Here is a 55,458-nt window from a genome sequence, read left to right as displayed (position 1 = left end):
CGGCTACCCGGCAGGATCGCGGACATGCCCGCAGCACCGACCGGGAGCGCCGCCGCGCTCCACGAGCCCGACCTGGGCCACCACGGGGACGCCGAGGCCACTCCCGGCCTGGTGGACCTGGCGGTGAACGTGCGCCGCGCCCCGATGCCGGACTGGCTTGCCGACCCGATCACCGCCGCGCTGGGCGACCTGGCGGCGTACCCGGACCCGGCACCGGCCCGCGCCGCCGTCGCTCACCGGCACGGGCGACCCCCGGAGGAGGTACTCCTCACCGCCGGTGCGGCCGAGGGTTTCGTCCTGATCGCCCGCGCGCTGACCGGCGCCCGCCACCCCGTGGTGGTGCACCCGCAGTTCACCGAGCCGGAGGCGGCGCTGCGGGCCGCCGGGCACCGGGTGGACCGGGCGCTGCTCGACCCGGCCGACGGCTTCCGCCTCGACCCGGCCCGCGTCCCCGACGACGCCGACCTGGTCATGATCGGCAACCCCACGAACCCCACCTCGGTCCTGCACCCGGCGGACACGATCGCCGCACTGGCCCGTCCCGGCCGGGTGCTCGTGGTCGACGAGGCGTTCGCCGACAGCACCGCCGCGCCCGGCGCCGACGGCGAGCCCGAGTCGCTCGCCGCCCGCCGCGACCTGCCCGGCCTCGTGGTGGTGCGCAGCCTCACCAAGACCTGGGGCCTGGCCGGGCTGCGGATCGGCTACCTGCTCGGCGACGCCGCGCTGCTGGCCCGGTTCGCCGCCGCGCAGCCGCTCTGGGCGGTCTCCACCCCGGCGCTCGCCGCCGCCACCGCCTGCGCCGCACCGGCCGCCGTCGCTGCCGAACGCGCCATCGCCGCCGAACTCGCCGCCGACCGCGACCACCTGGTGGCCCGCCTGTCCGGCCTGCCGGGGGTACGCGTGGCGGGCCGCCCGGCCGCCGCCTTCGTCCTGATCCACACCGCCGGCGCCGCCGAGGTACGCGAGCGGCTGCGCGCGCACGGCTGGGCGGTACGCCGGGGCGACACGTTCCCCGGGCTCGGCCCGGACTGGCTCCGGATCGCCGTACGCGACCGGGGCACCACCGACGCGTTCATCGAGACGCTGGCACGGATCCTGGAGGCATGATGCTGGAGTCCACAGTCGCGGCGATCCGGCCGCTGGACGAGGCCGCCATGGCGGCGGCCCGCGAGTTGCAGGGGCGGCTGACCAAGCCCGCCGGCTCGCTCGGCGCCCTGGAGCCGCTCTCGGTACGCCTCGCCGGGCTGGCTGGCGCCTGCCCGCCGCCGCTGCCCGAGCCGGCCGCGGTGGCGATCTTCGCCGGTGACCACGGCGTGCACGCCCAGGGCGTGACCCCGTGGCCGCAGGAGGTCACCGCCCAGATGATCGCCAACTTCCTCGCCGGCGGCGCGGTGGTCAACGCGTTCGCCCGCCAGGCCGGCGCCTCGGTCACCGTGGTGGACGTCGGCGTGGCCACCCCGATCCCCGGCGCCGGCGCCGAGGGCCCCGGTGACCCGACCGGGCCGCGCCTGGTGGCCGCCAACGTACGCCCCGGCACCCGCGACATGACGGTCACCGCCGCGATGACCCGGGACGAGGCCCGCGTGGCTGTCGAGACCGGCATCCGGGTCGCCGGCGAACTGATCGACGCCGGGGCGGGCATCCTGCTCACCGGCGACATGGGCATCGGCAACACCACCCCGTCCGCCACGCTCGTCGCCGCGTTCGGCGGCGTGGACGCGGAGGCGGCCACCGGCCGGGGCACCGGAGTCGACGACGAGACGTACGCCCGCAAGGTGGCGGTGGTGCGTGCCGCGCTGGCCCGGCACGAGCCCGACCCGGCCGACCCGCTGGGCGTGCTGGCCACAGTCGGCGGGCTGGAGCACGCCGCGTTGACCGGCCTGATCCTCGGTGCCGCCGCCCGCCGGGTGCCGGTGCTGCTCGACGGCGTGATCGCGGTGAGCGCCGCGCTCGCCGCCGCCGCGTTCGCGCCGGACGCCGTGGGCGCCATGGTCGCCGGGCACCGCAGCGCCGAGCCCGGCGCCACGGCGGCGCTGCGGCACCTCGGCCTGGAGCCGCTGATCGACCTGGGGCTGCGGCTCGGCGAGGGCACCGGGGCACTGCTCGCCCTGCCCGTCGTCACCGGTGCGGTCCGGGTACTGCACGAGGTGGCGACGTTCGACTCCGCCGGGGTGGCGGAGAAGTGACCGAGCCGGCCGGGCCGACGCCGCCGAGCCCGTACCCCCTGGGGTTGCGGCTGGGCGGGCGGCGCGTGGTGGTCGTGGGCGGCGGAGCGGTCGCCACCCGGCGGGTGCCCGCGCTGCTCGATGCCGGCGCGGACGTGCTGCTGGTGTCGCCCGAACTGACTCCGGCGCTGCGCGCGCACGTCGACGCCGGGCGGCTGCACTGGGAGCCGCGCCGGTTCGCCCCCGGCGACCTGGACGGCGCGTGGCTGGTCCAGGTGGCGGTGGACGACCGGGCCGCCGCCGCTGCGGTCAGCGCCGCCGCGGCCGAGCGGCGGATCTTCTGCGTCCGCGCCGACGACCGGACGGCGGCCAGCGCGTGGACCCCGGCGGTGACCCGGCACGGCCCGGTCACCGTGGCGGTCCTCGGCGGCGGCGACCCCCGCCGAGCGATGGCGACCCGAGACGCCATCCGTGCCCTGCTCGGAAGGAAGGGCCCCCTGTTAACGCCTGCGGTAGAGGAAGGGGCCCCTCTTAACACCGGCGGGCGCGTCGCGCTCGTCGGCGCCGGGCCGGGCGACCCGGAGCTGATCACCGTGAAGGGGTGGCGGCTGCTCACCGAGGCCGAGGTGGTCGTGGCCGACCGGCTCGTGCCCGGTCTGCTCCTGGACGAGCTGCGCCCGGACGTCGAGCTGGTCGACGCCTCCAAGATTCCGTACGGGCCGTCGCGCGCCCAGGAGGAGATCAACCGGATCCTGGTCGACCGGGCCCGGGCCGGCAAGGTGGTGGTGCGGCTGAAGGGCGGCGACCCGTACGTCTTCGGGCGCGGCGGCGAGGAACTGCTGGCCTGCGCCGAGGCGGGCGTGCCGGTGACTGTGGTGCCCGGCGTGACGAGCGCGATCGCCGTGCCGGAGGTGGCCGGGGTGCCGGTGACGCACCGGGGCGTGGCGCACGAGTTCACTGTGGTGTCCGGGCACCTCGCGCCCGACGCGCCCGCGTCGCTCGTCCGCTGGGAGGCCCTGGCCGGGTTGCGTGGCACGCTGGTGATCCTGATGGGTCTGAAGAACCTCGCCGCGATCAGCGCCACCCTGATCGCGAACGGCAGACCGGCTGACACTCCCGCCGCGGTCATCCAGGAGGGCACCACAGCCGCTCAGCGCACACTGCGCTCCACGCTGGGCACTGTGGCCGCCGACGTGGAGGCTGCCGCGCTACGCCCACCCGCGATCGTGGTGGTCGGCGACGTCGTTCACACCCTGACCTCCACCATCCTCGCCTGATCGCCGAGGCGGGCGGGGCGTGGACGTGGACGGCGGCGGGGGACCGGGAGGTCTCCCGCCGCCGTCCGGGGCGTCGCGTCAGGTCACTGCTTGAGCATGTTCTCCAGCAGCAGGGCGCAGCGGATCAGGCCGAGGTGGCTGTAGGCCTGCGGGTGGTTGCCCAGCCCGCGCTCGGCCAGCGGGTCGTACTGCTCCGGCAGTAGCCCGGTCGGCCCGGCCGTGTCGACCATCTGGGTGAACAGCTCCTCGGCATCGCTGCGGCGGCCGGTGCGCAGGTACGCCTCGATCAGCCACGACGTGCAGATGTGGAAGCCGCCCTCCCGGCCGGGCAGGCCGTCGTCCCAGTGGTACCGGTAGACAACCGGACCGCTGCGCAGCTCCGCCTCGATCTTGAGGACGGTGGAGAGGAAACGCGGGTCGTCCCCGGCGAGCAGCCCGGAGATGCCGATCCACAGCGACGAGGCGTCCATCTCCTCGTAGCCGTAGGCGACGCTGTACGCCTCGGCCTCCGGGTGCCAGCCGTGCTCAAGCACGTTCGAGGCGATCCGGTCGCGCAGGTCGACCCACTCCGGCCGGTCCTCGCCGCCGTGCCGGCGTACGACGTGCAGCGCCCGGTCCACTGTCATCCAGAGCATGACCTTGGAGAAGACGTGGTGCCGCGGGGGAAGGCGGGCCTCCCAGATGCCGTGGTCGGGCTCGTGCCAGCGGCGGCGTACCGCCTCGACCATGTTCTCCAGCACCCGCCACTCGTCGTCGCGGATCGAGCCACGGGCGTCGACCACCGCCGCGATCAGGTCCGCGACCGGGCCGAAGACGTCGAGCTGGAGCTGGTGGTTGGCGAGGTTGCCGACCCGTACCGGCCGGGAGCCGGCGTAGCCGGGCAGCGTGTCGATGACCGCCTCGGCGCCCAGCTCGAAGCCGTCCACCGTGTAGAGCGGATGCAGCCGCTCCGGGTGCCCACCGGTGCGCTCGACCACGCCGTCGATCCAGCGCAGCAGCCCTTCGGCCTCCTCGGTCGAGCCGAGGTCGACAAGCGCGCGGGCGGTCATCGCGGCGTCCCGCAGCCAGCAGTAGCGGTAGTCCCAGTTGCGGACACCGCCCAGTTCCTCCGGCAGTGACGTGGTGGCCGCGGCGAGGATCGAGCCGGTCGGCTCGTGGCAGAGCCCGCGCAGCGTCAGCGCGCTGCGGGCGACCAGGTCCCGGGCGGTGGCGGGCAGCCGCAGCGAGGCCACCCAGTCCTTCCAGGGCTGCTCGGCGGCGGCCTGCCGCTCGTGCAGCGGCAGCCGGTGCGGCTCCAGGCTCTGCGTGCCGAAGCGCAGCTCCAGCACCACCTGGCCGCCGGCCGCCGACAGGTCGACCACCGCCTTCGCGGTCTCGTACCCGGCGTCGTTCGTGACCTCCCACTCGACGCCGGGGGAGTGCAGCGCGACCGGCTCGTTGGAGCCGAGCACCAGCAGCCCGTCGTCGAGCGGCTGGAGCTGCACCGCCACCTGACCGAACTCGGGACGCGGCGCGAACTCGATGCGGGCCCGCCCGGTGCCGCCGAGCACCCGGACCAGTGTCGAGTCGCCGCTGACCACGGCCGGGTCGTCCGGCGTGGTCTCCCGCACCGGCAGATCGAGCCAGTCGGTCACGGTCAGGCCGGACCAGCGGGTCTCGACGGTCATGGTGTTGCTGCGGTAGCGCTGGCCCAGCGGGATGCCGCCGCGCTCCGGCCCGACGGTGAAGTGCCCGGCCGGGCTGCCGCCGACCAGGTCGGCGAAGATCGCCGCCGAGTCCGGCTTCGGGTGGCACAGCCAGGTGATCTTGGCTTCCGGCGTGACGAGCGCGACGGTACGGCCGTTGGCGAGCATCGAGTGCCGCTCGATCGGCACCGCCCGCTCGCCGAACAGCCAGTGCCGCCGCGTCTCCAGCAGCAGCCCCAGCGCGCGGGCCGCCTCGATCGGCTCGGCCACCCGGTAGTCGGCCCGGGTCTCCCCGGGACCGATCTTGATGCCGACGTCCGGACCGGTCAGGTTGCCGAAGGCGTTCTCGTCGGTGACGTCGTCGCCGATGAACAGGACCGCGCTCGCGGCGAGCTGGGTGCGGAGCTGGTCGACGGCGGTGCCCTTGTTGGTGACGACCACCGACAGCTCGATGACCTCCTTACCCTGGGTGACTGTCACGTCCTCCCAGGTCGCGGGGCCGTTGCGGACCGCCTCGACGGCTCGGGCGGCGACGTGCGGGTCGACACCGCGGGTGTGCACGGCGACGCTGGCCGGCTTGCGTTCCAGGCGGATGCCCGGGTGCTCGGCGGCGATCTCGCGCAGTGCCTCGCGGAGCCGGTGCCGGACGGCGATCAGCTCGGGGGTGAGCCGCTCGACGAAGCCGATGTCGAACTCGGAGCCGTGGCTGCCGACGAGGTGCACCTCGCTGGGCAGCCGGGAGAGCGCGGCCAGGTCGCGCAGCGCGCGGCCGGATACGACGGCGACGCTCGTCTGCGGCAGCGCGGCCAGCGCGCGTACGGCCGCCACCGACTCGGGCAGCGGCACGGCCTTGCTGGGGTCCTCCACGATCGGCGCCAGCGTGCCGTCGTAGTCGCAGGCGACAAGGAGTTGCGGAACCCGGGCGATACGGCCGATGGCGGCGCGCAGGTCGGGATCCAGCACGCCGCCGTGGGCGGCGGGGGCGGGCGAGGTCACGCGGCCTCCGTATCGGGCACGCCGAGCTCGCTGAGGAACGACTTGGCCCAGTGGCCCACGTCGTGACTGCGCAGATGGCGCTGCATGACGCGCATCCGGCGGCGGGCTTCGGGCTTTTCGACATGCACGGCCCGTAGCAACGCGTCCTTCACCGCGTCCGGGTCGTGCGGATTACACAGGAACGCCTGGCGCAGCTCTGTCGCGGCGCCGGCGAACTCACTGAGCACGAGCGCGCCGCCCTGGTCGGCGCGCGATGCGACGTACTCCTTGGCCACCAGATTCATTCCGTCTCGCAGCGGGGTCACCATCATCACGTCGGCCGCGACGTACATCGCGGCCAGTTCGGAGCGACTGTACGACTGATGCAGGTAATGCACGGCAGGCACGCCGACCCGGCCGAATTCACCATTGATCCGGCCAACTTCGCGTTCCACCTTCACCCGAAGTGCCTGGTAGTGCTCCACGCGCTCGCGGCTGGGCGTGGCGACCTGCACCATAACCGCGTCCGGAACTGTCAACTTTCCGTCAGCGAGGAGTTCCCGGAAGGCCTTCAGCCGGAGTTCGATGCCCTTGGTGTAGTCGAGCCGGTCGACACCCAGGATGATCGTCTTCGGGTTGCCCAGTTCCTCGCGGATCTGCTTGGCCCGGGCCTGGATCGCCGGATCCTCGGCCAGCCGCTCCATCTCCCTGGTGTCGATGGAGATGGGGAACGCGCCGGCCTTCACCTGCCGGCCGTCGACCTGGATCATCTGGCCCTCGTAGCGCAGGCCGAGCAGGTGCCGGGCCAGCCGGACGAAGTTCTGCGCCGCCAACCGCTGCTGGAAGCCGACCAGGTCCGCGCCGAGCAGTCCACGCAGGATCTCGGTGCGGAACGGCATCTGCATGAACAGCTCGATCGGCGGGAACGGGATGTGCAGGAAGAAGCCGATCCGCAGGTCCGGCCGCAGCTCCCGGAGCATCGCCGGCACGAGCTGGAGCTGGTAGTCCTGCACCCAGACCGTCGCGCCCTCGGCCGCCACGTCCGCCGCGGCCTCCGCGAACCGGGCGTTCACCAACCGGTACGCCTCGCGCCAGCGCCGCTTGTAGGCGGGCGTCTCCACCGCGTCGTGGTAGAGCGGCCAGATCGTCGCGTTCGACTGGCCCTCGTAGTAGCGCTCCAGTTCCTCGGCGCTCAGCGGCACCGGGTGCAGCCGGATGCCCTCCAGGTCGAACGGCTCGGGCGCGGCGCCGGTGCCACCGGCCCACCCCACCCAGGTGCCCTTGTGCTCGGCCAGCACCGGGTGCAGGGCGGTCACCAGCCCGCCGGGGCTGCGCCGCCACTGCCGGCCCTCGGGTGTGCTCACCTCGTCGACGGGCAGGCGGTTGGCCACTACGACAAAGGAGCTACGGACGGTCACGATCGGCCACCTCCGGGTACTGACGGGTCCACCGCGATGAGCGTACTGAGCGTAGCTGCGGCGTCTGATCCCCCGTGCCGGAGTTACCTACCCGTCCCAGAACCGCCGAATCCATCGCGTGATCTTGTCGACACCGGTGGCTCAGAGGTCGATGATCGGCCACTCCTTGGGGAGCACCTCACCGAGCAGTTTCCGCCGGTCCGTCACGATCGGCACGAGCGGGTTGGCGGCGGCCTCCATGGCCAGCTGCGCGAGGTCCATCCGGCCGGTCATCCGGCGCGACCAGTCGCCGAGATACGCGCACATGTCCGGCTCCACCGGGGTGATCTGTACTTGCGGCAGCGCGGCCAGCAATTCGAGAAGCTCCCACTGCGCGGCCGTGGCCTGCTGATGCGCGTGCGCCAGGCAGAGGGCGGGCACCAGCACGTCACGCGCGTAGTCGGTAGCCTCGGCGATCTTCGCGCCGACGTCCTTGGCGCCCGAGGCGTAGGCCAGCAGCGCGGCCGTGTCGAGCGCCAGGCCGAACTGCGTCACCGGCGTGCCTTCGCCCTGGCCGCAAGGACCTCCGACTGGAGCTTGGTGGCCTGCTCGCGCAGCTCGGGCGTGATGCTCGCGGCGAGTTGCTGCATCTCCGCGTGGGCCCGGTCCACGTCCTCGTCGGCGATCGTGACACCGGCGCGAGCGAGCACCACCCGCGTCTGTTCGCCGGCCATCTGGCGGCGCACGGCGCGTGCCACGAAGGCGGACACGTTCGGCTCCCTGGCCAGCCGCTCCGCGACATCGTCCGGAAGGCTCACGGCGATCTTCTTGGTCATACGTCAAGGCTATTGAGTCATACCTGCGCTGGCAACGAGGCTCGCCGCCGTACCCCTGGGGTGGGGTGATGTGGGCGTGGCGGTCCGTACCTGTCAGGATTGACGGCGGCGTGCGCGCGGCCGGCTCCCGGCCGGCGGCGGCAGGCGCAGACAGCGCCCGCGCCCCGCACCCGACAAGCCCGCGATCGCAACCGACGGAGGTAGCCCGCACCGTGGCCCAGTTCATCTACGTCCTGGACAAGGCGCGCAAGGCGCACGGCGACAAGGTCGTGCTCGACAACGTGACGCTGAACTTCCTGCCGGGTGTCAAGATCGGGGTGGTCGGTCCGAACGGCGCCGGTAAGTCCAGCCTCCTCAAGATCATGGCAGGGCTGGACCGGCCGAGCAACGGCGAGGCCCGGCTCATGCCCGGCTACTCGGTCGGCATGCTCGCGCAGGAGCCTCCGCTCAACGAGGAGAAGACGGTCCTCGGCAATGTCGAGGAGGCGGTGGCCGAGACCAAGGCCAAGCTGGAGCGGTTCAACAAGATCGCCGAGCAGATGGCCACCGACTACTCCGACGAGCTGATGGAGGAGATGGGCAAGCTCCAGGAGGACCTGGACGCGGCCGACGCGTGGGACATCGACTCCAAGCTCGAACTCGCCATGGACGCGCTGCGCTGCCCGCCGCCGGACGCCGACGTCACCAAGCTCTCCGGTGGTGAGCGCCGCCGGGTGGCGCTGTGCAAGCTGCTGCTGGAAGCGCCGGACCTGCTGCTGCTCGACGAGCCCACCAACCACCTGGACGCGGAGAGCGTGCAGTGGCTGGAGCAGCACCTGGCCAAGTACGCAGGCACCGTTTTGGCGATCACGCACGACCGGTACTTCCTGGACAACGTGGCCAACTGGATCCTGGAGCTGGACCGCGGCCGGGCCTACCCCTACGAGGGCAACTACTCCACCTACCTGGAGAAGAAGGCCGCCCGGCTCTCCGTCGAGGGACGCCGCGACGCCAAGATGCGCAAGCGCCTCTCCGACGAACTGGAGTGGGTCCGCTCGAACGCCAAGGCGCGGCAGACCAAGTCCAAGGCCCGCCTGGACCGCTACGACGAGATGGCCGCCGAGGCGGAGAAGACCCGGAAGCTGGACTTCGAGGAGATCCAGATCCCGCCGGGCCCGCGTCTGGGCAACACGGTCATCGAGGCGCAGAACCTGACCAAGGCGTTCGGCGACCGGGTGCTGATCGACGGCCTGTCGTTCTCGCTGCCCCGCAACGGCATCGTCGGCATCATCGGCCCCAACGGCGTCGGCAAGACCACGCTGTTCAAGACCATCGTCGGGCTGGAGCAGTCGACCAGCGGCTCGGTCCGGGTCGGCGAGACCGTCTCGCTGTCGTACGTCGACCAGAACCGGCAGGGCCTCGACGGCGACAAGACCGTCTGGGAGGTCGTCTCCGACGGTCTGGACCACCTCATGGTGGGCAAGGTCGAGATGCCGTCCCGGGCGTACATCGCCGCGTTCGGCTTCAAGGGGCCGGACCAGCAGAAACCGACGAAGGTGCTCTCCGGCGGCGAGCGCAACCGGCTCAACCTGGCGTTGACGCTGAAGATCGGCGGCAACGTGATCCTGCTCGACGAGCCGACGAACGACCTGGACGTGGAGACGCTGTCCAGCCTGGAGAACGCGCTGCTGGAGTTCCCCGGCTGCGCCGTGGTCATCTCCCACGACCGGATGTTCCTGGACCGGGTCGCCACACACATCCTGGCCTGGGAGGGCGACGACCAGAACCCGGCCAAGTGGTTCTGGTTCGAGGGCAACTTCGAGGCGTACGAGAAGAACAAGGTCGACCGGCTCGGCGCGGAGGCCGCCCGGCCGCACCGGGTGACCTACCGCAAGCTCACCCGCGACTGACCGGTGCCGACCCTTGTCTGAGCGGTTCGTCTACCACTGCGCGCTGCGCTGGTCCGACCTGGACGCGTACGGCCACGTCAACAACGCCCGCTTCCTCACGCTCTACGAGGAGGCCCGGGTGGCGATGATGTTCGCCGGCGGCCGGGCGTGGGGAGTGGGCTCGTTCGCCGACGGTGTGGTCATCCGCCGGCACGAGGTCGACTACCTGCGCCCGGTCGACTACGCGCTCGGCCGGGCCAGCGCGGAGGCCGCCCCGACGGTGCGTATCGAGCTGTGGGTGGACCAGATCAAGGCCGCCTACTTCTCGGTCTCGTACGAGCTGTACGACGGCGACACGCTGGCCGGGACCGCCCGGTCGCTGCTGGTGCCGTTCGACCTGACGGCGCAACGCCCGCGCCGGATCTCGCCGGAGGAACGGGCGTTCCTGCTCGGCTACGCGCCGGGGCTGAGCGCATGACCGGGCACGGGTTGACCGGGACGGCCGACGCCGGGGCCTTCCTGGCCCGGCTGGTCCGGTTCGACCCGGCCACTCTGGTCCGGCTGCGGCCGGTGCCGGGCGCGGGCCGGACCGCCCTCTGGGCGCGGCTGCCGTGGGGTGTGCTCGTGGTCCGCACCGTGCCGGGCGTCGCTCCCGGGGACGCCACGGTCGCCGCGGGGGAGCTGCTGGCCGAACTCTCGGCCGGCGGCGCCGCGCTTCCGGTACGCCGGGACGACGGCTGGCGGTGGCAGCTCCCGCCGGCGGCGAGCCGGGCGGTGGAGGCGCTGCCCGGCGCCGAGCTGCGCCGGATCGCGGAGGCGGCGGCCGGGACGTTGCGCGAGGCGGCCGCGCGCGGCGTGGCGGGCCGCGCGGTCGGGCAGCGGATGCTGCGGGACGCACTGCTGGACCACGTCGCCGTGGTGGTGACCCCGGACGAGGCGCCGCGCGCCCCGGTGGAGGTGTCGCAGCGGCTGGTGCAGGCCCTGGTCCGGATGGGTTTTCTCAGCTCCGGCGCGGACGACGTTCAGGTGCGGACGGCCGGCCGATGGGTCGGGCTCGTCGGACCGTTCGGGGCGGCCTGGTCGCGTACCGTTTCCGATCTTGCACTCAGGCCGACGCCGGATCACCCGAACGGATGACCCCACTTCGTCCTTCCGGTTTGGGGCGGTCGTTGGGGGGGTGCCTCACGCCGCCTGTCCGGGTACCGTCCATCCTCGGATCCAACGCACCGTAGGCGTCCGGATCCGCTGGGGAGTGAGGTGCGCGAGCGATGCCGTGGTGGTCATGGCGCCCTGGTCCCGCCGCTGGCGGGGAGCCGGAGACTCGAAGCGGGACCACAGTGGATGACACCATCCGGGTCGGCCCACCGACCCCTCGCCAGCCGGGGGACGACGCGGCGCCACCCGAGCGGCCGGTCCTCACGGACATGCCGGCCACCGTCGCGCCGGTCACGCTGAGCCGGGTCTGCGACGCGCTCGACCTGCTCGACGTCCGTTATCTGGCCGACGGCGGCGGCAACCTGCTGGCCATGTGGGAGCGGCACGCCGTGCTCATCGCGCTGGAGGGCCCGGAGGACGAGATCCTCGTGATGCGGGCCCGTCCGCACGCGACGGTCCCGCCGGACTGGGCCGACCGGGCCTATCGCGTGGTGAACGAGTGGAACCACACCCGGCGCTTCTGCAAGGCGTACATCGGTGACCCGACCGAGCGCGGTCAGCTTCCGATCTACGCCGAGTTGCAGGTGCCGCTCGGCGCCGGCGCCCACGACGCGCTGCTCGTCGAGACGCTCGACTGCGGCGCCGCCGTCGCCGTGACGTTCGTCGACTGGCTGCACGACGAGGGCGCCCTGCTCTGAGCCGGGCTCAGCCGGCGGCCGGGTCCTCCATCACGTTCACCATGAAGTAGGCGGCCCGCTCCAGGTAGTCCCAGAGCGCGGCGGCGAGCTGCGGCGGCAGGTCGAGCGTGTCCACCGCCCGGCGCATGTGGCGCAGCCAGGCGTCCCGCTCGGCCGCGCCGATCCGGAACGGGGCGTGCCGCATCCGCAGCCGCGGGTGCCCGCGCTGCTCCGAGTAGGTGTGCGGGCCGCCCCAGTACTGGATGAGGAACAGGGTCAGCCGGTCCGCCGCCGGGCCCAGGTCCTCCTCCGGGTACATCGGCCGCAGCAGCGGGTCGTCCGCGACGCCGGCGTAGAACTCGTCCACCAGCTTGCGGAAGGCCGGTTCACCACCGATCGCCTCGAAGAGGGTCATCGACTCGCCTGGGGAAGTCACGCTTCCATCCTGCCAGGTGCGGCCCGGCGCCCGCGCCCTCCCGCCGGGCCGCGCGGATCACGTCACCGCGTGCCGGCGCCGGCCGTGCTCGCGGTTCCGGTCACCGGGCGAGGGGCCGTGCGAGGGCGCGTGCGGGGTGCCGGCGCCGGTCGCCGACTCGGCGCGGGCGGCCTCGACGGCCTCGTGGATCACCTGCGGCCGGGGCCACGCGAGAGCCGCCACGGTCATGATCAGCACTCCGGCGGCGCTCCACACCCCGACCACCGACGGGACCGAGAAGCGCTCGGCGAGGGCGCCCGTGGCCAGCACCGCGGCACCCTGGATGATCTGCGTGCCGCTGGCCATGACGCCGAACGCCCGGGCCCGGAATCCGTCCGGCAGCGCCTGCACGAACAGGCCGTTGGCGACCGGGACGAGCCCGGCGACGGCGAAGCCGCACCCGGCGGCCAGCAGCGCGACCACCGCCGGTGGCGGGTTGAGCAGCGCGGGTACGAGTGTCGCCGGCGCGATGATCATCAACGGTCGCATCAGGGTCAGTCGCCGCTCCGGGCCGACGAGCCGGCTGATGGTCAGCCCGCCGAGGATGTATCCGACCGGGACGGCGGCCATGATCAGCCCTTGGGCGGTGCCGGCGTCCATCCGGCCGTCGGTCCGGTCGGCGGCCCAGCCGGCGGCCAGGCCCTCCGGGACGATCGAGAAGAGCATCGCGCTGAACACCAGCACCGCGATGGCGCGCAGCACCGGCCGCTCGAAGACGATCCGGAAACCCTGGACGGTCTCCCGCAGCAGGTGACTGCGGTGCACCTCGGTCATCGCCGGTGGCCGCTCGCGGACGCCGAAGTGGACCAGCGCGGCCGACACGGCGAAGGTCACGGCGTTGACGAGCAGCGCGGTGTTCGGGTTGAGCGCCGCCACCGTGGCGCCGATCAGGTAGCCGACGACCTGGGCGGCCTGGCCGGCGCTGGTGAATGCGGACAGGCCCACGACCAGCCGGTCCCCGGTCAGGATGTGCGGCATCAGCGCCGACCGCGCCGCCTGGCTCGGCGGGTTCGCGAGCGTGGCCAGGAAGATCAGCGCGAAGACCGACCAGGTCGGCATCCACGGCATCGCGACCAGCGCCATCAGCGCCATCCGCAGGAGGTCGCAGACCACCATGACGCGCCGGTAGCGGTGCCGCTCGGCGAGCGCGGAGAGCAGCGGGCCGCCGACCAGCCAGGGAAGGTAGCTGGCGGCGAACGCGGCGGCGGAGAGCGCGACCGAGTCGGTCTCGCGCAGGACGAGCACGGTGACCGCGGCGCGGGCCAGGTAGTCACCAACCCAGGAGAGGGTGTTGGCGGCGAAGATGGCGCGGAACTCCGACTGACCGAAGACGTCCCGGAAGGTGGCCGGGCCCTCCCGGGCGGGTCGCGCGTCGGACACCGTCGCCTCCATCGTTCCTGGTCGACCACTTGTGATGGCCCGACCGGGAACCGTCGTCAGATCAACCGATCAGCGAGGACACGAGCACGCCCCCCGGTGGAGCGTGTGCACCGGATTCTGCCCGATCGTCTGACAGCTGGCTAGGGCGAACGGATTGATCGTCGCATCTCCGACTGAACGAACGGACGATACCCGAGGGGCCGCGCGGCGCGCGACCCCCGGAAAATAGTCCGGCTCGTCCGGCGGCTCAGGTGGGTCCGCCGGTGCCCGTACCCTCGGCCGCGGGCGGTGCCGGCGGCTGGACCGGCAGGCCCGGGAACAGCCGGGCGGCCGCGATCTGCGCGACGATCCCCGAGTTCTCCAGCGCTTCCGCGAGGCGCCGGCGCAGTTCGCGGCCCACCGCGAACTGCCCGTCCGCGGTGGTCTTGACGACGGTACGGATCACCGCGCCGTCGACTGTCATCTGCTCGACGCCGAGGACCTCCGGCTCCTCCACGATGCTCGACGCCAGCTCCGGGTCCAGTGCCACCGACGCCGCCGCGGTACGCAGCACGGCGGTGGCGTCCTCGGTGCCGGCGAACCCGATCGGCAGGTCGACCACGACCAGCGCCCAGCCCTGGCTCTTGTTCCCGACGCGGACGATCTCGCCGTTGCGGATGTACCAGAGCACGCCGCGGCCGTCCCGGACCGTGGTGACCCGCAGCCCCACCGCCTCGACCACGCCGGTCGCCTCGCCCAGGTCGACCGTGTCGCCGACGCCGTACTGGTCCTCGATCAGCATGAACAGGCCGGCGATCAGGTCCTTGACGAGGCTCTGCGCGCCGAAGCCGAGGGCCACGCCGGCGATGCCCGCGCTCGCCAGCAGTGGGGCCAGGTCGAAGCTGAACTCCTTGAGCACCATCAGCAGCGCGATCCCGAAGACGAACGCGGTGACCATGCTGCGCAGCACCGACCCGATCGCCTCGGCCCGCTGCCGCCGCCGCTCCGGCACGAACTGCTCCGGGTCGAGCGAGGCGCTGGGGAGCCGCTCGCGCAGCGGGCGGAGCATGGTCGGCACCGTGCCCTCGGTGGTGGTCCGCACCAGCCGGTTGATGGTCCGGTGCAGCGCCCACCGGGCGGCCACCGCGAGCAGCAGGATCAGCGCCACCCGCAGCGGCTTGAGCAGGATCCAGTAGCTGCTCTCCGCGAACCAGGCGGAGTTCGTCACTCGGTACACCCATTCGCATGAGCTGCTGCCCTGGCAGTCGGGCCGCCGGTCGGAGACGGCGGCCAGCACGGCGGAGATCAGGTCGGAGACGTTCACTCTGCTTTCGTACCGCACCGGTGACGGGCGGCGGACACCGCCACCTCGGCGAAGTGTCGCTAGCGGCGGGGGTAGCCCGGATTAGTACGTGCAATCCGGGGCGCGATCAGGGACTATTGGCGCAACGGACGTCGGTGATCCGGCCGGCGCCGGAGCCGTTGCGCGCTGTCCGCGCCGGCGGTTCCGGCGCGCACGAGGCGGGAGCGGCTGGACCGGGAGGGTGAGCGCGATGCCTGACATACGACCCACGGCGGGCTCCGGTGCACTCGTTCTCAACGCCACCTACGAGCCCCTGTGCGTCGTGTCGGTGCGTCGTGCCGCGATTCTCGTCCTCTCCGCCAAGGCGGTCTGCGTCGCCGACGGCGAAGGCATCCTGCACAGCGCGCGCAACGCGTTACCGGTGCCCTCGGTGGTACGCCTGACCCGCTACGTCCGGGTGCCGTACCGCACCCACATCGGGTTGTCCCGGCGGGCCGTGTTCGCCCGCGACGGGTGGCGGTGCGCGTACTGCCGGGGGCCTGCCGAGACCATCGACCACGTCTTCCCACGCAGCCGGGGCGGCCGGCACGCCTGGGAGAACGTGGTCGCCGCGTGCGCGCGGTGCAACCACACCAAAGGCGACAAGACGCCCGCCGAGTTGGGCTGGCGGCTGCACCACCTGCCGGCCGCGCCCAAAGGAGCCGCCTGGCGGGTGCTCGGGCACCGCGCCCCCGACCCGCGCTGGGCGGACTGGCTCGACCTGCGCGAACCCGAGACCGAGGCGGCCTGACCGGCCCGCGCACCGGCCCGCTCAGCGCGCCTTGACCAGCGAGGCGTAGACGACCAGGTTGTCCGCGTAGCCGGTCTCGCCGCCCACCCAGCGTCCGCCGCAGGTGATCAGCCGCAGGTTGGGGCGGCTGAAGTCGCCGTAGACGTCCTCCACCGGCAGCTTCTCCTTGCCGTACCGCTCGATCGACGTCACCTCGAACACCGCCACCGAGCGGTCCTCCCGGGTCACCTCGATCCGGTCGCCGTCGTCCAACTCCTTCAACCCGTGGAAGACGGCCGGACCGCTTGTGGTGTCGACGTGCCCGACGAGCACCGCGGGCCCGTACTGGCCGGGGGTCGGGCCCTGGTCGTACCAGCCGACCTCGCCGGCCCGCTCCACGTCCGGCGCCGCGATGCTGCCGTCGGGTGCGATGCCGACCCGGTGCACCGGCGCGCGCAGGTCGAGCTTGCCGATGCTCAGGCCGGTCGGTGGACTGGCCGGCAGCACCGGGAACTTCTTCGGCGGCGGGCGCAGTCCGGCGACGATCCGGTCCGGCAGCACGCTGACCCCGGTCACCCGTTCCACCCCGAGCATGGCCACGATCAGCGCCATCACGCTCGCCACCACGAGCACCGGGACACCGGGGCTGCGGCTCGGGGCGTACCGGCGGGTGGTGGTCCCGGCGGCGCGGACCCTGATCGGCCGGGACTGCGGATCGGTGGTGGCGACGCTGGCCGAGAACGCGTGCCCGGCGACGTGGGCGAACCGGCGCGCGGCCACGGCGGTCAGCCGCAGCGCGGCCCGGAGCCGTGCGGCGCGCTCCGGCGACCGGCGGCCGGGGCGTGCGGCGGCGCGGCGGGTGCGGTCCGCCGCCGGGCCGGTACGGTCCCGGCGGCGCGATGAGCGGGCCATTGCGGCACCCCTCGTCAGGCACGGCCGCCGGTCTTGCGGCGGGCGCTCACACCGGCCACCACTGCCACCGCGACCAGACCGCCGACGAGCAGCAGCGAACCGGTACCCCGGCTACCCGCGGTGCCACCACCGCCGGTCGCCGGCCCCTTGCTCGGCTGCGCCATGTTGAGCACGGTGAGCATGGTCGAGGCGGTGTTGCCGTTGGAGCAGTCCAGGTTCACCGGGTAGTCGCCCGGCTCCTTGTTGCCGGGCACGGTGACCGATCCGGTGAGGAAGCCGTTGTCCGGCCGCAGCACCACCCGCCCGAAGGCGTCCGAGGTGACCTGCGCCTGGCGGTTGTTGCTGGTGTCGCAACCGGCCCGCAGGTCGACCCGGGAACCGGCCTGGACGCTGTTCGGCGTCACCTCGATGAACACGTTCTCCCCGGCCCGGGCCGCCGACGCGGTGGTCAGGACGAACGCCGCCACCAGGCCGACCAGGCCCAACAGGGACGACAACGCACGATGTGACAGGAGCCCTCGCATGGTTCCCCCCTCCCGGCGCGACGGTGCGCCGGACCACTGACGGGCAGCGGCGCCTGCTTTCCCGGGGGGCGGGGGAAGCTAACGGGGCGCCTTGACCACGGGGTGCCAGGCCAGCGGGGTGGAGAGCACCATCGTGCTGGACGGCTGCCCGTACGGCGCGAGGCGGTCGATGACCTCCTCGAACTCGCCCATGTCGGCGGCGGCGACCTTGAGCATGCTGCACGCGTCCCCGGTGATCCGGTGGATCTCCATGATCTCCGGCCAGCCCGTGACCTCGGGGTCGTTGAGGATGCAGCGCGCGCCGTAGCAGGACATCCGGATCAGCGCGAGCACCGTGCGTCCGGCCCGGGTGAGGTCGACGTGGGCGTGGTAGCCGGTGATCACGCCTGATTCCTCCAGCCGCCGTACCCGCTCGGCGACGGCGGGCGGCGACAGGTGGACCCGGCGGGACAGCTCGCTGTACGACAGCCGGGCGTCGGCCTGGAGTTCGCGCAGCAGGGCCCAGTCCATGTCGTCCACGGGCTGACCTTCCTTCCGTAAAGGCGGCGACGCGAGATGGTTTCGGTTCGCGAAGTGAGACCACCATACCGCCGTTGAACAGGCATTCCATTCGGCCGCCCACCAGCGGGATCATGACGTCTACCCCGCGCACGGACGGAGAATGACTGTGGAACAGACGACGGCGGTGCGCCCGGTAACCCCCCAGGAGCGGGCGGCTCGGGCGGCACGCAACGGCGGCGAGCCGACGCTGGAGTTCGCCGACCGCGTGCCGTACGACGCGTACGTACGGGCCAGCACGCTGCACCGGCTTCAGGAGCCGCTCAGCGACGACCCGGGCGAGATGTCCTTCCTGATGGTCAGCCAGATCATGGAGCTGTACTTCGGCCTGACCTGTCACGAGCTGCGGCACGCCAAGCGCGAACTGCGCGAGGACCGGATCTGGGAGGCGCTGGCCCCGCTGCGCCGCGCCGCCCTGCACCTGGAGGGCCTCAACGCCGCCTGGCACGGCCTGCGCTGGATGAGCCCGGCCGACTTCAACCGCTTCCGCGACCGGCTCGGCGAGGGCTCCGGCTTCCAGTCCGCCATGTACCGCCAGCTGGAGTTCCTGCTCGGCCTGCGGGACCGGGCGCTGATCCGCCCGTTCCGCAGGCAGACCGAGGTGTACGACGAGCTGACCGCCGCGCTCGCCATTCCGAGCCTCTGGGACGAGGTGGTGGCGCTGCTGGCCCGCAAGGGCTTCGACGTGCCGGCCGAGCTGCTGTCGCGGGACGTGAACGCCGAGCACGAGGCGCACCCGGCGGTCGAGGCGGCGTGGGTCCGGATCTACGGTGACAACGGCCCGGACAACCACCTGCGCCTGCTCGGCGACGCGCTCACCGAGATCGCCGAGGAGTTCGGCGACTGGCGCTGGAACCACGTCAAGGCCGTCCAGCGCACCATGGGCGCCAAGGTCGGCAGCGGTGGTTCCGCCGGACTGGCATGGTTGCAGCGCAGCATGGCCCGGGTGGTCTTCCCGGAGCTGTGGTCGGCCCGCACCGCGATGTGACGAGAGAGAACAGCATGCACACCCCCGAGACCGAAGCCCTCCGCCGCGACGCCGCGGACCCCGGCCACCGGCACCTGTTCCACATCCCACCCGCCGACGGCGGGCGCCACCCCGACACGGCGTACCTGGCCGGCAACTCGCTCGGCCTCCAGCCCCGGGCGACCCGGGACGAACTTCTCGCCGACCTGGACGCCTGGAGCCGCCTCGGCGTCGAGGGGCACCTGGAGTCGGAGCGGCCCTGGCTGCCCTACCACGAGCTGCTGACCGCTCCGGCCGCCCGTCTGGTCGGCGCGCTGCCCGCGGAGACAGTGGTGATGAACTCCCTCACCGTCAACCTGCACCTGCTGATGGTCAGCTTCTACCGGCCGGCCGGCGAGCGCACCCGCATCGTCATCGAGGACAGCGCGTTCCCCTCGGACAGCTACGCCGTGCGCAGCCAGGCCCGCTTCCACGGCCTGGACCCGGACACCACTGTGGTACGCCTCAGGCCGCGTCCCGGCTCCGACACGCTCGGCACCGAGGACGTCCTGGACTTCCTGGCCCGCGAGGGCCACACGGTGGCGCTGCTGATGCTCGGCGGCGTGAACTACCTGACCGGCGAGCTGATGGACATCCCCACCGTCACCGCCGCCGGCCGGGCCGCGGGCGCGGTGGTCGGCTGGGACCTCGCGCACGCCGCGGGCAACGTGCCGCTGGCGCTGCACGACTGGGACGTCGACTTCGCCGCCTGGTGCTCGTACAAGTACCTCAACTCCGGCCCCGGCGCGCTGGGCGGCGTCTTCGTCCACGAGCGGCACCTCGGCGACCCGTCGATCCCGCGTTTCGAGGGCTGGTGGAGCACCGAGGCGGCCACCCGGTTCGAGATGACGCCGGTGTCCCGGCCGCCGGCCACAGTGGAGGCATGGCAGATCTCCAACCCGCCGATCTTCGCGATGGGCCCGGTGCGCACGTCGCTGGAGCTGTTCGACGCCGTCGGCATGCCGGCGTTGCGCGAGCGCAGCCTGCGGCTCACCGCCTGGCTGGAGCAACTGCTCGACGAGGTGACGCCCGGCCGCCCGCTGACAGTGGTCACCCCGCGCGACCCGGCCCGGCGCGGCTGTCAGCTCTCCCTGCGGATCGGGGTGGGCAGCGCGAACGAGCTGACCAAGCGGCTGCGGCACGAGCACGGCGTGATCGCCGACGCCCGGGAGCCGGACATCGTCCGGTTCGCGCCGGTGCCGCTGTACTCCACGTACCACGACTGCTGGCGGGTCGCCGAGGCCTTGGCGGCGACTGTCGAGAAGGAGGGGTCTTGACCGAGCGCGACGAGATCGCTGTCGTCGGCGCCGGGCTGGCCGGCTGCCTGCTGGCCTGCTACCTGGCCCGGCGCGGCTACCCGGTGGCCCTCTACGAGCGGCGGCCCGACCCGCGTACCGGCACCGTCGAGCGGGGCCGGTCGATAAACCTGGCGCTGTCCGAGCGTGGCCTGGACGCGCTGCGGCGCATCGGCCTGGAGGACGAGGTGACGGCGGACGCGCTGCCGATGCGCGGTCGCATGATCCACCCGGTCGAGGGCGCGCCGGAGTTCCAGTCGTACAGCGGCTCCGGGGACCGGGCGATCAACTCGATCAGCCGGGGCGCGCTGAACAACGCGCTGCTCGACGCCGCCGCCGCGCTGCCGAACGTGCGCGTCGCGTTCGACCACCGGCTGGTCGGGCTCGACCCGCTCGGCGGCGGGATGACGTTCGAGACCCCGCAGGGCAAGGTCACCGCCACCGCCTCGGTCGTCCTCGGCGCCGACGGCGCCGGCTCCGCGGTGCGCGGGCAACTGCTCGCGTACGGGGGCGTGACCGAGAGCCTGGACTTCCTCGACTACGGCTACAAGGAGCTGACCATCCCGCCGCTGGGCGGGGAGTTCGCGCTCGACCCGGGCGCGCTGCACATCTGGCCGCGCGGCACCTCGATGATGATCGCGCTGCCGAACCCGGACCGCTCCTTCACCTGCACGCTGTTCTGGCCCACCCACGGCACCCGCAGCTTCGCGTCGCTGAGCAGCCCGGCCGCGATCGAGCGGTTCTTCGCCACCCACTACCCGGACCTGGTTCCGCTCGCGCCGAACCTGGTCGACGACTACCAGCACAACCCGGTCGGCGTGCTCGGCACGGTGCGCTGCACGCCGTGGCAGGTGGCCGGGAAGGTCGGCCTGATCGGCGACGCCGCGCACGCCATCGTGCCGTTCTACGGCCAGGGCGCGAACTGCGCGTTCGAGGACGTCGTCGAGCTGGACCGCTGCCTCGACGAGTGCGACGACGAGTGGGCCGCCGCGCTGCCGCTGTTCCAGCACCGCCGCCAGGACAACGCCGAGGCGATCGCCCGGATGGCGCTGGCGAACTTCGTGGAGATGCGGGACAAGGTCGCCTCGCCGGTGTTCCGCACCCGCAAGCAGGTCGAGCACGCGTTGGAACGCGCGCTGCCCGGCCGCTACGTCTCCCAGTACGAGCTGGTCTCCTTCTCCACCACCCCGTACGCGCAGGTGCGCCGCCGGGTGCGCGCTCAGTACGCGGTGGTCGGCGCGGTCGCGGCCGGCGCGGTAGCGCTGCTGGCCGGTGGGGTCCGCGCGGCGCTGGGGAGGCGGCGATGACGCTCTGGGATCCCCGGCTGATGACCGGCCACGCGCCGCACGGCCCCGGCCTGCTGCGCAACTTCGTCGGCGGCGAGTTCGTCGACGCCGGCAGCCGGTTCACCAAGCGCAGCCCGGTCACCGGCGAGCCGGTGTTCGAGGTGGTCGAGGCGTCGCGGTCGACTGTGGACGACGCGGTAGCGGCGGCCCGGTCGGCGCTGCGCGGCCCGTGGGGCCGGATGGGGGAGCGGGACCGCGCCGAGGTGCTGCGCCGGGTCGCCGACGAGCTGGAGCGGCGCTTCGACGACCTGGTCGCCGCCGAGGTCGCGGACACCGGCAAGGCCATCTCGCAGGCCCGTACGCTCGACATCCCGCGCGGGGCGGCGAACTTCCGGGCCTTCGCCGAGATCGTGGCCACCGCGCCCACCGAGTCGTTCACCACAGTCACCCCGGCCGGGGGCCGGGCGCTGAACTACGCGGTCCGCAAGCCGGTCGGCGTGGTAGCCGTCATCGTGCCGTGGAACCTGCCGCTGCTGCTGCTCACCTGGAAGGTCGCCCCGGCCCTGGCCTGCGGCAACTCCGTGGTGGTCAAGCCCAGCGAGGAGACTCCCGCCTCGGCCACGCTGCTGGCCGAGGTGATGGCCGCGGCGGGCGTGCCCGACGGCGTGTTCAACCTGGTACACGGCTTCGGCCCCGGATCGGCCGGTGAGCACCTGACCCGGCACCCGGGCGTGGACGCGATCACGTTCACCGGCGAGTCGGCGACCGGCAGCGCGATCATGCGCGCCGCCGCCGACGGCGTGAAGGCGGTCAGCTTCGAGTTGGGCGGCAAGAACGCCGGCCTGGTGTTCGCCGACGCCGACCTGGACGCGGCGGTGGCCGGTTCGGTGCGGTCCAGCTTCACCAACGGCGGCCAGGTGTGCCTGTGCACCGAGCGCATCTACGTGCAGCGGCCGGTGTTCGAGGAGTTCACCGCCCGGCTGGCCGAGCGTGCCGGCGAACTGGCGTACGGCTGGCCGGACGACGAGGCGACGGCGAACATGCCGCTGATCTCGCACGGCCACCGGGACAAGGTGCTCGGCCACTACGCCCTGGCCCGTACCGAGGGCGCCGAGGTCCGCGCCGGTGGCGGCGCGCCGCGCTTCGGCGACGCCCGCGACGGCGGGGCGTACGTGCAGCCGACGGTGCTCACCGGCCTGGGGGCGGACGCCCGCACCAACCAGGAGGAGATCTTCGGACCGGTGGTGCACGTCGCGCCGTTCGACGACGAGGACGAGGCGTACGCGCTCGCCAACGGCACCGCCTACGGCCTGGCGGCGACGGTGTGGACGCGGGACGTGGGCCGGGCGCACCGGGCCGGCGCCCGGCTCGACGCCGGCATCGTCTGGGTCAACACGTGGTTCCTGCGCGACCTGCGCACCCCGTTCGGCGGGGTGAAGGCGTCGGGTGTGGGCCGCGAGGGCGGCGTGCACTCGCTCGACTTCTACTCCGAGCTGACGAACGTCTGCGTGGACCTCTCGTGAACGGGCGTGGACAGAATGGCCGGAATCCCCAGCGACGTAAGCGAGGAGCCGCCATGACCGTGGACATCGAGGCCGCCAACCGGGAACTCGCAGTGGCCCGGCAGGACGGGAAGCCCTGCCCGCCGCTGCGCGGCCGGCTGCTGCCCGAGGGCGACATCGAGGCCGCGTACCAGGTGCAGCAGGTCTACACCCGGCAGCGCCTGGGCAAGGGGCACCGCCGCGTCGGCGCGAAGATCGGCCTGACGTCGCGGACCGTCCAGGAGAGCTTCGGCGTCTTCCAGCCCGACTTCGGGGTGCTCTTCGACGACATGGCCGTCGGCGACGGCGTCGAGGTGCCGATCGACCGGTTGCTCCAGCCGCGGGTGGAGGCGGAGATCGCCTTCGTGCTCGGCGCGGACCTGCCGGACGAGCGGGTCACCACTGTCGACCTGATCCGGGCGGTGGACCACGTGCTGCCGGCCATCGAGATCGTCGACTCGCGGATCGCGGACTGGGACATCTCCATCGTGGACACGGTGGCGGACAACGCCTCCAGCGGGCTGTTCGTGCTCGGCACCGCGCCCCGGCGGCTCGCCGACGTGGACCTGCGGCTGTGCGGCATGGTGCTGGAGCACGCCGGTGAGCCGGTCTCGGTCGGCGCGGGCGCGGCCTGCCTCGGTAATCCGCTGCACGCGTTGCAGTGGCTGGCCGCGACCACGGCCCGGTCGGGCGACCCGCTCAAGGCCGGTGACGTGGTGCTCTCCGGCGCGCTCGGCCCGATGGTGCCGGTCACGCCCGGCGCCGCGTACGAGGCCCGCATCTCCGGGCTCGGCTCGGTGCGTACCTGCTTCTCCCGGGAGGACTCATGACGACGACGGGTGTGGCCGTGCTCGGGTCGGGCAACATCGGCACCGACCTGATGATCAAGGTGCTGCGGCTCGGCACCGAACTCCGGATGGTGGCGATGGCCGGCATCGATCCGGCCTCGGACGGTCTGGCCCGGGCCCGCCGGCTCGGCGTTACCACCACCGCCGAGGGCGTCGACGGGCTGGTCGCGCTGCCCGAGTTCGCCGATGTCCAGCTGGTCTTCGACGCCACCTCAGCCGGCGCGCACAAGCGTCACGACGAGGTGCTGCGGGCACACGGCCGTACCGTCGTCGACCTCACCCCGGCGGCGATCGGCCCGTACGTGGTGCCGCCGGTGAACCTCGACGAGCACCTGGGCGAGCCGAACGTCAACATGGTGACCTGCGGCGGGCAGGCAACCGTGCCGATCGTGCACGCGGTCGGCCGGGTCACACCGGTCGCGTACGGGGAGATCGTCGCCTCGATCGCGTCGAAGTCGGCCGGTCCGGGCACCCGGGCCAACATCGACGAGTTCACCGAGACCACCGCCCGCGCCATCGAGGTGGTCGGCGGCGCCGAGCGCGGCAAGGCCATCATCGTGCTGAACCCGGCCGACCCGCCGCTGCTGATGCGCGACACGGTCTACTGCCTGTGCCCGGACGCCGACGCCGACCGGGGCGCGATCGCCGCCTCGGTGGCCGACATGGTGGCCGCCGTGCAGGAGTACGTGCCCGGCTACCGGCTCAAGCAGGACGTGCAGTTCGACCGGGTGGACACGTACGCGCCGGTGCTGGGCCGGCACTTCACCGGTCTCCAGGTGTCGGTGTTCCTGGAGGTCTCCGGCGCCGGGCACTACCTGCCGGCGTACGCCGGAAACCTGGACATCATGACGTCGGCCGCGCTGCGCACCGCGGAGCGGCTGGTGGCGCTTCGGGAGGTGAGTGCGCGATGACCGACCTCTACATCCAGGACGTGACGCTGCGTGACGGCATGCACGCCGTCGCCCACCGCTACACGGTCGACCAGGTGCGTACCATCGCCGCCGCGCTCGACGCGGCCGGTGTGGCGGCGGTCGAGGTGGCGCACGGCGACGGGCTGGCCGGTTCCAGCGTCAACTACGGTCACGGTGCCGCCGCCGACGCGGACTGGATCGCCGCCGCCGCCGAGGTGCTGACCACCGCGCGGCTGACGACGCTGCTGCTGCCGGGCATCGGCACCATCGCCGACCTGAAGGCGGCGAAGGCGCTCGGCGTGACCAGCGTCCGGATCGCCACGCACTGCACCGAGGCGGACATCTCCGCCCAGCACATCGCCTGGGCCCGGGAGAACGACATGGACGTCTCCGGGTTCCTGATGATGTCGCACCTCAACGATCCGGCCGGGCTGGCCGCGCAGGCCAAGCTGATGGAGTCGTACGGCGCGCACTGCGTCTACGTCACCGACTCCGGCGGGCGGCTGCTGATGTCGGACGTGGCGCAGCGCGTCGACGCGTACCGGCAGGTGCTGGAACCCGAGACGCAGATCGGCATCCATGCGCACCACAACCTGTCGCTGGGTGTGGCGAACAGCGTGCTCGCGGTCGAGCACGGCCGGATCCTCGGCGACGGCCCGCTCGGCTCGCCGTCCGGGCGGACCGTCCGGGTGGACGCGTCGCTGGCCGGCATGGGCGCCGGCGCGGGCAACGCGCCGCTGGAGGTCTTCGCCGCGGTCGCCGAGTTGCACGGCTGGAAGCACGGCTGCGACGTGTTCGCGCTGATGGACGCCGCCGACGACCTGGTCCGCCCGTTGCAGGACCGGCCGGTCCAGGTCGACCGGGAGACGCTCTCCCTGGGGTACGCGGGCGTCTACTCCAGCTTCCTGCGCCACGCCGAGCGGGCCTCGGCCAAGTACGGCGTCGACGTCCGCTCGATCCTGGTCGAGCTGGGCCGTCGCCGGATGGTCGGCGGCCAGGAGGACATGATCGTGGACGTGGCACTGGACCTGGCGAGTAAGGAGAACCCATGATCGGGCCGGACATCGCGGGCATCGCAGAGAAGCTGGGCGTGGCGGCCGACGACGCCACCGCGATCCCGCAGCTCGCCGCCGAAACCGGCCTCGACGTCGACGCCGCGTACGCGGTGCAGACCGCGCTGGTCAAGCGCCGCCTCGACCGGGGTGAGCGGCTGGTCGGCCTCAAGATGGGGCTCACCAGCAAGGCCAAGATGGCGCAGGTCGGCGTGGACGAGGTGATCTGGGGCCGGCTGACCGACGTGATGCGGGTACCCGACGGCGGGGCCGTCGACGTCGGCGACTTCATCCATCCCCGGGTCGAGCCGGAGGTGGCGTTCCTGCTGGACCGGCTGCCCGACCCGGGCGAACCGGTCGGCTCGTTCACCCGGGCGGTACGCGCGGTCGCCCCGGCGATCGAACTGATCGACTCCCGGTACGCGAACTTCACCTTCTCGCTGCCGGACGTGATCGCCGACAACACCTCGGCCGCCGCGTTCGTGGTCGGGCCGTGGTCGCCGGTGCCGGACGGGCTGGACAACCTCGGCGTGCTGCTGGAGATCGACGGGCGGGTGGCGCAGGTCGGCTCGACCGCCGCCATCCTCGGCGACCCGCGCCGTGCGCTGGACGAGGGGCTGCGGCTGGCGGGCCGGCACGGCGTCCGGCTGCGCAAGGGCTGGGTGTTCCTGGCCGGCGCGGCGACCGCAGCGGTGCCGCTGCGCCCCGGCGCCCACGTCCGCGCCACGGTGGAGAAGCTGGGTTCCGCCTCCCTGAAGGCCCTCTCGTGAGCGCGAGGAGTGAGCCGGGTTTGCGAGCCCCGCAGTCGCGAACGGAAAGCGGCCCGGTGAGCGCGAGGAGTGAGCCGGGTTTGCGAGCCCCGCAGTCGCGAACGGAAAGCGGCTCGGCGACGGCTCGGGTGGTGGCCGGGAAGGCCGTGCCGCGGGGCGCGTTCCCGCACGTCAAGGTGGCCGGCGGGTTCGTCTTCGTCTCCGGTACGTCGTCGCGCCGGCCGGACAACACGTTCGCCGGGGTGTCGGTGGACGAGTTCGGCACCACCGACCTGGACATCCGGGAGCAGACCCGGGCGGTGGTCGAGAACATCCGCGACCTGCTGCGCTCGGTCGGCGCCGACCTGGGCGACCTGGTGCAGGTCACCAGTTACCTGGTCAACATGAACGACTTCGGCGGCTACAACGAGGTGTGGGCGGAGTTCTTCGACGCCACCGGGCCGACCCGGACCACAGTGGCCGTGCACCAGCTTCCGCACCCGCATCTGCTGATCGAGATGCAGGCCGTCGCCCTACTTCCGTCGGGAGGTTCCCGTGAGTGAGATCGCCGAGCCGTTCAGCTTCTCCGGCTGGATCGGCGAGAACCAGCACCTGCTCAAGCCTCCGGTGGGCAACAAGGAGATGCTGCCCGGCAGCGACGACTTCATCGTCATGGTGGTGGGCGGCCCGAACCAGCGCACGGACTTCCACGTCGACCCGTACGAGGAGTTCTTCTACCAGGTCAAGGGCAACATGCACATCAACCTGATGCTGCCCGAGGGTCCCCGTACGGTGCACGTGCGCGAGGGTCAGATGTGGATGCTGCCGCGCAACACCCCGCACTCGCCGCAGCGGCCCGAGGCCGGCTCGGTCGGCATGGTGATCGAGCGGGTCCGCGAGGAGGGCACGCTGGAGAAGTTCCAGTGGTACTGCGGCGAGTGCCACCACAGGGTGCACGAGGTGGAGTTGCAGGTCCGCGACATCGCCGCCGACCTGCCCCCGGTCTTCGCCGCGTTCTACGCCGACGAGAAGGCCCGTATCTGCGACAACTGCGGCGCGCTGCACCCGGGCAAGGGCTGACGCGTGCCGGTGGTGGACGTGCACACGCACGTCGTACCGAAGGGGTGGCCGGACCTCGCCGCGGCGTGCGGCGGGTCCGGCTGGCCCTGGCTGCGGGTGGACTCCGAGCGCGCCGCCATGATCATGGTGGGGGAGACGGAGTTCCGCCCGATCGGGGCGCGGTGCTGGGACGCGCCGGCGCGGCTGGCCGACATGGACGCCGACGGCGTGGACGTGCAGGTCGTCTCGCCCACCCCGGTGTTCTTCAGCTACGACCGGCCGGCCGGCCAGGCGGTCAAGGTGGCCCGGATCTTCAACGACCTCGCGCTGGAGGTCACCGCTGCGGGCGGCGGCCGGCTGGTGCCGTTCTGCCAGGTGCCGTTGCAGGATCCGGACGCGGCCTGCGCCGAGCTGGACCGCTGCCTGTCGGCCGGGCACGCCGGCGTGGAGATCGGCAACCACGTCGGTGACCGGGACCTGGACGACGAGGGCGTCGTGCAGTTCCTGACGCACTGCGCCGAGGTCGGCGCGCCGGTGTTCGTGCATCCGTGGGACATGCCCGGCGGCCCCCGCCTGGACCGGTGGATGGCCCGCTGGCTGACCGGGATGCCGGCCGAGACCCACCTGTCGGTGCTCGCGCTGATCCTCGGCGGGGTGTTCGACCGGGTGCCGGACACGCTGCGGATCTGCTTCGCGCACGGCGGCGGCAGCTTCCCGTTCTGGCTGGGCCGCGCCGACAACGCCTGGCACCGCCGCGGCGACCTGGTACGCGGCGCGTCCAGCGCGCCGCCCAGCTCCTACGTCGACCGGTTCCACGTCGACTCGGTGGTCTTCGAGCCGGCGGCGCTGCGGCTGCTGGTGGACACCATGGGCGCCGAGCGGGTGCTGCTCGGCAGCGACTACCCGTACCCGCTGGGGGAGCGGCCGGTCGGCCAGGTGGTGCACCGGGCGGACTTCCTCACCGACGTACAGCGGGACGCGCTGCTCGGCGGCAACGCGCTGCGGTTCCTCGGCCGCTGACGAACTCCGGGTGCGGCTGCCGTCGGCAGCCGCACCCGGATCGGCTCAGGAGTGCGGGCAGGTGTCCCGGTACTCCTCGATCGCGGTGCCCCGGGGCGCGGGGCAGAGGAACTGCTCGTAGCGGGTGTCGTCGTCGACGAACCGCTTGAGCCAGGAGATGCTGTATTTCGCGACCGTCACGTTCGGCGCGGTCGGCGCCGAGTGGCCGGCCGCGTTCAACTCCAGGTACGCCTTGTCGAGCGTGGCCGGCAGGCTGGTGTAGAACGGCTCCGAGTGCGACGACACCGGCGCCACCGAGTCGTTCTCGGCGCCGATGACGAGCGTCGGCACGCGGACCGACGACCAGTTCTTCGTGGTGTGCCAGCCGGTCAGCGGGATCGCCGCCTGGAGCGCGGGCCGGGCGTTCGCCGCCGACAGGCTGCCGCCGCCGCCCATCGAGTGCCCCATCACGGCGAGGCGGTTGCGGTCGATCCGGGTACGTACCGCGCTGCTGTTGGTCAGGTAGTCCAGGGCGGCCAGGAGCTGGGTGCCGCGGCTGGCCGGCTGGTCGTAGACGGAGAGGGTGTCGATGGTGACGACCACGAAGCCCTGCGAGGCCAGCCGGGGCCCGAGCCAGGAGACTGCCGACTGGCGGGCGGTGAAGCCGGGGGCGACGGCGACCGCGCCGAACGTGCCCTCGGCGGTGCTGGTCGGGTAGTAGATCGTGCCGCCGCGGAAGCCGCTGACGCTTGACGCGGGGACGGTGGTCTGGGCGATCGCGAACGGGCCGCGGGTGGCCTCGATGGAGGCGGTGGTGGGCGCGGGACCGCGTTCGTAGGGGTTCGCGGCCAGCGCCGCCGGCCCGCCGTCGCCGGCCCCGGCCGGGGTCACCGGCAGGGCGGCGAGGCCGGCGGCGGTCAGGGCGAGGGCGAGCAGGGGACGCAGGACGCGCGGAAGCCGGGGCGGGCGGGCCGGTGTGCCGGGTGCGTGGTGCACGGCGGGCTCCTCGGGGTGGTGGGGGCTGCCTCAAATCGACTTGCATCGATCTGCTCATCCTGCGCGCCCCGCCCGCCCGGCGGACCATCCCGAACCGGTCATGCCACCCGGATATGGACCGGCTGCCGCCGGCCGGGTCACCCGGACACGGACCCCGGCCTCCCTCGCGGACGTGTCGCCCGGCCTCCCGGCCGCCGGACCGGCAGGATGGACGGCATGGCCGAGCCGCACGACCTGACCGCGCTGGAACAGGCCGCCGCCATCCGCCGGGGCGAGCTGTCCAGCCTGGAACTGGTCGAGCACCACCTGCGCCGGGTCGACGCGCTCGGCGACACCGTCGGCGCGTTCGTCACCGTCACCGCCGACCGGGCCCGAAGCGCCGCCCGAGCCGCCGACGCACTCGCCGCGGAGGAACGCGGTCCGCTGCACGGGGTGCCGACCGCGATCAAGGACCTCACGCTCACCGCCGGCGTCCGCACCACCTTCGGCTCCGCCGCCTTCGCCGACTTCGTCCCGCCGGTGGACGCCGACGTGGTCCGCCTCCTGGCCGACGCCGGCCTGGTCAGCCTCGGCAAGACCACCACCTCCGAACTCGGCTGCTCGCTCTACTCCGAAGGGCTGGTGGCGCCGCCGGCCCGGAACCCGTGGAACCTCGCGTACACCGCCGGCGGGTCCAGCGGCGGCGCGGCGGCAGCGGTCGCCGCCGGACTCGTGCCGGTCGCGCAGGGCTCCGACGGCGGCGGCTCACTGCGCATCCCGGCCGCACTCTGCGGCCTGGTCGGCTACAAACCGAGCCGGGGCATGGTCTCCGGCGGGCCGCTCGGCTTCGGCGGCTTCGGGCTACCGGTGAACGGGCCGATCGGCCGTACCGTCGCCGACGTGGCCGCGCTGCTCGACGTACTCGCCCGCCCGGTGCCCGGCGAGCCGTACCTGCCGCCGGCCGCACCCACCGGCGGGTACCTCGGCGTCACCCGCACCGCCCGCGTCACCGGCCCCGGCCGGCTGCGCGTCGGCCGCTTCACCACGCCGATGCTCGCCGACGAACCGGTCCACCCCGACTGCGTCGCCGCCGTCGACCGGGCCGCCGCGCTGCTCACCGACGCCGGCCACGAGGTGGTCGACGTCCCCACGCCGCTCGGCCCCGAGGCGTGGCCGCTGTTCGAGACCGTCTGGTACGCGCTGGCGGTCACCCCGATCCCGGCCGGGCGGGACGGCGACCTGCTGCCGCTGACCCGGTTCCTGCGCGAGCGCGGCGAGGCGCTCGGCGCGGCCCGGCTGACGGCCGCGCTCGGCGAACTCCAGGCGCAGGTACGCCGTGGCGTACGCCGTACCGCCGGTTGTGACCTGCTGCTCTGCCCGACGCTCGCGAGCCCGCAGGCGCCGGTGGGCGCATTCGCCGCCCTCGAACCGGCCGAGGACTTCGACGGGCAGCGGCGCTTCTCGCCGTACTGCGCGGTCTTCAACGTCACGGGCGACCCGTCCGTTTCGTTGCCGGTCGGACGGACCGCCGACGGGCTTCCGGTCGGAGTGCTGCTCACCGGCCGGTACGGCGACGACGCGACACTGCTCGCCACTGCCGCGCAACTGGAGCACGCCAGTGACGGATGGGATCAGCACCCCGCAATCTGGCGGGCCGCCGACTCCGCTAACGTGAACATCACAGAGGTGGGGCGCGACTGGTCCTGACCGGCCCACCCGACCCGCACCATTCCTGGTCTCTCTTTCCGCCTGGGGGCGTTGGGATTGTCTGTTACCGAGACGTTGGTGGTCTTCGTCGGCATCCCGGCCGCCGCGGTGCTGCTGATCGCCGCCCTGGCGGCCGTCGGCAGCCGCGGCAACGGTGGCGGCGCCAAGCGCTACCGGCCGGGCCGGCCCTTCGACTTCACTCCGGTCTGGTTCCTGGGCCGCCCGGAGCAACTGGCCGACTCGGCCGGCACGGCGCTGGCCGCCGGGGCACAGGCGCCGGCGTTGACCAGCCGCAAGCAGGAGCAGGCCGGCCGGGAGGCGCCGGCCGGTGGAACCGGAGGCGCAAGTGACCGTTGGTGAAGCGCGGCCCACGACGGGGACGGGCACCCCGCCCGACGTGCTGGACGGACCGTTCTCGACCCGCCAGCTGCTCCGCATCGACGAGGCGCTGCGCCTCGCCGACCAGGGCACCGGTCTGGTCTTCTCGGTCTACGTCGGCGGCCTCGACGAGCCGGTCCGGGAACACGCCGAGCGGCTGCACCGCCAGCTCGCCGAGCCGGACCGCTCGGTGCTGATCGCGGTGTCGCCCAACCAGCGGCAGCTGGAGATCGTCACCGGCAAGTACGCGCGCAAGCGCATCCCGGACACCTACGCCAAGCTGGCCGCGCTCTCCATGGTGGCCTCCTTCGGCGGCGGCGACCTGGCCGGCGGCATCATCCAGGGCCTCGACCAGCTCGCCAGCCACGCCGGCAAGGGCTGATCCGCCCGCACACACGACGAAGCCCGGTCCGCGCTCACGCGGGCCGGGCTTTCTCGTCGTCTCAGCGGGGCCAGGCGGAGGGATCCAGGCGCATCGGCCACGGCTCGTCGAGCTGGACGGGGTCATCCGGCCCGACCGTGCCGAGCGATTCGTAGTGCACGCCCTTGGTCAGCTGGTATCGGTGGACCACCGGCCCGAATTCGCTCCGCTCCACCCGCCAGTAGTGCGGGATGCCGGCCTCGGCGTAGACGGATGGCTTGGTGAAGCGGTCGTGCCGCCGGCTGCTCGGCGACTCCACCTCCACCACCAGCGCCACGTCCGCCGCGTGCAGCCACAGGCCGTCGCGGGGGGCGTCCGGCTTGACCACGCTGATGTCTGGAATGAGATTACTGCCAGGTGCGCGCAGGCCGGCTTCCCGGATGACCCGCCACCCGGGAGGCGCGGCGAGGCGGAGGGCCATGCGCAGATCGTCCGCCAACTCCTGGTGAGCGAACCCCGGAGGTGGCGTCACATGCAGGCTCCCGTCGATGATTTCGTAGCGGTTACCGTCCTCGGGCAGGTCGTACAGGTCCTGCTCTCGCCAGTCGCGCTCGGGTGGCCGCCACTCGTAGACCGGCTGTGCCATCACGTCCACCTCCTCCGCACACGATAACGGCCGAGGGCCGGCGCGGGCTGCCACCCGCGCCGGCCCTCGGCCGCCGTACCCCTGTTCAGGCGCTGCGCGCGTCCCGCTCCCGGGCCTTCAGCGCACGGACCACGCCGTCGCGGCCCTCGGCCACCAGCCGCCGCAGCGACGCCGGCCGGCCGTCCCGGGCCAGCCACGCGTCGGTGGCCGCGACGGTGTCCTCCTCGACCAGGTACGCCGGGTAGGCGAGCTGCACGAACTCCTGCGCCGGCTCGCTGTCGCGCTGCGCCCACACCTGGTCCACCGTGGCGAAGTACCGCTCCCGGTAGGGCGCGGTCAGCTCGACCTGCGCCGCGTGGGTGAAGCCCTGCAACAGCGCCCGGTTACGCCAGTTGGGCAGCGCGTCCGGGCCGGTGAGCAGCGCCCACACCGCGGCCTTGTTCTCGACGGTCGGCACGAGCGCGTGCGCGTACGCGGCCTCCCGCTCGCCGCTGGCGGTACGGTCGCCGGCCAGCTCCGCGTCCACCTCGTCGGCACCCGCAGCGCCGTTGGCGACCAGCGACTGGAGTACCGTCCAGCGCAGCTCCGTGTCGACGGTCAGCCCCTCCGGCACCCCGTTGCCGTCCAGCCAGCCGCGCAGCGTGGCCAGGTCCTCGCCGGAGCGGGCCGACGAGGCGTACGCCCGGGCCCAGGCGAGCTGGAAGCCGCTGCCCGGCTCGGCCGCCGCGAGCGCCGTCCGCGCGGTACGGGACAGGTCGGCCCAGCCGGTCGGCGCCCACGCCGGGTCGGCGTAGAAGGTGAGCGCCGTCTTCGCCTGCCGCAGCGTCGCCGTGACCAGGTTGATGTCGGTCTCGGCGGTCAGCCCGGCCAGCACCAGCGCCACGTAGTCGCGGGCCGACAGCTCGGCGTCGCGGGTCATGTCCCAGGCGGCGGTCCAGCACAGCGCCCGCGCCAGCGACGAGTCGAAGCCGGCGATGTGCTGCACCACAGTGGCCATCGACCGCCCGTCGAGCCGCAGCTTGGCGTACGTGAGGTCCTCGTCGTTGAGCAGCAGCACGTCGGCGGCCTGCCTGCCGTGCAGCTCGGACAGCTCGGTCAGCTCGCCGGTCACGTCCGTCTCGATCAGCTCGCGGCGCACCAGCCGGCCGTCGCTGAGGTCGTACAGGCCGACGCCGATGCGGTGGGTACGCAGCGTCGGGTAGGCCGACGGCGCCTCCTGCCGGACCACCACCCGCTCGTACGTGCCGTCGGCGCCGATGGTCACCTCCGGGCGCAACGTGTTGACCTGCGCGGTCTCCAGCCACTGGGCGGCGAACTTGCGCAGCTCCCGGCCGGAGGCCGTCTCCAGCTCGGACAGCAGGTCGTCGAAGGTGGCGTTGCCCCAGGCGTACTTGCCGAAGTAGGCGCGCAGGCCGGCCAGGAACGGCCCCTCGCCCACGTACGCGACGAGCTGCTTGAGCACGCTCGCGCCCTTGGCGTACGTGATGCCGTCGAAGTTGACCTCGACGGCCTCCAGGTCCGGCATCTCGCAGTAGACCGGGTGGGTGGAGGAGAGCTGGTCCTGCCGGTAACCCCAGTTCTTGCGGATCGACAGGAACGTGGTCCAGGCGTCGGTGAAGCGGGTGGCGTGCGTGTTGCACCAGTGGCTGGCCCACTCGGCGAACGACTCGTTGAGCCACAGGTCGTTCCACCAGCGCATGGTGACGAGGTCACCGAACCACATGTGCGCCAGCTCGTGCAGGATCGTGTTGGCGCGCTGCTCGTACTCGAAGTCGGTGACCTGCGAGCGGAAGATGTAGTGCGACTCGGCGTGCGTGACGCAGCCGAAGTTCTCCATCGCGCCGGCGTTGAAGTCCGGCACCCAGAGCTGGTCGTACTTGGGCAGCGGGTAGCGCACGCCGAACTTCTCGTGGAAGAAGTCGAAGCCCTGCGTGGTGATCAGGTGCAGGTCGTCGGCGTCCATGTGCGGGGCCATGCTGGCCCGGCAGAAGTAGCCCATGTCGATGCCGTCGTAGGTGTGGCGCACCTCGTGGTACGGCCCGGCGCAGAGCGCGGTGATGTAGGTGCTCATCCGCTCCGAGACGGTGAAGTGCACGGTCTTCAGGCCCTCACCGGTGGCCTCCTCGCGGGCCACCGGCATGTTCGACACGACCCGCCAGTGGTCGGGGACGGTGGCGTGCCAGGTGTAGACGCTCTTCAGGTCGGGCTGGTCGAAGCAGGCGTAGACCTTCTGCGCGTCGGCGGTCTCGAACTGGCTGTAGAGGTAGGTCTCACCGTCCACCGGGTCGACGGTCCGGTGCAGGCCCTGGCCGCTGTTGGAGTAGCCGAAGTCCGCGTCGACCACCAGCACGTTCTCGGCGGCCAGGCCGCTGAGCGTCAGTCCCTTCTCGGCGGACCAGCCGGACAGGTCCACCGGCTCGCCGTTGAGCGTGGCCGACCGCACCGATTCGGCGGCTGTCTCGATGAACGTGGTCGCCCCCGGCTCGGCGCAGCGGAACCGGACCTCGGTCACCGAGCGGAACGTGCGACCGGTGGGCTGCACCGCGGTCGACAGGTCAAGGCTGATGTCGTACCCGGTTACCTCGAGCAGGCGGGCCCGCTCGGTCGCCTCGACCTGGGTCAGGTTTCGCACTCCCGGCACTGTTCGTCTCCATCCCACTCGTCTCGCCGCGCCCCACGGCGCCGGTTCTGCCCGGCCGCTCGTGACGGGCCGTCGAGAACCGAGTCTTCCATGCACCGACCGCTCCCGGTGGTCGAGGTCACGCTCTCATTCCGGTACCGGGCGCCGGGGTACGGGGTGAGGATCGGAGGTGACCGCGCCGGGTCCCCGGCGCGACGATGTCGTGAAGGGAAAACACCGTGACCGAACGTGTCACCGCGGACATGTGGTTCGACCCGCTGTGCCCGTGGGCGTGGATCACCTCCCGTTGGCTGCTGGAGGTCGAGCAGGTCCGGGACGTCGACATCCGGTTCCACGTGATGAGCCTGTCCGTACTCAACGACGGCCGGGAACTGCCGGAGGACTACCGGGACCTGATGCGCGACGGCTGGGGCCCGGTGCGGGTGTGCATCGCCGTCGAGCAGGCGCACGGCGCCGAGGCGCTGGCGAAGCTCTACACCGCGATGGGCACCCGGATCCACCTCGGCAAGGAGGGCCTGGGCCGGGACATGCTGGTGGGCGCGCTGACCGAGGTGGGCCTGGACCCGGCGCTCGCCGACGCGGCCGAGTCCACCCAGTACGACGAGGCGTTGCGGGCCAGCCACGAGGCGGGCATGCGCCCGGTCGGCACCGACGTGGGCACCCCGGTGGTCCACGCGCCGGGTCCGGACGGCCGGCAGGTCGCCTTCTTCGGCCCGGTGATCACCCCGGCACCGAAGGGCGAGGCGGCCGGCCGCCTCTGGGACGGCGTGCTGCTCGTCGCCGGCACCCCCGGCTTCTACGAGCTGAAGCGCACCCGCGAGCAGGATCCCATCTTCGACTGAGGGGTAAGGAAGGGCCCCTTCTTAACACCTCCGGTAGAGGAAGGGCCCCTTCTTAACACCCGAGCCCTCGCGGCGGCGAGCCCCGCACCGCCCGTCACCGGGCCGGTGCGGGGCTCGTTTCACCGGGTGTCCCAGCCGACGGCCCGCGGGGTCGCAGCACGGCAGCTCCTGGAGGCGTTCCCATGGCCAAGCACCGCCGTATGTCCGACGACGCGCCGCAGCAGGCGACCGAGGACTCCGGTGCGACGTACTGGTCGGTGATCGAGAGCGACTGGCCGGCCGGTCCGGCTGAGGTGGCCGACCTACTGGCCCCGCCGATCGTGGTCGGCGTGGCCCGGGTGGTGGCTACCTCGCGGATGACGCCGCCGGGCGAGTCCGGCCGGCCGGGCCGCGGACCGTCGCGGCCCGGCTCCGCCGTCGGTACGACGACGGTACGCCTCAACGCCGGGCCCCGCCCCGCTCCGCCGGCGCGCCGCCCGGCTCCGGGCCGGCACCGCAACTCCACCGCCTGAGCCGCCCGCCCCCCGGTGTTAAGAAGGGGCCCTTCCTCTACCGGAGGCGTTAACAAGGGGCCCTTTCATCTGGTGGTAAGCGGGTGAGTCCGGCGGCGGCGCGGATCGGGGCCCGGGTAGCGTCAGCGGGCATGACGGTCGTGCATCCGATCACCCGGGCCTGGATCACCACTGGCGGCACCGGCGCGCAGAACTACGACGAGTTCGCCGACGACGCGGAGATCACCTCCATCGTCGAGGCGAATCCGCACAGCGCACTGGGCATCGAGATGCCCCACCGGGCGCCCGGCAGCCTCGGGAAGTCCTTCCTCGACGCACTGCCCGACGCGGTGGCGCGCCTGGCCGAGGCGAAGGCGGACGGCAGCTACACGCCGGCCGAGCAGGTGGTGGTGCTCTACCGGATCAGCGCGCCGGGCGAGGAGAGCGCGTACGGGCTGTGGGCCATGGTCGACACCGACCAGATCTCCACCCGCGCCGACGAGCCGGGCCTGGTGATCCGTAACGAGGACGTGTTCATCGCCAAGGTACGCGAGCGCGTCGCCCTGGCCGAGGCGCTCGGTCACCTGCTCTCGCCCGTACTCCTGCTCCAGACCGGCAAGGGCGACGAGCTGCACGCCGCGCTCGCTGCGGCGACCGACGCGGCCGGCGCGCCCGCCGCGACCGACGTCGACCAGTCCGGCCGGACGCACGCGATCTGGCTGCTGGGCCCGGGCGCGGCGCAGGACGGGCTGACCGCACTCGCAGGCGGCGGGGAGCTGGTGGTCGCGGACGGCAACCACCGCAGCCTGGCCGCGCAGACCGGCGGGTTCCCGCGCTTCCTCGCGGTGGTCACCACACCCGCGTCGGTCGCCATCCAGCCCTACAACCGGCTGGTCAGCGAGCTGACCACCACGCCGGAGGAGCTGCTCGACCGGCTGCGCGCGGCCGGCGCGGAGATCACCCCGGTGGACGGGCCGGTCGACGTCCCGGCCACCGGCGGCGTCGTGCACCTCCACCTCGGCGGCCGGGGGTACGCGGTGACGCTGCCGCACGTGGGCGCCGGCCGGCTGGAGAACCTCGACCACGCGCTCGTCGAACGCCTGCTGCTGCGGGACGCGCTGGGCCTCGACCCGGGCGACAAGCGGATCACGTACGTGGGCGGCGACTATCCGGCGAGCTGGCTCGTCGGTGAGGTCGACGCCGGCCGGGCCGAGCTGGCGGTGCTCGTCGCGCCGGTGACGGTCGACGACTTCGTCGCGGTGAACCTGGCCCGGGAGAAGATGCCGCGCAAGAGCACGTGGTTCACCCCGAAGGCGCGGGCCGGGCTGGTCGTGGCCGAGCTGCCGCACTGACCGTGTGACGAATCCGCCTCGCAGCCGCCGCCCGCGCGCCGGCTGCGGGGCGGGCCTGTCAGACTGCGCGGTATGCGCGTCTACCTGGGATCCGACCACGCCGGTTTCGAGTTGAAGGTGCACCTCGCCAACCACCTGGCCAAGCAGGGCTACGAGGTGGTCGACGTGGGGCCGCACGCCTTCGACCCGGACGACGACTACCCCGCGTTCTGCCTGCACACCGGTGACCGGGTGGTCGGTGACCCGGGCAGCCTCGGCGTGGTGATCGGCGGCTCCGGCAACGGCGAGCAGATCGCCTCGAACAAGGTGGCGGGGGTCCGGGCGGCGCTGGCCTGGAACGTCGACACCGCCCAGCTCGCCCGCGAGCACAACGACGCCAACATCGTCGCGATCGGCGCCCGGCAGCACACGCTGGACGAGGCGACGGCGCTCGTCGAGGCGTTCCTCACCACGCCGTTCTCCGGCAACCCGCGGCACAGCCGGCGCATCGAGCAGGTGGCGGCCTACGAGCAGAGCCGCAAGCTGCCCGAGCTGCCCGCCTGACGGGACGCCGGGGGGTCACCGCCCGTTGCGGGGCAGTTCCTCGCGCGGCACCCAGTTGCGGCGGATGAGCACCACCCGCTGTTCGGCCTCGGCGAGATCGTCCTCGCTGGGCCGGGCGGCGTCGCGTGCCCGCAGCGCGGCCGTCACGCTCACCTGCGACGAGCCGGAGCCGACGAGTCCGCGCAGCCCGCGTTCGCCTTCCTCGGCGGGCGCGGTGGCGCGGCGTCCCCGGGGCTCCGGCTCGCCGGGACGGCCACCGCGCGCGGACCGGGGTGCCACGTCGTCGTGTACGGGGGCGGTGCTGGCAGCGGTCCCGCCGGTGCCGGTGTTGTCGGTACCCGCCGGGGTGCTGGCCTCACCGTGATGCCGTACGTCGGCCCCCGCCGGGGTGCTGGCCTCACCGTGGTGCCGCAGCCGCCGTCGCCGTCGCTCCGCCTCACCCATCCTCCGACCGTACCGTCCCCGACCCACCCGCGCCCGGGGTCGCGCGATCATGAAGTTGGCCGGGACGAACCGGACGGTTCACGCCGCCAACTTCATGATCGACGGGGAAAGACGGGTGGGGTGGGGCGGGGACGGTCAGAAGACCTCCATGGGGGAAGGGGTGCGGTGCCACGTGAAGGCGGGCGTCAGTGCGGTCAGCGTGTGCGGGATCAGCTCCCGGACGCGGCCGGCGGCAGCGAGCGCGTACGGGTTCGCGCCGCCGAGGTACAGCTCGCCGAGCGCGCGTACGTCACACGCCAGTCCGGCCGGGGCGGTGGTGGGCGTGCACTGCGCGCCGTCGCGCCCGCCGACCAGCCGCCAGCGGCCGGTGTTCTCCGTCAGCAGCTCGTCGGTGACCTCGAGCACCACGTCGACGTCGGTGGCGAAGCGCCGGGCGGCGAGCGCGGCCGGCACGTCCACCACCCGCACCCAGAGCGCGTCGGCGAGCTGCGGGGAGAGCTCGCGGGGCTCGTCCACCAGCCGCAGCAGCGGCTCGTCCAGGGCCGCGATCGGGAACGACAGCCGGCGGGTCAGGTCGACCGAGAGCAGCAGCCGCCACAGCGCCGTGTACGCCTCCGGCGTCACCGCCACCACCTCGCCGACCTGCACCTCGGCCTGCGGTCCGGTGGCCGACGAGCTGTCCTTCGTCCGGTAGAGCGCGTACCCGTCGAGCCCGTCGGCGCCCTCGTGCAGCAGTACCCGGCGCTCGGTGGCGCCGCCCCGGTGCGCCTTGAGATCCGCCAGTACGTACGACCACCAGCGCTCGTCGCGCCGGGACCAGCCGGGACGCTCGGCGCGGACCCGTTCGTACAGCCGGGCCAGTTCGTTCCGGTGCGTCTCCGGACGGTCCAGTCGCAGCCTGCCCTCGGCGGGCGACGGGGCGGGCAGCCGCAGGCCGGTGGTGTCTGCGGACAGCACGTACCGCGGGGCCGCCGACCCGTAGCCGAAGCGGGGGTAGATGCGTCCCTCGCTGGCCCAGAGCACCGCGATCGGCTCCCGGCCGGCGTCGCGGACGTCGCGCAGTTGCCGGCGCATCAGCCGGGTGAGCAGGCCGCGCCGCCGGTGCGTCGGCGCGACCGCCACCATCGTCACGTGCGCGGCTGGCACGTCCGCGCCGGGCACCGCGAGGTCGCGGCTGAACGCGGCGGCGTGTGCCACCGCCGTTCCGCCGTCGCGGACCAGCAGCGACCGGTCCGGCTCGAAGATCGGGCGTTCCAGCGCCTGCACCTCGGGGTCGAGATCGCCGTGGAAGGCCAGCGCCAGCAGCGCCGCGATGTCGTCGAAGTCCTCGGCCCGGGATACCACCACGTCAGTCACGGCACGTGTGTATCGCACCGTGACGGGGGTCGGCACCCTATTTGCGGGCTGGCTACCCTCGGAAACGGAGGCCGGTATCGGTCGAGGGGGAGGACGGAAGATGGCGGACCAGACACAGCCGTGGGCCGAGCGCACCGTGGAGGTGCCGCCCCAGCCGGGGGCGGTGCCCCCGCAGCGGGACGCGTTCCAGCGCGGGGTGGCGGCGGTCGGTCAGCCGCGCCCGTCGCGTACGCCCCGGACCGAGCAGTTCCCCACGGTCGAGCACGGCGACTGGGCGGCGGAGCCGGCGCCCCGTCGGCCGATGGGCTGGCACCTGACCCAGGCGCGCAAGGGCGGGGAGCTGAGCGCCGCCGGTGCGCTGTTCGCGTTCGTCTGCTGGGGCATCTGGGCGATCTCCGGCCGGGGTAACCTGGTCGCCCCGCTGCTCACGTTCGTGCTCAGCCTGCTCACCGCGGTCGGCCTGTTCGCGCTGGCCCGGCTACTCGGCCGGCTGATCCTGGAGCGGCAGTTCGGCCGGGTGCGCCGCAGTGCCAAGGGTGCTCACCTGGTGACCGCGTTGTTCCTGGTCGGCGTCGGTGTGGCGTACCTGCAGCAGACCGAGTGGGTGGTCTCCGCCTGGAACTGGGTGACCGGTAGCTGAGCCGGTCGGTCGTCCGTCCGGTACGGGCCGGACGGACGACCGGGGCGGCGTCAGAAGGCGGTCGGCGTGCCGGCCGTCCGGCGGGCGGCGTCGATGTCCTTGTACGGAGGCCGAGGTGGCCGCCGGCCCGGTCACGCCTGGGCGCGCCAGCCGACGCCCGTCATTGATCGAACCCGGTCCGCCCAGGGCCGGCCCCGGGATGCGCGGGCGGGCGGCATTCGCGCCGCCCGCCCGCGTGCCCGGTCGCGGTACGCCGCGACACCGGTCGTCTCTCCACCAGGACCGTGCTGCCTTACCCCGCCCCACGGGCTTCATCCGTCGCCCGTTGGGCTGAGCCGTCACCGCTGCTCGCCGGCCTTGGGCGACGCGACCCGGGCGGGCCGTCGAGCTCGATCTCCACCAGGGCCCTGCCGTCCGCGTCCTGGCTGCTGCCGTCGCGGGACCGCCCGCCAGGTACGCCTTCCCCTGCGGCGGCGTCCGGCCCGGGATGGGCCGGTGCCGCGGCGATCAGGATGCTGGTGGTGGCGGGTGCGGTCCACCGTCGTCGGACGAACACGGGGCCTCCTGGCGAACGTCGATCTCTCTGCCGTTCGCATCAGCCGGGGCATCGATCGCTGCCAAGCTCAGTTCCGGTCAGCCGGCGAACCGGTACAACCGGAACTCCTTCTCCGCGCCGCACACCAGCATCTCGGTGTTCCACGAGCAGGACTCGCTGCGGATCTGCTTGAGCTGCCCCATCTCGACCGGCTTGCCGTCCACGGCCGTCCCGGCGAGGACGCGGTCGTCCTCGTACGCGCCCGGCGCCTCGGAGAAGAGCAGCACGTTGCCGGCGTCCAGCCGGACCGCCGTCCCGTCCCGGTCGCGCAGCACCGCCGTGCCGTCCGGCGCGAACAGCGTCACCGCGTCCGGCGAGTCCCGCCCGGCCAGCACGTGCTCACCGACCGGCACCAGCGTCTCGGCGCGCGGCGCCGGCCACTGCCGGGTGCCCGCACCTTCGGTCGCCGCCACCACCCGGGTGTCGTCGGCGCCGCTGCCGGGCGTCTCCAGCAGGCACACCCGGCGCTCCCCGCAGGTGACGAGATCCTTCACCCGGCCGCCCTGCTCCGGCGCCTCGTACAACACGCTCGGTGTGCCGAGACCACCCAGGTCGTAGGAGAGCAGCCGCAGCCCCCTGTCGTTCTCCGCCACGTACAGCCGGTCGTCGCGGGCGGCCATCGGATCGTCGAGGCCGGCCACGTTGCCCCGCTCCTTGAGGATCTTCCCGCTGCGCATGTCCAGGACCCGGACCGACCGGTCCGCGCCGACCTGCACGAGCCGGTCCGCCTGCCCGGCCCACGCGGCGAGCGGCGAGCCCTCGGCGTCGGCGGGCCCGTCCAGTGCCGCGCCGGTGCCGACCGGCACCACCCTCGTGCGCGCGTCGCCGTACTCGGTGCGCGGGATGGGCCGCTCCCACCGCTGCCGCCCGTCGTCCAGCCGCAGCCCGACCAGGCGTTCGCCGGTGCGGTCCAGGCGGACCACCGTGTCCGGCCCGAGGTGGAGGGTGTCGTCGCGGCCGACGTCGGTCCGCCAGCGCTGGTCGCCGGAATCGCCGTCGAGCACCGCGAGCACGCGGGGGGTGTCACTGCCGGTGGCGTCGGAGAGGACGAGCAACCCGTCGGGCAGCGCCCGGATCCCCGCCCACCGCTGCGCTGTCGCGTCGGTCCGCTTCTCCCAGACCGTCCTGCCGGTCGCCGCCTCCACGGCTGTCACCTGGAGGTGGTCGTCGGGCAGTGGACGGGCCAGGTAGGCGCGGTCCCCGAGCGTCGCGGTGAACATCTGGTCCGGCCGCGTGTCACCGGCGGCCACCGTCTTCACCAGCTCGGCGGTGCGGAAGTCGAGCGCCGGGTGCCGGTCCCGGAACACCCAGAGCAGCACCGCCGCCGACACGGCGACGACCACGAGACCCGCGCCGAGCGCGATCCACCGGCCGCGCCGGGGCCGGCCGCCGCCGGGCCGGACACCGTTCGGCGCGGGGGAGAAGGGCGCCCCGGGTACGCCGGGACCGGGCCCCGCAGGCGGCCATCCTCCGCCGGGCGGGGACGGCGGCATCCCGGGTACGCCGGCGTGGTGCGCGGCGGGCGCTGCCCCCGGCGGTACGAAAGCGGGGCCGCCCGGGTCGTACGTCGGGCGCGGAACCTGACCACCGGCGAGCGGCCCGCCGTCGTACCTCGTGGGGGACGTCTGCGGGACGGGGCCGCCGGCGACCAGCGTGCCGCGCGGTCCGGCGGATGCCGCGTCCACTCCGCCGAGCGGTGCGGTCGGATTCGTCCGCGTCGCACCGGCGGCGACAGTGGCCGCGCCGGTGTCCGCCTCGCCCGCGGCCGGTGCGGGCGACGTCGCCTGCCGGGTGGGCGCGGGTCCGGCCGGGTCGGGCCGGGTGGGCGCGGGCGGTGCCGGCTGGGCCGGCACGGCGGGACGGCCGGGGTGCCGGGGCAGCGGCAGGTCGGTGAGCGCGCCCTCGGCCACCGGCATCTCCGGCTGTTCCAGCACCGTCGGCGCGATGCCCAACTCGGCGTGCAGCAGCCGGGCCACCAGCGGGACCCGGGTCGACCCGCCGACCAGGAACAGGCCGGAGAGCTGCTCGGGGCGCAGCCCGGCGGCGGTCGTCACCTCCCGGGTCTCCGTGACGGCCCGGGCCAGCAGCGGCGCGGCGAGGCGTTCGAAGTCCTCCCGGGACAGCGGCACCGCCGCCTCCACCCCCGGCACGGCGACCGGCGCCACCATGGCCCGGGACAGCATCTCCTTGGCACCGCGCACGTTGTCCCACAGCTGCTGGCGGTCTCGCCGCTGGGCGGTGGTCGCCGGGTCGGTCAGCCGGCCCCACTCGCGCGGGTGGGCCGGGCCGACCAGCTCGCCGAGCCGCCCGAGCAGGGCCGCGTCCAGGTCGAGACCGCCGAGGTCGGGGATCCCGCCGGTGGCGACCAGCTGGAAACCGGAGTCGCCCCACGGGTCGGCGCCCTCGTTGCGCAGCACCGCCACGTCGAGCGTGCCGCCGCCGAAGTCGAACACCGCCACCGAACCGCCCACCGGCACCGGCCGGCGCAGCACCTGCGTGAAGTAGCGGGCCGCGGCCACCGGCTCACGCAGCAGGCGGGTGCCCGGCGCGATCGGCCCGGCCAGCGTGTGCTCGGCCGCCGCCGGCCAGCCGGCGAGTTCCAGCGCGTCGTGCAGCACCTGACGCCGGGCCGGCGTCCAGGCCGCCGGGTGGGTGACCACCGCCGGGGGCAGCATCCCGACCGCCGCCACCGCCGCGTCCGCGACCGCGCGCAGCGTCGCGGCCAGCAGCTCCGCCGGCCGGTACGCCCGCCCGCCCAGCTCCACGGTCTCCTCGTCGACCCGGCGCTTCGGGTTCGGCTCGAAGCCGGCCGGGTCGGCCTGGGCCAGCCGGTGCGCGTCCCGCCCGACGTGCAGGTGACCGTCCGCGTCGGCGTACACGCCGGACGGCATGATCGGGTGGCCGTCGACGAGCACCGGCCTGGTCCGCCCGTCCGGCCACCGCAGCACCGCCACCGTGTTCGAGGTGCCGAGGTCCACGCCGAGGGCGAAACCGTCCTGCTGGCCTGCCATCCGCGGCTACCTCCACCACCCGACGAGGATGTCCGGCCCGCATCGTACGCAGCCCGCGCCGCCGCGCCGCCCACCCGGCCCGGGGAATGGACTGGCCGGGACAGCCCTGCGCCGCATACCGTCGCCGGCATGAGGGTGATCTCCGTCAACGTGGGCCGACCGCAGCCGAACCCGTGGAAGGGGATCGGTGCCACCGGCATCGACAAGCGGCCCGTGGAGGGCCGGGTCGCCGTCACCGCGCCCGGTCCCAAGGGCACCGGCGCGGTCGGGCTCGCCGGTGACCGGGTCTACGACGTGGCCCACCACGGCGGCACCGACCAGGCGGTCTACGCGTACCCGCGGGAGGACCTGGACCACTGGGAGGCCGAACTGGGCCGCCCGCTCGCCGACGGCAGCTTCGGGGAGAACCTGACCACCACCGGGCTGGACGTCAACGGCGCGCTGATCGGCGAGCGGTGGCGGATCGGGCCGGACCTGGTGCTGGAGGTCTCCTGCCCCCGTATCCCCTGCGGCACGTTCCAGGGGTGGCTGGGCGAACAGGGCTGGATCAAGCGGTTCACCGAGGCGGTACGCCCCGGGGCGTACCTGCGGGTGGTCACGCCGGGCAGCGTCGGCGCCGGAGACCCGGTCGAGGTCGTGCACCGGCCCGACCACGACGTCACGGTGGCGCTGGTGTTCCGGGCCACGACACTGGAGACGGACCTGCTGCCCCGGCTGCTGGTGGCCGACGCGCTCCCCGAGGAGGACATGGCGCGGATCCGCCGCCGCTTGACCTGAACCGCACTTCAGGGCGGACGCCGGCCGGGTCGTGTACGCGCTGTCCACCGAGAAGTTCGAACAGGTCAAGCCCGCCACTGCGGCACCGCCCCCGGTCCGGTACGACGGGCCGGCGCTGTTCGACGAGGCACGCCGGCCGATCGAGGACCACTACCAGGCCATCGGCACCGACCGGTTGACAGCGTTCCGCCGGATGCCGGCACTCACTGCCCGGCCCCTGGTGCGGCCGCGGGGCGAGCACGGGTGGAGATGATCGTGTCAGAGGCATCGGTGGAGGTTCCGCGGCGAAGCACCCGATCGAGGGTCTGATGCCCGTCGGCGTCGGTACGGCCCGGCTCAATCACGTGCTGGTGGCCGCCGCCGTGCCCTTCGTCATCTGGCGGATGGGCGGCTACAGCGACGTGGATCTGGAGGCAGGGGGCAGGTTCGCCGTCAACTTCGAGGCGGTACGCACGTTCGTGCTCGCCCACGCCGCTCTCGGGCTCACGATTCTGGTGGCGTCCCTGAGCTTGGCCTTCTTCCGGCGGTGGCTGAGCCTGGGCCTGCTCGTGGGGTGGGCGGGCGGCTGGCTGCTGAACGCCGTCGCCCTGCGTCTCGACATGGCCGTGTGGTGGCCACCGGTGCTGCAGGGCGACCGGCCTGACCGAGATCTGGTGGTGGTAGGACCGTGATCCCACTCGAATCCGCCCGGCAGATCGCCGAAGGGTTCCTGGACGCCGAGGTCAGGGGCCATTTCAGCTTCCCGGTCGTCGTCGTGGACGGTGACGTGGAGGAAGCCGACGACAGGTACGTGTTCCCCTACGACGGAAAGGCGTACGTCGAAGCCGGCGACTGGCGTGAGGCGATGGCCGGCAACTCTCCGATCGCGGTGGACAAGCGAACGGGCGAAGCCCGCTTCTCTGCCTGAACGCGGAGATCGCCTGCCTACGCACCGGGGGTGCCGGCACCGTCGTCACGCGGGGCACCGCGGTCGGCGTGCGACGCCTACGCTGTGCCGCACGGCGACAGGGGGTGGCCCGATGGGGCGTCGGCTGGGGCACGTGGCGATGGCGCTGCTCGGCGCGCTGCTGTTCGGCACGGCCGGTTTGGCCGTCGGCTCCTGGTACGGCGGCCGGGGTGCCGTACCGCTGAGCCCCGAGGCAGCGCGGAGCGCGGCCGGGGAGCTGCTCTCCGGTGTGGAACCGATCGGCTCGATGATCGAGCGAGGCTACCGGTACGGCGTCTTCCTGGCTCCCGACGACGTCGGCGGCAGCCGGGTCGAGTTCCAGTACGGCGACGGCCTCGACTGCACGCTGTCGGAACAGGTGCGGCGTGCCGCCGAGACGCGTGGATGGCGGGAACTGCGTCCGGTGCCGGGCACCGCGTGCGACGGCTGGCGGGCCGAGCGGGACGGCTTGACGGTCACGCTCACCCATACGAGGTACGCGTCGAGGCTGAGCATCACGCAGTCCGCACCCGGCGGGTTCCGCGCCGCCACGATCACCGGCACCCTGCTCGCCGCTGCCGCCGGTGCGGCGCTGTTCTGGGTGGTGGTGCGGAGTCGTCGGCCCGTACCGCTGGTGGTCGGCACGCTGGTGACCGTCGGTCTGTTCCCGCCTGCCGTCGTCACCTGGACGGACCTGGCCGTGCACCGGCTCGCCGAGCCGGTGTGGCCCGTCTGGCGCGGGTTCGTCCCCGTGCTGGTGCCCTTGTGGCTCGTGCTCCTTCTGATCGGCGTGATCGTGTTCGCGAGGCGGCGGGACCCGGCGGTGCCCGCACCGAGGCGGTCGCGACCGGTAATGCCGGCTGATCAATGAACGCCGACTCGGGGCCTGGTGAGGAGCTGAGCCCGTGATCCGGCGGATGGACCCCATCGCACTGTCAGCGATCACCATGCTCGTGCCGGCCGGCATCTGGGGGCTATGGGAGGGTGGCGTGCGGACAGCGATGCTGGTTCTTCCGCTGATCGGCACGCCTGTGCTGCTCATGTATCTCGCGGGGCCGGCTGCCTTCGTGGCGGTGAACCGCACGCATGTGGTCGTGGGTAACCCGCTCGTCAGATACGACGTTCCACGGTCACTGGTCGACGGCGTCCGGATCGACGGGTTCAGCATCGAGCTGCAGGTTTCCGGACACTCGCCTGTCCCGATTGCCGCACTGACCCCTGGCGCGGGCCCTCCCAACCGGTGGTCCCGGGTCGCGCGCTTGAGAAGGATCGCGACACTCTTGGAGTACACGCCGGCGACGCCCATGGTCGGCTCGATGGTGCGCCGGTACCGGTATGCGCACCTCGTCCTCTTGGCGATGGACGTGCTGGCTCTGGTCGGAATGGTGACCTACCTGAGCAGCGCCCCGTTCCCCTGAACGGCCGACCGCCACGATCGCCCGGCAGACCCCGCGCAAGGGCGGCCAGAGCAGCTGATGGCCCACGAATGGCCCGCAAGTTCGGAGCGGGGAGTGGCCGACCGGCCGAGGATCGGAGGATGCAGCCTCTGACCTGGGCCGGAGGCCGTTGGAGCGGGCGACGGGAATCGAACCCGCACCGTCAGTTTGGAAGACTGAAGCTCTGCCATTGAGCTACGCCCGCGCGCACCCCACCACCGCGGGGCGCGCCGACAGCGTACCGAATCCCGGTGGACGTCGCGAAGCGCATACCCGCGCACGGCGCTGACGGCAAGATCCACACCACTTCGGCGAGGTGGCGCCTTCCCGCGCCCTCGGACCCAGCCACATTCCCCGAGCTGGCGTCCGGCCCCCACCCGACGGCGGGCGCGCTGTCCGGTCCCCACCCGAGGGCGGGCGGCCCTCGGGCCGCCACACCGCGCCCCGGTCACCCGCGCGGGGGGCCGGACGGCATACACTCTTCGTCGCCACCGGGGTGTGGCGCAGCTTGGTAGCGCACTCGCTTTGGGAGCGAGGGGCCGTGGGTTCAAATCCCGCCACCCCGACTGTCGTTCGCGACCGGATCGTCCCGGGAACCGCCGGTTTTTCCGTGCGGTACCCGGGCCATGCCGATGCCGTCGGCCGGCTCGCCTACACTCGATGCGCGCAATCACGCCCCAGACTCAACATTCAGATCCGTCAAGGAGTACGCCTGTGAAGAGCACCGTCGAGACTCTGAGCCCGACGCGCGTGCGGCTCGCCATCGAGGTGCCGTTCGTCGAGCTCGAGCCGAGCCTCAAGAAGGCGTACCGGGAGATCGGCCAGCAGGTCCAGGTTCCCGGCTTCCGCCGGGGCAAGGTTCCCAGCGCGGTGATCGACCAGCGGGTGGGCCGGGGGACCGTCCTCAACGAGGCGATCCAGGAGGCCATCCCGCAGAACATTCTCGCCGCGGTCCGGGAGCACGACCTGAAGACGCTCGGCCGTCCCGAGGTCGACATCACGGAGTTCAACGACGGCGATTCGCTCAACTTCACCGCCGAGGTGGACGTCCGGCCGGAGATCACCCTGCCGGACCCGGCCACCATCGAGGTGACCGTCGACGAGATCGAGGTCGCCGACAGCGAGATCGACGAGCAGATCAACAGCCTGCGGGAGCGGTTCGCGACGCTGAAGACCGTCGAGCGGGCCGCCCAGGAGGGCGACTTCGTGCAGATCGACCTGAACGCCACGGTCGACGGCGAGGAGGTCCCGGGTGGTTCGGCGAGCAACATCTCGCACGAGGTGGGCAGCAAGCAGCTCCTGCCGGGTCTGGACGAGGCGCTGGTCGGCCGGGCCGCCGGCGACAGCACCACCTTCACCACGCAGCTCGTCGGCGGCGACTACGCCGGCCGTGACGCCGACGTGGCGGTGACCGTTCGCACGGTCAAGGAGAAGGAGCTCCCCGAGCTCAACGACGACTTCGCGCAGATGGCCAGCGAGTTCGACACCATCGAGGAGCTGCGCGGCGACCTGCGGGAGCGGGTCACCCGGGGCAAGCAGGTCGAGCAGATCTACGCCGCCCGTGACAAGGCCCTGGAGCAGATGGTGACCGCCGCCGGGGTGCCGGCGCCCGAGGGCGTCGTCAAGGAAGAGGTCGAGAGCCGCAAGGCCGCGATGGTCGACCAGCTCGAGCGCATCGGCGCCTCCCTGGAGGAATACCTCGCGGCGGAGGAGAAGACCGAGGAGCAGATCGACGCCGAGCTGACCGAGGCGGCAACCGACGGCGTCAAGATCCAGCTCCTGCTGGACACCCTGGCCGACGCCGAGGACGTGCAGGTCTCCGACGACGAGTTCGGTCACGAGATCGTGCACCGGGCGCAGCGCGCCGGAATGGCCCCGCAGCAGTACTACGACCAGCTGGTCCGCTCCGGCGCCGCCGCGGCCGTCTTCGGCGACGTCCGGCGGGGCAAGGCGCTCGCCGCCGTGATGGAGAAGATCAAGATCAAGGACTCGGCGGGCAACGAGGTCTCCCTCGATGCGCTGCGGGCCCAGAACGAGGCCGAGCACGACCACCAGAACTGATCGTCGGGGGTGTCGGCCGCCGTCCCGCGCTGCGCGCCGGGAGGCGGCCGAAACCCTTTCCGGGGTACGCCGTGCGGGTGACTGCGCTGAGAGCGAACAGTGCCCCGACCGGGAGTGCGCCTCCCGGCTGAGCGGTTAGTGTCGGGTAGGACGGTACGGAGAGCGAAGGGCTGCCATGACCGACATGCACATCCCCAAGAAGTCGCTCCGGGTGAACGAGGCCCGCGGTGGCGACTCCATTGGCAACCTCGACGACTCGGTCTACAACCGGTTGCTCAAGGAACGGATCATCTTCCTGGGCAGTGAGGTGAACGACCAGGTGGCCAACCGCATCTGCGCGCAGCTGCTGCTGCTCGCCGCGGAGGATCCGGACCGCGACATCTTCCTCTGGATCAACTCGCCGGGTGGCTCGGTCTACTCCGGCATGGCCATCTACGACACCATGCAGTACATCGACAACGACGTGTCGACCGTGGCGATGGGCATGGCCGCCTCCATGGGCCAGCTGCTGCTCTGCGCGGGCACCAAGGGCAAGCGCTACGCCCTGCCGCACGCGCGGATCATGATGCACCAGCCCTCGGGCGGTCTCGGCGGCACCGCGTCGGACATCGCGATCCAGGCCGAGCAGATGCTCTACACCAAGCGGATGTTCCAGGAGCGGGTCGCGTTCCACACCGGCCAGAGCCAGGAGCAGATCGAGGCCGACTCGGACCGCGACCGTTGGTTCACCGCCCAGGAGGCCATGGACTACGGCTTCATCGACAAGGTGATCATCGGAGCCGCCCAGGTTCCGGATGGCGCCGGGACCCTGAGCTGAGCGAGGAGCTGACGATGACCGACCTGAGCCTGCCGCCCCAGTTCGCGGCCGTGCACAACCGCTACGTCCTGCCGTCGTTCGTCGAGCGCACGTCGTACGGGATGAAGGAGTCCAACCCGTACAACAAGCTCTTCGAGGACCGGATCATCTTCCTCGGCGTCCAGGTGGACGACGCGTCGGCCAACGACGTGATGGCCCAGCTGCTGACGCTGGAGGGCACCGACCCGGACCGTGACATCATCATGTACATCAACTCGCCCGGTGGCTCCTTCACCGCCATGACGGCGATCTACGACACCATGCAGTACGTCCGCCCGGACATCCAGACCGTCTGCCTCGGGCAGGCGGCGAGCGCGGCGGCGGTGCTGCTCTCCGCGGGCACCCCGGGTAAGCGGATGGCGCTGCCCAACTCCCGGATCATCATCCACCAGCCGGCCACCGAGGGCGGCTACGGCCAGGGCTCGGACATCGAGATCCAGGCGCGGGAGATCCTGCGGATGCGGACGCAGCTGGAGGACATGCTCTCCCGGCACTGCAACCGGCCGATCGAGCAGGTCCGCAAGGACATCGACCGTGACAAGATCATGACGGCCGAGGAGTCCAAGGAGTACGGGCTGGTCGACACGATCCTGACCAGTCGCAAGAAGGGTTTGCTGGCGTCGCACGCCGCGGGCTGAGCAACGTGTGGTCAGAGGTCGATCGGGGTATCGTTCCCGGTCGACCTCTGACACACCGGTTTTGGGGGTCGGAGAAAACCCGGCCACCGGGTAACGTCGGGTCTGTACCTCTCCGCCGGTCGGATCGGGTGGAGCCGACAGCATGGTGGGACGACAGGACGGACGGGCGCTCCGGCGCCCGCAGGTCAGGGCCGGCGTTCCGGCCGACGAGTGCAGGGAGAACGTAGGTGGCACGGATCGGTGACGGCGGCGACCTACTGAAATGCTCCTTCTGCGGCAAGTCGCAGAAGCAGGTCAAGAAGCTCATCGCGGGCCCTGGTGTCTACATCTGCGACGAGTGCATCGATCTCTGCAACGAGATCATCGAAGAGGAGCTGGCCGAGTCCGGCGAGGTGAAGTGGGAAGAGCTTCCCAAGCCGATGGAGATCTGCCAGTTCCTCGACAACTACGTCGTCGGTCAGGAGCAGGCCAAGAAGGCGCTCGCCGTCGCGGTCTACAACCACTACAAGCGGATCCAGGCCGAGGCCGCAGGCGCGCCGGGCTCCGGCACCGACGGGGTGGAGCTGGCCAAGTCCAACATCCTGCTGCTCGGTCCGACCGGTTGCGGCAAGACGCACCTGGCGCAGACGCTCGCCCGGATGCTCAACGTGCCGTTCGCGATCGCCGACGCCACCGCGCTCACCGAGGCGGGCTATGTCGGTGAGGACGTCGAGAACATCCTGCTGAAGCTGATCCAGGCCGCCGACTACGACATCAAGCGCGCCGAGACGGGCATCATCTACATCGACGAGGTCGACAAGATCGCCCGCAAGTCGGAGAACCCGTCGATCACCCGGGACGTCTCCGGCGAGGGCGTGCAGCAGGCGCTGCTGAAAATGCTCGAAGGCACTGTGGCGAACGTGCCGCCGCAGGGCGGGCGCAAGCACCCGCACCAGGAGTTCATCCAGATCGACACCACGAACGTGCTGTTCATCTGTGGTGGCGCGTTCGCCGGGCTGGATCAGATCATCGAGGCCCGCACCGGCTCCGGCGGCACCGGCTTCGGCGCCCGGCTCCGGTCGGTGTCCGAGCGGTCGACAGACGACATCTTCAGCCAGGTCATGCCGGAAGACATGTTGAAGTTCGGGCTCATCCCCGAGTTCATCGGCCGGCTTCCGGTGATCACCAACGTGCGCAGCCTCGACCGCACCGCCCTGGTGCGAATCCTCACCGAGCCGCGTAACGCGCTCGTCCGGCAGTACCAGCGCCTGTTCGAGCTGGACGGCGTCGAGCTGGAGTTCGAGCAGCCCGCGCTGGAGGCCATCGCCGACCAGGCCATGCTCCGCGGCACCGGCGCCCGCGGCCTGCGGGCGATCATGGAGGAGGTCCTCCTCTCCGTGATGTACGAGGTGCCGAGCAACCCCGACGCCGCCCGGGTGCTGATCACCCGCGAGGTCGTCCTCGAGAACGTCAATCCGACGATCGTGCCGCGCGAGTTCACCGGCCGGCGCCGGCGGGACCGCGAGGAGAAGTCGGCCTGACCGCCGTTCGCGACCGCGCCCGGGTCAGCTCGGGCGCGGTCCGCGTGACCGGGTCCGCCGGTCCCACTCGCCCGACGGGGTGACCACCACCACCATCAGGCGCACCGGCCCGTCACCGGCCGTGCGGTAGCCGTGCTCCTGGCCGGCGTGGAACTCGACCGTCTCGTCGGCGCGTACCTCGTGGTCGACGCCGTCCACGGTGACGGTCGCCGCCCCGTCGAGCACGTGCAGGATCTCCCGGGTGCCGAGGGCGTGGTCGGAGGGCTCCAACGCCTCCCCGGGTTCCATTCGCCAGTCTCACAGTTCGACCAGGTCGGGTTCGCGGGGTCCACTGAGCAGACGCGCCAGGCCGCCGCGCGGGCCGCGCCACAGCACCGGCGCCTCGTCGGCTGCGCTGACCCGTACCGTTGGCCGATCCTGGCGGTACGCGTCAGCTCGATCGCGTTCGGCCTCGCGCTCGCCCCGCCGTACCGGTGCACGAACGCCGCTGGGGCGGCGCGTGCTCGGATGGGCCGCGGTCGCCGGCCTGCTCGACTCCGCCGCGAACGCGCTCTTCCTCGCCGCGGCAGGCCGGGGACACTGGCCGCCGTCGCCTCGCTCTATCCGGCGAGCACCGTCCTGCTCGCGCTCGCCGTCGACCGCGAGCGACTCCGGCCGGCGCAGGTCGCGGGCTCGGCTTCGCCGCGGCGGTGCTCGTCCTGTCCAGCGCCTGAGCCCTGTCGCGCGCCCGCATCCGCCCGTACCCTCGGGTCATGCGCGTCGCCGTCTGCCAGCTCAACGCCCGCGACGACCGGGCGGCGAACCTCGCCGCCGCCGAGGCCCTGCTGGTCAGGGCCGCGGCGGCCGGCGCGGATCTCGCCCTCCTTCCGGAGTACGTCGACTACCTCGGTCACGCCGACCGGATGCCGCCGGCCGAGCCGGTCGACGGCACGGTGGGGCGGTTCTTCGCGGAGACCGCCCGTCGGCTGGGCATGTGGGTGATCGCCGGCTCGTTCCACGAGGCGGGTCCGGATCCGGCGCACACCTGGAACACCTCGCTGGTCTTCGACCGCGAGGGCGCGCTCGCCGCCGCCTACCGGAAGATCCATCTGTACGACGTGGAGATCCCCGGCCGGGTCTCCTACCTGGAGTCGGTAACGGTCGCGCCCGGCGAGAAGCCCGTGGTGGTCGACGTGGAGGGCCTCCGGGTGGGCCTGTCCATCTGTTACGACCTGCGGTTCCCGGAGTTGTACCGGCAGCTAGCGACCGACGGCGGCGCCGAGCTGCTCGTCGTGCCGGCGGCGTTCATGATGCACACCGGGCGGGATCACTGGGAGGTGCTCCTGCGGGCCCGGGCGATCGAGAACCAGTGCTTCGTGGCGGCGGCGGGCCAGACCGGTGACCACGACCCGGGCCGCACCTGCTTCGGGCGAAGCATGGTCGTCGACCCGTGGGGGACGGTGCTGAGCCAGGTCGCCGACGGTCCGGGGCTGACGGTCACCGAGATCGACCTGGAGCGGCTGCGGACGGTCCGAACCGAGCTGCCCAGTCTGGCCAACCGCCGGCTGTGACCCGGTCAGCTTCCGAAAAGCAGGCCCAGGGCGGCGATGCCGGCGATCGCTCCCGCCGTGATCAGCAGGGCGGTGGTCATTCGGGAAGGGCCGCGCCGGGCCAGGCGCCGGACCGACAGCAGCAGTACGGCGAGCACGACGGCCCCGATCACCAACTGCCAGAACGGCAGCAGGAGGCCGAGTAGAGCGTCCTCGGCGACGGCCGGGACCGGGGGCGGATCATCCATGCCGACCACTCTGGCACGGCACCGCTCCGGAAAGCTGTCTTCGACGCCGGCATTCCGGGCGACCCGGTCCCGCTCGTCCAATGACGATCATTGATTTGCCTTCCGAGGCGGGTCCGCGTAACTTTCTCTCTGCACGCGGGAGGCCGGGCAAACCGGCCGAGAACGGGCGCCAGGCTGGTGGCGGTGACGCCGAGCCAGACTGAGATTCGGGCGGTGCTCGACACTCCGGGACACGGAGTTGCGAATGCGAAGCCGACCGGGTAGAGTTCGGAAGTCGGCAGGGAGCCGGGCGGGTGGTTGCGAAAGCGACGCCGGTCGGTCCGCCGAAACCCACGAGAGCAACGACCACCGGAAACGGTGAGCGTCAGCGTGGGCCTGGTTGAGCCAAGTTGATCACCTCGGACACGAGGTTGACGACGAAAGCAAGACCGAGTAGGTTGGAGAGGTTGCCCCAAGCAGGGGTTCCGCTGATGCGGTTCTTCTGGTTGGTGTGTGGTTGTTCTTTGAGAACTCAACAGGGTGCTTGTAAAGCCAGTGCCAATTGTTTTATACCCCGGACTGGTGGCTGTTCTTTGGAATGGTTGCTGGTTGGGATTCCTTTGGCAACACTTTTGTTGTCAGGTTGATTGCTGTTCGACAAGTTTTTGTTGGAGAGTTTGATCCTGGCTCAGGACGAACGCTGGCGGCGTGCTTAACACATGCAAGTCGAGCGGAAAGGCCCTTCGGGGTACTCGAGCGGCGAACGGGTGAGTAACACGTGAGCAACCTGCCCCAGGCTTTGGGATAACCCCGGGAAACCGGGGCT

General features: G+C 72.6%; 56 protein-coding genes, 2 tRNA genes and 1 rRNA gene. 40 read left to right on the top strand and 19 right to left on the bottom strand.

What is annotated here, in order from left to right; genetic code table 11:
* Positions 1-24 precede the first annotated feature (24 nt).
* From cobC to cobA, 3 genes are read left to right on the top strand one after another with little or no spacing between them, the layout of a single operon-like run.
* On the top strand, positions 25-1,107 hold the full coding sequence (cobC, locus tag GA0070215_RS14020) for an Rv2231c family histidinol phosphate aminotransferase CobC (protein ID WP_018786937.1): 1,083 nt from the start codon (positions 25-27) through the stop codon (positions 1,105-1,107).
* Positions 1,107-2,186, top strand: a complete 1,080-nt coding sequence (gene cobT / locus GA0070215_RS14015; protein ID WP_091046123.1) for a nicotinate-nucleotide--dimethylbenzimidazole phosphoribosyltransferase — start codon at positions 1,107-1,109, stop codon at positions 2,184-2,186. The genes cobC and cobT overlap by 1 nt, the downstream gene beginning before the upstream one ends.
* Positions 2,183-3,442, top strand: coding sequence for a uroporphyrinogen-III C-methyltransferase (cobA, locus tag GA0070215_RS14010; RefSeq protein ID WP_091046119.1), 1,260 nt, complete (start codon positions 2,183-2,185; stop codon positions 3,440-3,442). Before cobT ends, cobA begins: the two co-directional genes overlap by 4 nt.
* Before the next feature lie 83 nt (positions 3,443-3,525).
* On the opposite strand, the gene otsB is transcribed toward cobA, so the two are convergent.
* The 4 genes from otsB to GA0070215_RS13990 all read right to left on the bottom strand — a co-directional run bounded on the left by otsB (position 3,526) and on the right by GA0070215_RS13990 (position 8,335).
* Positions 3,526-6,123: a trehalose-phosphatase gene (gene otsB, locus GA0070215_RS14005; protein WP_091046116.1), complete on the bottom strand. Its 2,598-nt coding sequence runs from the start codon at positions 6,121-6,123 to the stop codon at positions 3,526-3,528.
* Positions 6,120-7,520: an alpha,alpha-trehalose-phosphate synthase (UDP-forming) gene (locus tag GA0070215_RS14000; RefSeq protein WP_026268254.1), complete on the bottom strand. Its 1,401-nt coding sequence runs from the start codon at positions 7,518-7,520 to the stop codon at positions 6,120-6,122. Before GA0070215_RS14000 ends, otsB begins: the two co-directional genes overlap by 4 nt.
* Positions 7,521-7,661: 141 nt before the next feature.
* Positions 7,662-8,054 (bottom strand): hypothetical protein, encoded by a 393-nt coding sequence (locus tag GA0070215_RS13995; protein WP_091046112.1) that lies wholly within the window; start codon positions 8,052-8,054, stop codon positions 7,662-7,664.
* Complete coding sequence (locus GA0070215_RS13990; RefSeq protein WP_091046109.1) at positions 8,051-8,335, bottom strand: hypothetical protein; 285 nt, start codon at positions 8,333-8,335, stop codon at positions 8,051-8,053. The genes GA0070215_RS13995 and GA0070215_RS13990 overlap by 4 nt, the downstream gene beginning before the upstream one ends.
* A 212-nt stretch (positions 8,336-8,547) precedes the next feature.
* Here GA0070215_RS13990 and ettA point away from each other — a divergent pair, with 212 nt between their 5' ends.
* From ettA to GA0070215_RS13970, 4 genes are all read left to right on the top strand, one after another.
* A complete protein-coding gene (ettA, locus tag GA0070215_RS13985) occupies positions 8,548-10,224 on the top strand; it encodes an energy-dependent translational throttle protein EttA (protein WP_018786930.1) in 1,677 nt (558 codons plus the stop codon).
* A gap of 13 nt (positions 10,225-10,237) precedes the next feature.
* Positions 10,238-10,681, top strand: a complete 444-nt coding sequence (locus tag GA0070215_RS13980) for an acyl-CoA thioesterase (RefSeq protein ID WP_018786929.1) — start codon at positions 10,238-10,240, stop codon at positions 10,679-10,681.
* On the top strand, positions 10,678-11,340 hold the full coding sequence (locus tag GA0070215_RS13975) for a DUF8185 domain-containing protein (RefSeq protein WP_091046107.1): 663 nt from the start codon (positions 10,678-10,680) through the stop codon (positions 11,338-11,340). Before GA0070215_RS13980 ends, GA0070215_RS13975 begins: the two co-directional genes overlap by 4 nt.
* Before the next feature lie 131 nt (positions 11,341-11,471).
* Positions 11,472-12,056, top strand: a complete 585-nt coding sequence (locus tag GA0070215_RS13970) for a type III secretion system chaperone family protein (protein ID WP_026268253.1) — start codon at positions 11,472-11,474, stop codon at positions 12,054-12,056.
* A 7-nt stretch (positions 12,057-12,063) separates the two neighbouring features.
* Here GA0070215_RS13970 and GA0070215_RS13965 read toward each other — a convergent pair whose 3' ends face one another.
* The 3 genes from GA0070215_RS13965 to GA0070215_RS13955 all read right to left on the bottom strand — a co-directional run bounded on the left by GA0070215_RS13965 (position 12,064) and on the right by GA0070215_RS13955 (position 15,193).
* Complete coding sequence (locus GA0070215_RS13965; protein WP_091046104.1) at positions 12,064-12,450, bottom strand: globin; 387 nt, start codon at positions 12,448-12,450, stop codon at positions 12,064-12,066.
* 78 nt (positions 12,451-12,528) lie between these two features.
* On the bottom strand, positions 12,529-13,902 hold the full coding sequence (locus GA0070215_RS13960) for an MFS transporter (protein ID WP_018786925.1): 1,374 nt from the start codon (positions 13,900-13,902) through the stop codon (positions 12,529-12,531).
* 235 nt (positions 13,903-14,137) lie between these two features.
* Entirely contained in the window at positions 14,138-15,193 is a 1,056-nt protein-coding gene (locus GA0070215_RS13955; RefSeq protein ID WP_018786924.1) for a mechanosensitive ion channel family protein, read from the bottom strand.
* Between the two features lie 229 nt (positions 15,194-15,422).
* Between GA0070215_RS13955 and GA0070215_RS13950 the strand changes: the two genes are divergently transcribed.
* Positions 15,423-15,962: an HNH endonuclease gene (locus GA0070215_RS13950; protein WP_026268250.1), complete on the top strand. Its 540-nt coding sequence runs from the start codon at positions 15,423-15,425 to the stop codon at positions 15,960-15,962.
* Between the two features lie 21 nt (positions 15,963-15,983).
* Here GA0070215_RS13950 and GA0070215_RS13945 read toward each other — a convergent pair whose 3' ends face one another.
* From GA0070215_RS13945 to GA0070215_RS13935, 3 genes are all read right to left on the bottom strand, one after another.
* The gene (locus GA0070215_RS13945; RefSeq protein WP_018786922.1) at positions 15,984-16,853 is read right to left on the bottom strand and encodes a class F sortase; all 870 of its coding nucleotides are present in this window, start codon (positions 16,851-16,853) and stop codon (positions 15,984-15,986) included.
* Positions 16,854-16,867: 14 nt separating this feature from the next.
* Positions 16,868-17,377, bottom strand: a complete 510-nt coding sequence (locus GA0070215_RS13940; protein ID WP_081635963.1) for a hypothetical protein — start codon at positions 17,375-17,377, stop codon at positions 16,868-16,870.
* Between the two features lie 78 nt (positions 17,378-17,455).
* Positions 17,456-17,896, bottom strand: coding sequence for an Lrp/AsnC family transcriptional regulator (locus tag GA0070215_RS13935; RefSeq protein ID WP_018786920.1), 441 nt, complete (start codon positions 17,894-17,896; stop codon positions 17,456-17,458).
* 142 nt (positions 17,897-18,038) lie between these two features.
* Here GA0070215_RS13935 and GA0070215_RS13930 point away from each other — a divergent pair, with 142 nt between their 5' ends.
* The 11 genes from GA0070215_RS13930 (at position 18,039) to GA0070215_RS13880 (ending at position 28,702) form a co-directional block, all read left to right on the top strand.
* A complete protein-coding gene (locus GA0070215_RS13930) occupies positions 18,039-18,923 on the top strand; it encodes a tryptophan 2,3-dioxygenase (RefSeq protein ID WP_026268249.1) in 885 nt (294 codons plus the stop codon).
* Positions 18,924-18,937: 14 nt separating this feature from the next.
* Positions 18,938-20,218: a kynureninase gene (gene kynU / locus GA0070215_RS13925; RefSeq protein WP_018786918.1), complete on the top strand. Its 1,281-nt coding sequence runs from the start codon at positions 18,938-18,940 to the stop codon at positions 20,216-20,218.
* Positions 20,215-21,543, top strand: coding sequence for an FAD-dependent oxidoreductase (locus tag GA0070215_RS13920; RefSeq protein WP_091046100.1), 1,329 nt, complete (start codon positions 20,215-20,217; stop codon positions 21,541-21,543). Before kynU ends, GA0070215_RS13920 begins: the two co-directional genes overlap by 4 nt.
* A 20-nt stretch (positions 21,544-21,563) precedes the next feature.
* A complete protein-coding gene (locus GA0070215_RS13915; protein ID WP_091046097.1) occupies positions 21,564-23,045 on the top strand; it encodes a 2-hydroxymuconic semialdehyde dehydrogenase in 1,482 nt (493 codons plus the stop codon).
* A gap of 53 nt (positions 23,046-23,098) precedes the next feature.
* Positions 23,099-23,893: a 2-keto-4-pentenoate hydratase gene (locus GA0070215_RS13910; protein ID WP_091046095.1), complete on the top strand. Its 795-nt coding sequence runs from the start codon at positions 23,099-23,101 to the stop codon at positions 23,891-23,893.
* The gene (locus GA0070215_RS13905) at positions 23,890-24,822 is read left to right on the top strand and encodes an acetaldehyde dehydrogenase (acetylating) (RefSeq protein ID WP_091046091.1); all 933 of its coding nucleotides are present in this window, start codon (positions 23,890-23,892) and stop codon (positions 24,820-24,822) included. The genes GA0070215_RS13910 and GA0070215_RS13905 overlap by 4 nt, the downstream gene beginning before the upstream one ends.
* Positions 24,819-25,874, top strand: coding sequence for a 4-hydroxy-2-oxovalerate aldolase (gene dmpG, locus GA0070215_RS13900; protein ID WP_018786913.1), 1,056 nt, complete (start codon positions 24,819-24,821; stop codon positions 25,872-25,874). Before GA0070215_RS13905 ends, dmpG begins: the two co-directional genes overlap by 4 nt.
* Positions 25,871-26,644: a 2-keto-4-pentenoate hydratase gene (locus GA0070215_RS13895; protein ID WP_091046088.1), complete on the top strand. Its 774-nt coding sequence runs from the start codon at positions 25,871-25,873 to the stop codon at positions 26,642-26,644. Before dmpG ends, GA0070215_RS13895 begins: the two co-directional genes overlap by 4 nt.
* A gap of 80 nt (positions 26,645-26,724) precedes the next feature.
* Positions 26,725-27,186, top strand: a complete 462-nt coding sequence (locus GA0070215_RS13890) for a RidA family protein (RefSeq protein ID WP_091046083.1) — start codon at positions 26,725-26,727, stop codon at positions 27,184-27,186.
* On the top strand, positions 27,179-27,703 hold the full coding sequence (locus tag GA0070215_RS13885; RefSeq protein ID WP_091046079.1) for a 3-hydroxyanthranilate 3,4-dioxygenase: 525 nt from the start codon (positions 27,179-27,181) through the stop codon (positions 27,701-27,703). The genes GA0070215_RS13890 and GA0070215_RS13885 overlap by 8 nt, the downstream gene beginning before the upstream one ends.
* A gap of 3 nt (positions 27,704-27,706) precedes the next feature.
* Positions 27,707-28,702: an amidohydrolase family protein gene (locus GA0070215_RS13880; protein ID WP_018786909.1), complete on the top strand. Its 996-nt coding sequence runs from the start codon at positions 27,707-27,709 to the stop codon at positions 28,700-28,702.
* Positions 28,703-28,747: 45 nt separating this feature from the next.
* Here GA0070215_RS13880 and GA0070215_RS13875 read toward each other — a convergent pair whose 3' ends face one another.
* Positions 28,748-29,677, bottom strand: a complete 930-nt coding sequence (locus GA0070215_RS13875) for a poly(ethylene terephthalate) hydrolase family protein (RefSeq protein WP_091046074.1) — start codon at positions 29,675-29,677, stop codon at positions 28,748-28,750.
* Positions 29,678-29,893: 216 nt separating this feature from the next.
* Here GA0070215_RS13875 and GA0070215_RS13870 point away from each other — a divergent pair, with 216 nt between their 5' ends.
* The 3 genes from GA0070215_RS13870 to GA0070215_RS13860 are packed head-to-tail and all read left to right on the top strand — an operon-like array spanning position 29,894 to position 32,123.
* Entirely contained in the window at positions 29,894-31,363 is a 1,470-nt protein-coding gene (locus tag GA0070215_RS13870; protein WP_091046316.1) for an amidase, read from the top strand.
* 57 nt (positions 31,364-31,420) lie between these two features.
* A complete protein-coding gene (gene ctaJ, locus GA0070215_RS13865; protein ID WP_013475475.1) occupies positions 31,421-31,723 on the top strand; it encodes an aa3-type cytochrome oxidase subunit CtaJ in 303 nt (100 codons plus the stop codon).
* Positions 31,710-32,123 carry a DUF5130 family protein gene (locus GA0070215_RS13860; protein WP_026268243.1) on the top strand — a complete coding sequence of 138 codons (414 nt, stop codon included), beginning with the start codon at positions 31,710-31,712 and terminating at the stop codon, positions 32,121-32,123. The genes ctaJ and GA0070215_RS13860 overlap by 14 nt, the downstream gene beginning before the upstream one ends.
* 61 nt (positions 32,124-32,184) lie before the next feature.
* Here GA0070215_RS13860 and GA0070215_RS13855 read toward each other — a convergent pair whose 3' ends face one another.
* The gene (locus GA0070215_RS13855; protein WP_244166999.1) at positions 32,185-32,748 is read right to left on the bottom strand and encodes a Uma2 family endonuclease; all 564 of its coding nucleotides are present in this window, start codon (positions 32,746-32,748) and stop codon (positions 32,185-32,187) included.
* Between the two features lie 85 nt (positions 32,749-32,833).
* Complete coding sequence (gene pepN / locus GA0070215_RS13850) at positions 32,834-35,380, bottom strand: aminopeptidase N (RefSeq protein WP_167361519.1); 2,547 nt, start codon at positions 35,378-35,380, stop codon at positions 32,834-32,836.
* Positions 35,381-35,607: 227 nt separating this feature from the next.
* Between pepN and GA0070215_RS13845 the strand changes: the two genes are divergently transcribed.
* The 4 genes from GA0070215_RS13845 to GA0070215_RS13830 all read left to right on the top strand — a co-directional run bounded on the left by GA0070215_RS13845 (position 35,608) and on the right by GA0070215_RS13830 (position 38,617).
* Positions 35,608-36,231: a mycothiol-dependent nitroreductase Rv2466c family protein gene (locus GA0070215_RS13845; protein ID WP_091046064.1), complete on the top strand. Its 624-nt coding sequence runs from the start codon at positions 35,608-35,610 to the stop codon at positions 36,229-36,231.
* A 182-nt stretch (positions 36,232-36,413) separates the two neighbouring features.
* Positions 36,414-36,743, top strand: a complete 330-nt coding sequence (locus GA0070215_RS13840; protein WP_018786901.1) for a hypothetical protein — start codon at positions 36,414-36,416, stop codon at positions 36,741-36,743.
* 131 nt (positions 36,744-36,874) lie between these two features.
* Positions 36,875-38,074, top strand: coding sequence for a DUF1015 family protein (locus GA0070215_RS13835; RefSeq protein WP_018786899.1), 1,200 nt, complete (start codon positions 36,875-36,877; stop codon positions 38,072-38,074).
* A gap of 72 nt (positions 38,075-38,146) precedes the next feature.
* Positions 38,147-38,617, top strand: coding sequence for a ribose-5-phosphate isomerase (locus GA0070215_RS13830; RefSeq protein ID WP_018786898.1), 471 nt, complete (start codon positions 38,147-38,149; stop codon positions 38,615-38,617).
* A 15-nt stretch (positions 38,618-38,632) separates the two neighbouring features.
* On the opposite strand, the gene GA0070215_RS13825 is transcribed toward GA0070215_RS13830, so the two are convergent.
* Together GA0070215_RS13825 and GA0070215_RS13820 are read right to left on the bottom strand one after the other, a co-directional pair.
* Positions 38,633-39,061 carry a hypothetical protein gene (locus GA0070215_RS13825; protein WP_091046061.1) on the bottom strand — a complete coding sequence of 143 codons (429 nt, stop codon included), beginning with the start codon at positions 39,059-39,061 and terminating at the stop codon, positions 38,633-38,635.
* Positions 39,062-39,196: 135 nt separating this feature from the next.
* Positions 39,197-40,417, bottom strand: a complete 1,221-nt coding sequence (locus GA0070215_RS13820) for a GNAT family N-acetyltransferase (RefSeq protein WP_244166998.1) — start codon at positions 40,415-40,417, stop codon at positions 39,197-39,199.
* A gap of 100 nt (positions 40,418-40,517) precedes the next feature.
* On the opposite strand from GA0070215_RS13820, the gene GA0070215_RS13815 reads away from it, so the two are divergent.
* Complete coding sequence (locus tag GA0070215_RS13815; RefSeq protein ID WP_091046055.1) at positions 40,518-41,057, top strand: hypothetical protein; 540 nt, start codon at positions 40,518-40,520, stop codon at positions 41,055-41,057.
* A gap of 633 nt (positions 41,058-41,690) precedes the next feature.
* Here the strand turns inward: GA0070215_RS13815 and GA0070215_RS13810 are convergent.
* The gene (locus GA0070215_RS13810; protein WP_091046050.1) at positions 41,691-44,663 is read right to left on the bottom strand and encodes an Hsp70 family protein; all 2,973 of its coding nucleotides are present in this window, start codon (positions 44,661-44,663) and stop codon (positions 41,691-41,693) included.
* Positions 44,664-44,792: 129 nt separating this feature from the next.
* Here GA0070215_RS13810 and GA0070215_RS13805 point away from each other — a divergent pair, with 129 nt between their 5' ends.
* From GA0070215_RS13805 to GA0070215_RS13780, 6 genes are all read left to right on the top strand, one after another.
* A complete protein-coding gene (locus GA0070215_RS13805) occupies positions 44,793-45,440 on the top strand; it encodes an MOSC domain-containing protein (RefSeq protein WP_091046047.1) in 648 nt (215 codons plus the stop codon).
* A gap of 31 nt (positions 45,441-45,471) precedes the next feature.
* Positions 45,472-45,693 carry a hypothetical protein gene (locus GA0070215_RS29080; RefSeq protein ID WP_244166997.1) on the top strand — a complete coding sequence of 74 codons (222 nt, stop codon included), beginning with the start codon at positions 45,472-45,474 and terminating at the stop codon, positions 45,691-45,693.
* A gap of 55 nt (positions 45,694-45,748) precedes the next feature.
* A complete protein-coding gene (locus tag GA0070215_RS13795) occupies positions 45,749-46,111 on the top strand; it encodes a hypothetical protein (RefSeq protein ID WP_091046043.1) in 363 nt (120 codons plus the stop codon).
* Positions 46,108-46,347: a YrhB domain-containing protein gene (locus GA0070215_RS13790; RefSeq protein WP_018786890.1), complete on the top strand. Its 240-nt coding sequence runs from the start codon at positions 46,108-46,110 to the stop codon at positions 46,345-46,347. The genes GA0070215_RS13795 and GA0070215_RS13790 overlap by 4 nt, the downstream gene beginning before the upstream one ends.
* 112 nt (positions 46,348-46,459) lie before the next feature.
* A complete protein-coding gene (locus tag GA0070215_RS13785; RefSeq protein WP_244166996.1) occupies positions 46,460-47,236 on the top strand; it encodes a hypothetical protein in 777 nt (258 codons plus the stop codon).
* 34 nt (positions 47,237-47,270) lie between these two features.
* A complete protein-coding gene (locus GA0070215_RS13780; RefSeq protein ID WP_091046036.1) occupies positions 47,271-47,783 on the top strand; it encodes a hypothetical protein in 513 nt (170 codons plus the stop codon).
* Between the two features lie 149 nt (positions 47,784-47,932).
* Here the strand turns inward: GA0070215_RS13780 and GA0070215_RS13775 are convergent.
* Positions 47,933-48,006: transfer RNA gene (locus GA0070215_RS13775), tRNA-Gly, on the bottom strand.
* A 287-nt stretch (positions 48,007-48,293) separates the two neighbouring features.
* Between GA0070215_RS13775 and GA0070215_RS13770 the strand changes: the two genes are divergently transcribed.
* The 5 genes from GA0070215_RS13770 (at position 48,294) to clpX (ending at position 52,876) form a co-directional block, all read left to right on the top strand.
* Positions 48,294-48,367: transfer RNA gene (locus tag GA0070215_RS13770), tRNA-Pro, on the top strand.
* Positions 48,368-48,515: 148 nt separating this feature from the next.
* Positions 48,516-49,862, top strand: a complete 1,347-nt coding sequence (gene tig, locus GA0070215_RS13765; protein ID WP_167361517.1) for a trigger factor — start codon at positions 48,516-48,518, stop codon at positions 49,860-49,862.
* 175 nt (positions 49,863-50,037) lie between these two features.
* Entirely contained in the window at positions 50,038-50,679 is a 642-nt protein-coding gene (locus tag GA0070215_RS13760; protein WP_018786886.1) for an ATP-dependent Clp protease proteolytic subunit, read from the top strand.
* 14 nt (positions 50,680-50,693) lie between these two features.
* Positions 50,694-51,356 carry an ATP-dependent Clp protease proteolytic subunit gene (locus tag GA0070215_RS13755; RefSeq protein ID WP_013288034.1) on the top strand — a complete coding sequence of 221 codons (663 nt, stop codon included), beginning with the start codon at positions 50,694-50,696 and terminating at the stop codon, positions 51,354-51,356.
* A 227-nt stretch (positions 51,357-51,583) separates the two neighbouring features.
* The gene (gene clpX, locus GA0070215_RS13750; RefSeq protein ID WP_018786885.1) at positions 51,584-52,876 is read left to right on the top strand and encodes an ATP-dependent Clp protease ATP-binding subunit ClpX; all 1,293 of its coding nucleotides are present in this window, start codon (positions 51,584-51,586) and stop codon (positions 52,874-52,876) included.
* A gap of 24 nt (positions 52,877-52,900) precedes the next feature.
* Here the strand turns inward: clpX and GA0070215_RS13745 are convergent, their stop codons facing one another.
* A complete protein-coding gene (locus GA0070215_RS13745) occupies positions 52,901-53,164 on the bottom strand; it encodes a cupin domain-containing protein (RefSeq protein ID WP_018786884.1) in 264 nt (87 codons plus the stop codon).
* Positions 53,165-53,628: 464 nt separating this feature from the next.
* On the opposite strand from GA0070215_RS13745, the gene GA0070215_RS13735 reads away from it, so the two are divergent.
* Positions 53,629-54,426 (top strand): carbon-nitrogen hydrolase family protein, encoded by a 798-nt coding sequence (locus GA0070215_RS13735; protein WP_091046029.1) that lies wholly within the window; start codon positions 53,629-53,631, stop codon positions 54,424-54,426.
* 5 nt (positions 54,427-54,431) lie between these two features.
* Here GA0070215_RS13735 and GA0070215_RS13730 read toward each other — a convergent pair whose 3' ends face one another.
* Entirely contained in the window at positions 54,432-54,653 is a 222-nt protein-coding gene (locus tag GA0070215_RS13730) for a hypothetical protein (protein ID WP_026268240.1), read from the bottom strand.
* A 644-nt stretch (positions 54,654-55,297) separates the two neighbouring features.
* On the opposite strand from GA0070215_RS13730, the gene GA0070215_RS13725 reads away from it, so the two are divergent.
* A 16S ribosomal RNA gene (locus GA0070215_RS13725) occupies positions 55,298-55,458 on the top strand; the annotation flags it as partial.

The sequence above is a fragment of the Micromonospora marina genome, from assembly GCF_900091565.1.
GTDB classification, from domain to species: Bacteria; Actinomycetota; Actinomycetes; order Mycobacteriales; family Micromonosporaceae; genus Micromonospora; species Micromonospora marina.
Note: the sequence above shows the minus strand (reverse complement) of the source record. Positions and strands in the feature narration are given on the sequence as shown.

Excerpts from the sequence above, each read along its gene's own strand:
- cobC (WP_018786937.1), top strand. The coding sequence starts at position 25 with ATGCCCGCAGCACCGACCGGGAGCGCCGCCGCGCTCCACGAGCCCGAC.
- cobT (WP_091046123.1), top strand. The coding sequence starts at position 1,107 with ATGCTGGAGTCCACAGTCGCGGCGATCCGGCCGCTGGACGAGGCCGCC.
- GA0070215_RS13990 (WP_091046109.1), bottom strand. The coding sequence starts at position 8,335 with ATGACCAAGAAGATCGCCGTGAGCCTTCCGGACGATGTCGCGGAGCGG.
- GA0070215_RS13975 (WP_091046107.1), top strand. The coding sequence starts at position 10,678 with ATGACCGGGCACGGGTTGACCGGGACGGCCGACGCCGGGGCCTTCCTG.
- GA0070215_RS13970 (WP_026268253.1), top strand. The coding sequence starts at position 11,472 with ATGCCGTGGTGGTCATGGCGCCCTGGTCCCGCCGCTGGCGGGGAGCCG.
- GA0070215_RS13965 (WP_091046104.1), bottom strand. The coding sequence starts at position 12,450 with ATGACCCTCTTCGAGGCGATCGGTGGTGAACCGGCCTTCCGCAAGCTG.
- GA0070215_RS13960 (WP_018786925.1), bottom strand. The coding sequence starts at position 13,902 with ATGGAGGCGACGGTGTCCGACGCGCGACCCGCCCGGGAGGGCCCGGCC.
- GA0070215_RS13950 (WP_026268250.1), top strand. The coding sequence starts at position 15,423 with ATGCCTGACATACGACCCACGGCGGGCTCCGGTGCACTCGTTCTCAAC.
- GA0070215_RS13945 (WP_018786922.1), bottom strand. The coding sequence starts at position 16,853 with ATGGCCCGCTCATCGCGCCGCCGGGACCGTACCGGCCCGGCGGCGGAC.
- GA0070215_RS13940 (WP_081635963.1), bottom strand. The coding sequence starts at position 17,377 with ATGCGAGGGCTCCTGTCACATCGTGCGTTGTCGTCCCTGTTGGGCCTG.
- GA0070215_RS13930 (WP_026268249.1), top strand. The coding sequence starts at position 18,039 with ATGACTGTGGAACAGACGACGGCGGTGCGCCCGGTAACCCCCCAGGAG.
- kynU (WP_018786918.1), top strand. The coding sequence starts at position 18,938 with ATGCACACCCCCGAGACCGAAGCCCTCCGCCGCGACGCCGCGGACCCC.
- GA0070215_RS13915 (WP_091046097.1), top strand. The coding sequence starts at position 21,564 with ATGACCGGCCACGCGCCGCACGGCCCCGGCCTGCTGCGCAACTTCGTC.
- GA0070215_RS13910 (WP_091046095.1), top strand. The coding sequence starts at position 23,099 with ATGACCGTGGACATCGAGGCCGCCAACCGGGAACTCGCAGTGGCCCGG.
- GA0070215_RS13905 (WP_091046091.1), top strand. The coding sequence starts at position 23,890 with ATGACGACGACGGGTGTGGCCGTGCTCGGGTCGGGCAACATCGGCACC.
- dmpG (WP_018786913.1), top strand. The coding sequence starts at position 24,819 with ATGACCGACCTCTACATCCAGGACGTGACGCTGCGTGACGGCATGCAC.
- GA0070215_RS13895 (WP_091046088.1), top strand. The coding sequence starts at position 25,871 with ATGATCGGGCCGGACATCGCGGGCATCGCAGAGAAGCTGGGCGTGGCG.
- GA0070215_RS13870 (WP_091046316.1), top strand. The coding sequence starts at position 29,894 with ATGGCCGAGCCGCACGACCTGACCGCGCTGGAACAGGCCGCCGCCATC.
- GA0070215_RS13855 (WP_244166999.1), bottom strand. The coding sequence starts at position 32,748 with ATGGCACAGCCGGTCTACGAGTGGCGGCCACCCGAGCGCGACTGGCGA.
- GA0070215_RS13840 (WP_018786901.1), top strand. The coding sequence starts at position 36,414 with ATGGCCAAGCACCGCCGTATGTCCGACGACGCGCCGCAGCAGGCGACC.
- GA0070215_RS13835 (WP_018786899.1), top strand. The coding sequence starts at position 36,875 with ATGACGGTCGTGCATCCGATCACCCGGGCCTGGATCACCACTGGCGGC.
- GA0070215_RS13830 (WP_018786898.1), top strand. The coding sequence starts at position 38,147 with ATGCGCGTCTACCTGGGATCCGACCACGCCGGTTTCGAGTTGAAGGTG.
- GA0070215_RS13825 (WP_091046061.1), bottom strand. The coding sequence starts at position 39,061 with ATGGGTGAGGCGGAGCGACGGCGACGGCGGCTGCGGCACCACGGTGAG.
- GA0070215_RS13815 (WP_091046055.1), top strand. The coding sequence starts at position 40,518 with ATGGCGGACCAGACACAGCCGTGGGCCGAGCGCACCGTGGAGGTGCCG.
- GA0070215_RS13810 (WP_091046050.1), bottom strand. The coding sequence starts at position 44,663 with ATGGCAGGCCAGCAGGACGGTTTCGCCCTCGGCGTGGACCTCGGCACC.
- GA0070215_RS13805 (WP_091046047.1), top strand. The coding sequence starts at position 44,793 with ATGAGGGTGATCTCCGTCAACGTGGGCCGACCGCAGCCGAACCCGTGG.
- GA0070215_RS13795 (WP_091046043.1), top strand. The coding sequence starts at position 45,749 with ATGCCCGTCGGCGTCGGTACGGCCCGGCTCAATCACGTGCTGGTGGCC.
- GA0070215_RS13785 (WP_244166996.1), top strand. The coding sequence starts at position 46,460 with ATGGGGCGTCGGCTGGGGCACGTGGCGATGGCGCTGCTCGGCGCGCTG.
- GA0070215_RS13760 (WP_018786886.1), top strand. The coding sequence starts at position 50,038 with ATGACCGACATGCACATCCCCAAGAAGTCGCTCCGGGTGAACGAGGCC.
- GA0070215_RS13755 (WP_013288034.1), top strand. The coding sequence starts at position 50,694 with ATGACCGACCTGAGCCTGCCGCCCCAGTTCGCGGCCGTGCACAACCGC.
- GA0070215_RS13745 (WP_018786884.1), bottom strand. The coding sequence starts at position 53,164 with ATGGAACCCGGGGAGGCGTTGGAGCCCTCCGACCACGCCCTCGGCACC.
- GA0070215_RS13735 (WP_091046029.1), top strand. The coding sequence starts at position 53,629 with ATGCGCGTCGCCGTCTGCCAGCTCAACGCCCGCGACGACCGGGCGGCG.
- GA0070215_RS13730 (WP_026268240.1), bottom strand. The coding sequence starts at position 54,653 with ATGGATGATCCGCCCCCGGTCCCGGCCGTCGCCGAGGACGCTCTACTC.